Annotated in this window: 48 protein-coding genes, 8 tRNA genes and 2 pseudogenes (2 of these 58 cut by a window edge); 19 read left to right on the top strand and 39 right to left on the bottom strand. The window is 66.9% G+C overall.

Annotated elements, in window-relative coordinates; translation table 11 throughout:
- From dapE to cls, 3 genes are all read left to right on the top strand, one after another.
- Positions 1–785, top strand: the 3' portion of a protein-coding gene (gene dapE, locus ACV22Z_RS09350) for a succinyl-diaminopimelate desuccinylase (RefSeq protein ID WP_448076022.1). 355 nt of this gene lie to the left of the window's left edge; 785 of the gene's 1,140 nt are visible here — the last part of the coding sequence; the start codon falls outside the window, past its left edge; the stop codon is at positions 783–785.
- A gap of 11 nt (positions 786–796) precedes the next feature.
- Positions 797–1,711 (top strand): 50S ribosomal protein L3 N(5)-glutamine methyltransferase, encoded by a 915-nt coding sequence (gene prmB, locus ACV22Z_RS09345; protein ID WP_448076021.1) that lies wholly within the window; start codon positions 797–799, stop codon positions 1,709–1,711.
- A gap of 140 nt (positions 1,712–1,851) precedes the next feature.
- On the top strand, positions 1,852–3,291 hold the full coding sequence (gene cls / locus ACV22Z_RS09340; RefSeq protein ID WP_448076020.1) for a cardiolipin synthase: 1,440 nt from the start codon (positions 1,852–1,854) through the stop codon (positions 3,289–3,291).
- Between the two features lie 150 nt (positions 3,292–3,441).
- On the opposite strand, the gene ACV22Z_RS09335 is transcribed toward cls, so the two are convergent.
- Positions 3,442–3,921, bottom strand: coding sequence for a glutathione peroxidase (locus ACV22Z_RS09335; protein WP_448076019.1), 480 nt, complete (start codon positions 3,919–3,921; stop codon positions 3,442–3,444).
- 172 nt (positions 3,922–4,093) lie between these two features.
- On the opposite strand from ACV22Z_RS09335, the gene ACV22Z_RS09330 reads away from it, so the two are divergent.
- Positions 4,094–6,025, top strand: a complete 1,932-nt coding sequence (locus ACV22Z_RS09330) for an ATP-binding cassette domain-containing protein (protein WP_448076018.1) — start codon at positions 4,094–4,096, stop codon at positions 6,023–6,025.
- A 200-nt stretch (positions 6,026–6,225) separates the two neighbouring features.
- On the opposite strand, the gene ACV22Z_RS09325 is transcribed toward ACV22Z_RS09330, so the two are convergent.
- The 3 genes from ACV22Z_RS09325 to alr form a co-directional block, all read right to left on the bottom strand.
- The gene (locus tag ACV22Z_RS09325) at positions 6,226–6,492 is read right to left on the bottom strand and encodes a DUF2866 domain-containing protein (protein WP_448076017.1); all 267 of its coding nucleotides are present in this window, start codon (positions 6,490–6,492) and stop codon (positions 6,226–6,228) included.
- A 158-nt stretch (positions 6,493–6,650) separates the two neighbouring features.
- The gene (radA, locus tag ACV22Z_RS09320) at positions 6,651–8,027 is read right to left on the bottom strand and encodes a DNA repair protein RadA (protein ID WP_448076016.1); all 1,377 of its coding nucleotides are present in this window, start codon (positions 8,025–8,027) and stop codon (positions 6,651–6,653) included.
- An 11-nt stretch (positions 8,028–8,038) separates the two neighbouring features.
- Positions 8,039–9,109, bottom strand: coding sequence for an alanine racemase (alr, locus tag ACV22Z_RS09315; protein ID WP_448076015.1), 1,071 nt, complete (start codon positions 9,107–9,109; stop codon positions 8,039–8,041).
- A gap of 218 nt (positions 9,110–9,327) precedes the next feature.
- Between alr and lplT the strand changes: the two genes are divergently transcribed.
- Positions 9,328–10,635, top strand: coding sequence for a lysophospholipid transporter LplT (gene lplT, locus ACV22Z_RS09310; RefSeq protein WP_448076014.1), 1,308 nt, complete (start codon positions 9,328–9,330; stop codon positions 10,633–10,635).
- 58 nt (positions 10,636–10,693) lie between these two features.
- Complete coding sequence (gene thiD, locus ACV22Z_RS09305) at positions 10,694–11,503, top strand: bifunctional hydroxymethylpyrimidine kinase/phosphomethylpyrimidine kinase (protein ID WP_448076013.1); 810 nt, start codon at positions 10,694–10,696, stop codon at positions 11,501–11,503.
- Between the two features lie 19 nt (positions 11,504–11,522).
- On the opposite strand, the gene ACV22Z_RS09300 is transcribed toward thiD, so the two are convergent.
- Genes ACV22Z_RS09300 through tsaB form a run of 4 tightly spaced genes read right to left on the bottom strand, consistent with a single transcriptional unit; the run spans position 11,523 to position 14,950 of the window.
- A complete protein-coding gene (locus tag ACV22Z_RS09300; RefSeq protein WP_448076012.1) occupies positions 11,523–12,485 on the bottom strand; it encodes a DUF1853 family protein in 963 nt (320 codons plus the stop codon).
- The gene (locus ACV22Z_RS09295) at positions 12,482–13,702 is read right to left on the bottom strand and encodes a uracil-DNA glycosylase family protein (protein WP_448076011.1); all 1,221 of its coding nucleotides are present in this window, start codon (positions 13,700–13,702) and stop codon (positions 12,482–12,484) included. Before ACV22Z_RS09295 ends, ACV22Z_RS09300 begins: the two co-directional genes overlap by 4 nt.
- Positions 13,689–14,186 (bottom strand): ribosomal protein S18-alanine N-acetyltransferase, encoded by a 498-nt coding sequence (rimI, locus tag ACV22Z_RS09290; protein WP_448076010.1) that lies wholly within the window; start codon positions 14,184–14,186, stop codon positions 13,689–13,691. The genes ACV22Z_RS09295 and rimI overlap by 14 nt, the downstream gene beginning before the upstream one ends.
- Positions 14,183–14,950: a tRNA (adenosine(37)-N6)-threonylcarbamoyltransferase complex dimerization subunit type 1 TsaB gene (gene tsaB, locus ACV22Z_RS09285; protein WP_448076009.1), complete on the bottom strand. Its 768-nt coding sequence runs from the start codon at positions 14,948–14,950 to the stop codon at positions 14,183–14,185. The genes rimI and tsaB overlap by 4 nt, the downstream gene beginning before the upstream one ends.
- A 148-nt stretch (positions 14,951–15,098) precedes the next feature.
- Here tsaB and ACV22Z_RS09280 point away from each other — a divergent pair, with 148 nt between their 5' ends.
- The 3 genes from ACV22Z_RS09280 to aceA all read left to right on the top strand — a co-directional run bounded on the left by ACV22Z_RS09280 (position 15,099) and on the right by aceA (position 18,958).
- Complete coding sequence (locus tag ACV22Z_RS09280; RefSeq protein WP_448076008.1) at positions 15,099–15,368, top strand: acyl-CoA-binding protein; 270 nt, start codon at positions 15,099–15,101, stop codon at positions 15,366–15,368.
- A gap of 347 nt (positions 15,369–15,715) precedes the next feature.
- The gene (locus ACV22Z_RS09275) at positions 15,716–17,260 is read left to right on the top strand and encodes a DEAD/DEAH box helicase (protein ID WP_448076007.1); all 1,545 of its coding nucleotides are present in this window, start codon (positions 15,716–15,718) and stop codon (positions 17,258–17,260) included.
- 390 nt (positions 17,261–17,650) lie between these two features.
- The gene (aceA, locus tag ACV22Z_RS09270) at positions 17,651–18,958 is read left to right on the top strand and encodes an isocitrate lyase (protein WP_448076006.1); all 1,308 of its coding nucleotides are present in this window, start codon (positions 17,651–17,653) and stop codon (positions 18,956–18,958) included.
- Between the two features lie 234 nt (positions 18,959–19,192).
- On the opposite strand, the gene ACV22Z_RS09265 is transcribed toward aceA, so the two are convergent.
- Entirely contained in the window at positions 19,193–19,627 is a 435-nt protein-coding gene (locus ACV22Z_RS09265) for a universal stress protein (RefSeq protein ID WP_124598642.1), read from the bottom strand.
- 249 nt (positions 19,628–19,876) lie between these two features.
- Entirely contained in the window at positions 19,877–20,779 is a 903-nt protein-coding gene (locus ACV22Z_RS09260; protein ID WP_448076005.1) for a LysR family transcriptional regulator, read from the bottom strand.
- Between the two features lie 157 nt (positions 20,780–20,936).
- Here ACV22Z_RS09260 and ACV22Z_RS09255 point away from each other — a divergent pair, with 157 nt between their 5' ends.
- Positions 20,937–21,695, top strand: coding sequence for a haloacid dehalogenase type II (locus ACV22Z_RS09255; protein ID WP_448076004.1), 759 nt, complete (start codon positions 20,937–20,939; stop codon positions 21,693–21,695).
- 80 nt (positions 21,696–21,775) lie between these two features.
- Positions 21,776–23,368, top strand: a complete 1,593-nt coding sequence (gene aceB / locus ACV22Z_RS09250; RefSeq protein ID WP_448076003.1) for a malate synthase A — start codon at positions 21,776–21,778, stop codon at positions 23,366–23,368.
- A gap of 188 nt (positions 23,369–23,556) precedes the next feature.
- Here aceB and ACV22Z_RS09245 read toward each other — a convergent pair whose 3' ends face one another.
- Both ACV22Z_RS09245 and ACV22Z_RS09240 read right to left on the bottom strand, forming a co-directional pair.
- On the bottom strand, positions 23,557–23,976 hold the full coding sequence (locus tag ACV22Z_RS09245; RefSeq protein ID WP_448076381.1) for a gamma-glutamylcyclotransferase family protein: 420 nt from the start codon (positions 23,974–23,976) through the stop codon (positions 23,557–23,559).
- Positions 23,976–24,215, bottom strand: a pseudogene (locus tag ACV22Z_RS09240) (RraA family protein); the annotation flags it as partial. The pseudogene ACV22Z_RS09240 and the gene ACV22Z_RS09245, both read right to left, overlap by 1 nt.
- Before the next feature lie 107 nt (positions 24,216–24,322).
- On the opposite strand from ACV22Z_RS09240, the gene ACV22Z_RS09235 reads away from it, so the two are divergent.
- The gene (locus ACV22Z_RS09235) at positions 24,323–25,189 is read left to right on the top strand and encodes an AraC family transcriptional regulator (RefSeq protein ID WP_448076002.1); all 867 of its coding nucleotides are present in this window, start codon (positions 24,323–24,325) and stop codon (positions 25,187–25,189) included.
- Between the two features lie 15 nt (positions 25,190–25,204).
- On the opposite strand, the gene ACV22Z_RS09230 is transcribed toward ACV22Z_RS09235, so the two are convergent.
- From ACV22Z_RS09230 to gltX, 9 genes are all read right to left on the bottom strand, one after another.
- Positions 25,205–25,669, bottom strand: a complete 465-nt coding sequence (locus tag ACV22Z_RS09230; RefSeq protein WP_124598657.1) for a GNAT family N-acetyltransferase — start codon at positions 25,667–25,669, stop codon at positions 25,205–25,207.
- A 302-nt stretch (positions 25,670–25,971) separates the two neighbouring features.
- Positions 25,972–26,048: transfer RNA gene (locus ACV22Z_RS09225), tRNA-Asp, on the bottom strand.
- A gap of 73 nt (positions 26,049–26,121) precedes the next feature.
- Positions 26,122–26,197, bottom strand: a tRNA-Glu gene (locus ACV22Z_RS09220).
- Between the two features lie 63 nt (positions 26,198–26,260).
- Positions 26,261–26,337: transfer RNA gene (locus ACV22Z_RS09215), tRNA-Asp, on the bottom strand.
- 81 nt (positions 26,338–26,418) lie between these two features.
- Positions 26,419–26,494 (bottom strand) — tRNA-Glu (locus ACV22Z_RS09210).
- A gap of 63 nt (positions 26,495–26,557) precedes the next feature.
- A tRNA-Asp gene (locus ACV22Z_RS09205) sits at positions 26,558–26,634 on the bottom strand.
- Between the two features lie 81 nt (positions 26,635–26,715).
- Positions 26,716–26,791, bottom strand: a tRNA-Glu gene (locus tag ACV22Z_RS09200).
- Positions 26,792–26,926: 135 nt separating this feature from the next.
- Positions 26,927–27,002 (bottom strand) — tRNA-Ala (locus tag ACV22Z_RS09195).
- Between the two features lie 117 nt (positions 27,003–27,119).
- Positions 27,120–28,529 carry a glutamate--tRNA ligase gene (gene gltX, locus ACV22Z_RS09190; protein ID WP_448076001.1) on the bottom strand — a complete coding sequence of 470 codons (1,410 nt, stop codon included), beginning with the start codon at positions 28,527–28,529 and terminating at the stop codon, positions 27,120–27,122.
- Between the two features lie 288 nt (positions 28,530–28,817).
- Between gltX and ACV22Z_RS09185 the strand changes: the two genes are divergently transcribed.
- Positions 28,818–29,741 carry a patatin-like phospholipase family protein gene (locus tag ACV22Z_RS09185; RefSeq protein ID WP_448076000.1) on the top strand — a complete coding sequence of 308 codons (924 nt, stop codon included), beginning with the start codon at positions 28,818–28,820 and terminating at the stop codon, positions 29,739–29,741.
- Positions 29,742–29,890: 149 nt separating this feature from the next.
- Here ACV22Z_RS09185 and ACV22Z_RS09180 read toward each other — a convergent pair whose 3' ends face one another.
- The 11 genes from ACV22Z_RS09180 to ACV22Z_RS09130 all read right to left on the bottom strand — a co-directional run bounded on the left by ACV22Z_RS09180 (position 29,891) and on the right by ACV22Z_RS09130 (position 42,993).
- The gene (locus ACV22Z_RS09180; protein WP_448075999.1) at positions 29,891–30,568 is read right to left on the bottom strand and encodes a C40 family peptidase; all 678 of its coding nucleotides are present in this window, start codon (positions 30,566–30,568) and stop codon (positions 29,891–29,893) included.
- A 128-nt stretch (positions 30,569–30,696) separates the two neighbouring features.
- On the bottom strand, positions 30,697–32,319 hold the full coding sequence (locus ACV22Z_RS09175) for an ABC transporter ATP-binding protein (protein ID WP_448075998.1): 1,623 nt from the start codon (positions 32,317–32,319) through the stop codon (positions 30,697–30,699).
- Positions 32,316–33,413 (bottom strand): ABC transporter permease, encoded by a 1,098-nt coding sequence (locus ACV22Z_RS09170; protein WP_448075997.1) that lies wholly within the window; start codon positions 33,411–33,413, stop codon positions 32,316–32,318. Before ACV22Z_RS09170 ends, ACV22Z_RS09175 begins: the two co-directional genes overlap by 4 nt.
- A gap of 66 nt (positions 33,414–33,479) precedes the next feature.
- Entirely contained in the window at positions 33,480–34,523 is a 1,044-nt protein-coding gene (locus ACV22Z_RS09165; RefSeq protein ID WP_448075996.1) for a microcin C ABC transporter permease YejB, read from the bottom strand.
- A 78-nt stretch (positions 34,524–34,601) separates the two neighbouring features.
- Positions 34,602–36,494 (bottom strand): extracellular solute-binding protein, encoded by a 1,893-nt coding sequence (locus tag ACV22Z_RS09160; protein WP_448075995.1) that lies wholly within the window; start codon positions 36,492–36,494, stop codon positions 34,602–34,604.
- Positions 36,495–36,682: 188 nt separating this feature from the next.
- Positions 36,683–37,045, bottom strand: coding sequence for a hypothetical protein (locus ACV22Z_RS09155; protein ID WP_448075994.1), 363 nt, complete (start codon positions 37,043–37,045; stop codon positions 36,683–36,685).
- Positions 37,046–37,339: 294 nt separating this feature from the next.
- Positions 37,340–37,672 carry a cytochrome o ubiquinol oxidase subunit IV gene (gene cyoD / locus ACV22Z_RS09150; RefSeq protein WP_448075993.1) on the bottom strand — a complete coding sequence of 111 codons (333 nt, stop codon included), beginning with the start codon at positions 37,670–37,672 and terminating at the stop codon, positions 37,340–37,342.
- A complete protein-coding gene (gene cyoC / locus ACV22Z_RS09145; RefSeq protein ID WP_448075992.1) occupies positions 37,673–38,287 on the bottom strand; it encodes a cytochrome o ubiquinol oxidase subunit III in 615 nt (204 codons plus the stop codon). It lies immediately after the preceding gene.
- A complete protein-coding gene (cyoB, locus tag ACV22Z_RS09140; RefSeq protein ID WP_448075991.1) occupies positions 38,287–40,293 on the bottom strand; it encodes a cytochrome o ubiquinol oxidase subunit I in 2,007 nt (668 codons plus the stop codon). The genes cyoC and cyoB overlap by 1 nt, the downstream gene beginning before the upstream one ends.
- A gap of 3 nt (positions 40,294–40,296) precedes the next feature.
- Positions 40,297–41,184 (bottom strand): ubiquinol oxidase subunit II, encoded by an 888-nt coding sequence (gene cyoA, locus ACV22Z_RS09135; RefSeq protein ID WP_448075990.1) that lies wholly within the window; start codon positions 41,182–41,184, stop codon positions 40,297–40,299.
- A 279-nt stretch (positions 41,185–41,463) separates the two neighbouring features.
- Positions 41,464–42,993: a complex I subunit 4 family protein gene (locus tag ACV22Z_RS09130; RefSeq protein ID WP_448075989.1), complete on the bottom strand. Its 1,530-nt coding sequence runs from the start codon at positions 42,991–42,993 to the stop codon at positions 41,464–41,466.
- Positions 42,994–43,580: 587 nt separating this feature from the next.
- Between ACV22Z_RS09130 and ACV22Z_RS09125 the strand changes: the two genes are divergently transcribed.
- A complete protein-coding gene (locus tag ACV22Z_RS09125; protein ID WP_448075988.1) occupies positions 43,581–46,013 on the top strand; it encodes a mechanosensitive ion channel family protein in 2,433 nt (810 codons plus the stop codon).
- Positions 46,014–46,083: 70 nt separating this feature from the next.
- On the opposite strand, the gene ACV22Z_RS09120 is transcribed toward ACV22Z_RS09125, so the two are convergent.
- Together ACV22Z_RS09120 and ACV22Z_RS09115 are read right to left on the bottom strand one after the other, a co-directional pair.
- Positions 46,084–46,177: transfer RNA gene (locus tag ACV22Z_RS09120), tRNA-Ser, on the bottom strand.
- A 113-nt stretch (positions 46,178–46,290) separates the two neighbouring features.
- Entirely contained in the window at positions 46,291–47,541 is a 1,251-nt protein-coding gene (locus tag ACV22Z_RS09115; protein ID WP_448075987.1) for an aspartate kinase, read from the bottom strand.
- Between ACV22Z_RS09115 and ACV22Z_RS09110 the strand changes: the two are divergent.
- Positions 47,524–47,760, top strand: a pseudogene (locus tag ACV22Z_RS09110) (hypothetical protein); the annotation flags it as partial. The gene ACV22Z_RS09115 and the pseudogene ACV22Z_RS09110 sit on opposite strands and share 18 nt — an antisense overlap.
- A gap of 121 nt (positions 47,761–47,881) precedes the next feature.
- On the opposite strand, the gene tilS reads toward ACV22Z_RS09110, so the two are convergent.
- The 4 genes from tilS to cysS form a co-directional block, all read right to left on the bottom strand.
- Positions 47,882–49,288, bottom strand: a complete 1,407-nt coding sequence (tilS, locus tag ACV22Z_RS09105) for a tRNA lysidine(34) synthetase TilS (protein ID WP_448075986.1) — start codon at positions 49,286–49,288, stop codon at positions 47,882–47,884.
- 49 nt (positions 49,289–49,337) lie between these two features.
- Positions 49,338–50,309: an acetyl-CoA carboxylase carboxyltransferase subunit alpha gene (locus ACV22Z_RS09100; protein WP_006478433.1), complete on the bottom strand. Its 972-nt coding sequence runs from the start codon at positions 50,307–50,309 to the stop codon at positions 49,338–49,340.
- Between the two features lie 102 nt (positions 50,310–50,411).
- Complete coding sequence (locus tag ACV22Z_RS09095; protein WP_448075985.1) at positions 50,412–51,299, bottom strand: DNA-3-methyladenine glycosylase family protein; 888 nt, start codon at positions 51,297–51,299, stop codon at positions 50,412–50,414.
- A 43-nt stretch (positions 51,300–51,342) separates the two neighbouring features.
- Complete coding sequence (gene cysS, locus ACV22Z_RS09090) at positions 51,343–52,740, bottom strand: cysteine--tRNA ligase (protein ID WP_448075984.1); 1,398 nt, start codon at positions 52,738–52,740, stop codon at positions 51,343–51,345.
- 233 nt (positions 52,741–52,973) lie between these two features.
- Between cysS and ACV22Z_RS09085 the strand changes: the two genes are divergently transcribed.
- The 4 genes from ACV22Z_RS09085 to ACV22Z_RS09070 all read left to right on the top strand — a co-directional run bounded on the left by ACV22Z_RS09085 (position 52,974) and on the right by ACV22Z_RS09070 (position 55,721).
- A complete protein-coding gene (locus tag ACV22Z_RS09085; RefSeq protein WP_448075983.1) occupies positions 52,974–53,696 on the top strand; it encodes a tetratricopeptide repeat protein in 723 nt (240 codons plus the stop codon).
- Positions 53,697–53,741: 45 nt separating this feature from the next.
- Positions 53,742–54,317, top strand: coding sequence for a peptidylprolyl isomerase (locus ACV22Z_RS09080; RefSeq protein WP_448075982.1), 576 nt, complete (start codon positions 53,742–53,744; stop codon positions 54,315–54,317).
- An 88-nt stretch (positions 54,318–54,405) separates the two neighbouring features.
- Positions 54,406–54,897, top strand: a complete 492-nt coding sequence (locus tag ACV22Z_RS09075; protein ID WP_448075981.1) for a peptidylprolyl isomerase — start codon at positions 54,406–54,408, stop codon at positions 54,895–54,897.
- Between the two features lie 23 nt (positions 54,898–54,920).
- The gene (locus ACV22Z_RS09070) at positions 54,921–55,721 is read left to right on the top strand and encodes a UDP-2,3-diacylglucosamine diphosphatase (protein ID WP_448075980.1); all 801 of its coding nucleotides are present in this window, start codon (positions 54,921–54,923) and stop codon (positions 55,719–55,721) included.
- Positions 55,722–55,803: 82 nt separating this feature from the next.
- Here the strand turns inward: ACV22Z_RS09070 and cysE are convergent, their stop codons facing one another.
- Positions 55,804–56,201 carry the 3' portion of a serine O-acetyltransferase gene (gene cysE / locus ACV22Z_RS09065; RefSeq protein WP_448075979.1) on the bottom strand. 376 nt of this gene lie beyond the right edge of the window, so 398 of the gene's 774 nt are visible here — the last part of the coding sequence; its start codon lies off the right edge, out of view; the stop codon is at positions 55,804–55,806.

Below are 56,201 nucleotides of genomic sequence, written 5' to 3'. Positions count from 1 at the left end.
TCGCCGCGCACCCGAACCACCGCGGCTCGATCGCGTTCCTGATCACGAGCGACGAAGAAGGCCCGGCGACCGACGGCACCGTGAAGGTCGTCGAGCTGCTCGGCGCGCGCGGCGAACGCCTCGACTACTGCATCGTCGGCGAGCCGACGTCGACCGCCGAACTCGGCGACGTCGTGAAGAACGGCCGCCGCGGCTCGATGTCCGGCGAGCTGATCGTCAAGGGCGTGCAAGGCCACATCGCGTACCCGCACCTCGCGAAGAACCCGATCCACCTGCTCGCGCCGGCGCTCGCCGAGCTCGCCGCCGAACAGTGGGACGAAGGCAACGAATACTTCCCGCCGACCACCTGGCAGGTGTCGAACCTGCGGGCAGGCACCGGCGCGACCAACGTGATCCCCGGCCACGCCGAGCTGCTGTTCAACTTCCGCTTCTCGACGGCGAGCACCGTCGACGGCCTGCAGGCGCGCGTGCATGCGATCCTCGACAAGCACGGGCTCGACTACGAGCTCAACTGGTCGGTCAGCGGCCTGCCGTTCCTGACGCCGCGCGGCGAGCTGTCGAACGCGCTGGAAAACGCGATTCGCGCCGAGACGGGCCTGACCACCGAGCTGTCGACGACGGGTGGCACGTCCGATGGCCGCTTCATCGCGCGCATCTGCCCGCAGGTGATCGAATTCGGCCCGCCGAACGGCAGCATCCACAAGATCGACGAGCACATCGAGGTCCGCTTCATCGACCCGCTGAAGAACGTGTATCGCCGCGTGCTCGAACAACTGATCGCCTGACGGAGCCCCGCATGACGACGACACCTTTTGCAACAGTCCGCGACCTGCTGCGCTACGCAGTCACGCGCTTCTCGAAGGCGAAGCTCGCATTCGGCCACGGCTCGGACAATGCGTACGACGAAGCGGCCTATCTCGTGCTGCGCACGCTCGACCTGCCGCTCGACACGCTCGAACCGTTCCTCGACGCACGCCTCCTGCCCGAAGAGATCGACGCGGTGCTCGCGGTGGTCGAGCGGCGCGCGACCGAGCGCGTGCCGGCCGCATACCTCACGCATGAAGCGTGGATGCACGGTCATCGCTTCTACGTCGACGAGCGCGTGATCGTGCCGCGCTCGTTCATCGGCGAGCTGCTCGACGACGGGCTGCAGCCGTATGTCGCCGACCCCGAGCAGGTCGGCGCGGTGCTCGAGCTGTGCACGGGCTCCGGCTGCCTCGCGATCCTCGCGGCGAGCGCGTTCCCGAACGCGGAAATCGACGCGGTCGACCTGTCCGACAAGGCGCTCGAAGTCGCCGAGATCAACGTGCGCGACTATGGTCTCCAGGACCGCATCGCGCTGCATCGCGGCGACCTCTATACGCCGCTGCCCGTGTTCCGCTCGACCGAGCCCGGCTCGCGCTATGACGTGATCCTGACGAACCCGCCTTACGTGAACGCGGCGTCGATGGCCGCGCTGCCGCCGGAATACCGGCACGAGCCCGAGATGGCGCTCGCGGGCGGCGATGACGGGATGGACATCGTCCGCCGCATCATCGCGGACGCGCGCAACTGGCTGCACGACGACGGCGTGCTCGTCGTCGAGATCGGCAACGAGCGCGCGAACGTCGAGGCGGCGTTCGGCGGCCTCGAGATGACGTGGCTGCCGACCAGCGCCGGCGAGGACAGCGTGTTCCTGATCCAGGCGTCGGATCTCCCGCTGAAAGCCTGACGGCCGTTTCCAGGCCCCCATCGGCCCCGACCGAACCGCGCGGCGCGGCGCCCCACCGCGTCCCGCTACGCCGCGCGGTTCGGTAAGATGCGCGTAAGCGGCCACCGCGCCGCACGACTTCAGGAGTCCGTCACGCGCCTATGACCCTCGACTGGCTACATCTTGGCACGCTCATCCTCGCCATCCATGTGCTCGGGGTGATCGCGGCCTGCCACGCCATCCTCAATACCCGCACGTCGCAAGGCGCGATTGCGTGGGCGGTGTCGCTTGCCGCGATGCCCTACCTGACGCTGATCCCGTATCTGTTCCTCGGCCGCAGCAAGTTTTCCGGCTACGTCGACGCGCGGCGCCACGAGGCGGAAACGCTGCGCACGCATACCCACCCCGTACCGTGGCGCGACAGCGGCTCGACCGAGGGTCCGCCCGCGGATGCGCTCGGCGAGGCCGCGGTGCGCGCGCTGACGCGGCTCGGCGGCATGCCGTTCCTCGCCGGCAATGCGGTGCGCACGCTCGTCAACGGCGAGGCGACGTTCGCGGCGATCCTGTCGGCGATCGACAGCGCGCGCGATTACGTGATCGTCCAGTTTTTCATCATCCGCGACGACGCGCTCGGGCAAATGCTGCGCGACGCGCTGCTCGCGCGCGCAGCCGCCGGCGTGCGCTGCTACGTGCTGTACGACAGCATCGGCAGCTTCGACCTGCCGCACGGCTATGTCGACGCGCTGCGCGCGGGCGGCGTCGAAGTCCATCCGTTCGCGACCAAGCGCCAGTTCGTCAACCGCTTCCAGCTCAACTTCCGCAATCACCGCAAGATCGTCGTCGTCGACGGCGATCGCGCGTTCGTCGGCGGACACAATGTCGGCGTCGAGTATCTCGGCGCGAAACCGCGGCTGTCGCCGTGGCGCGACACGCACATCGAGGTGCGCGGCCCCGCCGTCGCGAGCATCCAGTACGTGTTCGCGGAAGACTGGCACTGGGCGACGCAGCGACTGCCGCCGCTCGCGCCCCCCCCCGCCGCGCTCGCCGACGCCGACATGCATTGCCTCGCGGTGCCGATGGGGCCGGCCGACAAGCAGGAGACCGGCTCGCTGTTCTTCGTCGAGGCGATCAACGCGGCGCGCGAACGGGTGTGGATCACGACGCCGTATCTCGTTCCGGACGAAGCCGTGATCGCCGCGCTCAAGCTCGCGGTGATGCGCGGCGTCGACGTGCGCATCCTGATCCCGAGCCGGCGCGACCACTATGTCGTGTTCGAGGCGTCGAAGCTTTATGCACGCGACCTCGTCGACGCGGGCGTCAAGGTGTTCCGCTACCGGCCGGGGTTCCTTCACCAGAAGGTCGTGCTGATCGACCGCCGCGCCGCGGCGATCGGCAGCGCCAATCTCGACAACCGATCGTTCCGCCTGAACTTCGAGATCATGGTGCTGACCGTCGACCGCACATTCGCCGACGAAGTCGAAACGATGCTCGCGGCCGATTTCGCGCAGGCGTACGAGGTCGATGACGGCGAATATCGCCATTCGCCGGCATGGCGGCGCGTCGCGATGCACATCGCGCGGCTGTTCGCGCCGATTCTCTAGGTTCCGCTCGCGCTGAACGCGCACCTGCGGCGGCTGCATGCGCTGTCGCCCGTCGTGCGTGGCACGCGCCCCGCAGCCCGCCGCCCGGCACGGCCGGCAAGCGGGCCCGTCGTTGGCGGGGCCAGACCGTTGATTGGCCGGCCCGCCCCGTTAGAGCAGCTTTTCGACGTCGGCGGCGATTTCGTCGGGCTTGGTCGACGGCGCATAGCGTTTGACGATCCTGCCGTCGCGATCGGCGAGAAACTTCGTGAAGTTCCACTTGATCGCCTTGAGCCCGAGGATGCCGGGCGCCTCGTCGGTCAGATAGCGATACAGCGGGTGCGCGTGGTCGCCCTTCACGTCGATCTTCGCGAACATCGGGAACGTGACGCCGTAGTTGCGCTCGCAGAACGCGCCGATCTGCGCGGCGTCGCCCGGCTCCTGCTTGCCGAACTGGTTGCACGGGAAACCGAGTACGACGAAGCCGCGCTCCGTGTACTGGTCGTAGAGCTTCTGCAGCCCCGCGTACTGCGGCGTGAACCCGCATTCGCTCGCGGTATTGACGATCAGCAGCACCTTGCCGCGATACGCGTCGAGCGACACCGGCGCGCCGGCGAGCGTCTCCGCGCTGAAGGAATACAGTGTGGACATCGGGCTACCCCCTTCGAAATCGGATCGACGTGGAGTATAGGGCCTGTCCACGCCAATATCGGACCTCCGCCGACCCTATATGAAATCGCGCCGGCGCGCGATCTCCCGAACGGCCAATGCCCGGCGCGCGGTCCGCAGTCTAGAATAGCGGTTTTGCCCAGTCATTTCCGTCGTGATCCGTTTCAATCAGTTCAGCCTTGCGCGCGGCACCAAGCCGCTTTTCGACGCGGCCTCGTTCGTGCTCAATCCCGGCGAGAAAGCCGGCCTGATCGGCGCGAACGGCGCCGGCAAGTCGACGCTGTTCGCGGTCCTGCGCGGCGAACTGCACGCTGACGCCGGCGATTTCTCGATGCCGCCGTCGTGGCGGATCGCCCATGTGTCGCAGGAAACGCCCGCCGTCGACCGTACGGCACTCGACTACACGCTCGACGGCGACACCGCGCTGCGCGAAATCGAGGCGCGCATCGCTTCCGCGTCCGCCGCGCATGACGGCGCGGCCGAAGCGGAAGCGCATGCGGCGTTCGCCGACGCCGACGGCTACACCGCGCCGGCGCGCGCGGAGGCGCTGCTGCTCGGCCTGGGCTTCACGCTCGCGCAGACGCGCGAACCGGTCGCGAGCTTCTCCGGCGGCTGGCGCATGCGCCTGAACCTCGCGCAGGCGCTGATGTGCCGGTCCGACCTGCTGCTGCTCGACGAACCGACGAACCACCTCGACCTCGACGCGATCGTCTGGCTCGAAGACTGGCTGCACCGCTACCCCGGCACGCTCGTCGTGATCTCGCACGACCGCGAATTCCTCGACTCCATCTGCAACGTGACGCTGCATCTCGAGAACCGCCAGGTCAAGCGCTACGGTGGCAACTACTCGCAGTTCGAGGTGCTGCGCGCGCAGCAGCTCGCGTTGCAGCAAAGCGCGTACGAGAAGCAGCGGAAGACGATCGAGCACCTGCAGAGCTTCGTCGACCGCTTCAAGGCCAAGGCCACCAAGGCGCGCCAGGCGCAAAGCCGGATGAAGGCGCTCGAGAAGATGGAGCTGATCGCGCCGGCGCACATCGCGTCGCCGTTCACGTTCGAATTCCGCACGCCCGACGCCGCGCCGAACCCGATGATGGTGATGGAAGACGTCCGCTGCGGCTACCACGGCGACGGCGGTGCCGAGATCCCGATCGTCGAGCGCGTGTCGCTGTCGATCCAGAACGGCCAGCGCATCGGCCTGCTCGGCGCGAACGGCCAGGGCAAGTCGACGCTGATCAAGACGCTGGCCGCCACGCTCGCGCCGCTGTCGGGCCAGGTCCGCGAAGGCAAGGGGCTGACGATCGGCTATTTCGCGCAGCACCAGCTCGAAACGCTGCGCGAGGACGATTCGCCGCTCGCGCACCTCGCGCGCCTCGCGCCCGATACCCGCGAACAGGAGCTGCGCGACTTCCTCGGCGGCTTCAACTTCTCGGGCGACATGGCGACCAGCGCGGTCGGCCCGTTCTCGGGCGGCGAGAAGGCGCGCCTCGCGCTCGCGCTGATCATCTGGCAGAAGCCGAACCTGCTGCTGCTCGACGAGCCGACCAACCACCTCGACCTCGAGACGCGCCACGCGCTGACGATGGCGCTCGCGCAATTCGAGGGCACGCTGATCCTCGTGTCGCACGACCGGCACCTGCTGCGCGCGACGACCGACCAGTTCATGCTCGTCGCGAAGCACCGGCTGCAGCCGTTCGACGGCGATCTCGACGATTATCGCGACTGGCTGCTGCAGCATGCGGCCGAGCAGCGCGCCGCCGCGAAGGCCGACAGCGCGGCGGCGGCAGCCGCAGGGCCGGCCGTCAACCGCAAGGACCAGAAGCGCCAGGAGGCCGAGGCACGGCAGCGCCTGTCGCATCTGAAGAAGCCGCTGCAGTCGCGCATCACGAAGCTGGAAAAGGAAATGGAGACGCTGCACGCGGAGAAGGCGCGCCTCGACGCGTTCGTTGCCGATCCGGCGAGCTACGAGGCCGCCCGCAAGACGGAACTGACCGACGCGATCCGCAAGCTCGGCGACATCACCGCCCGCCTCGAAACCGTCGAAGCGGACTGGCTCGCCGCGCAGGAAGAACTCGAGCAGATCGGCTGAGTGCGGAATGCTGAGTGCGGAATGTAGCGGCCGGCTCGCCGACGGCCGCTACGTCGATGCGTGAACGAGCGGGCATGTCGCGTTTGCCGGCCTGAATGCCGGCGCGGCCTGCACGCCTGCGCAAATCCGTGCCGCGAATACGACATGGCCGGGCTCGCCGGCCCGGCCAATGCTTCCTGCAACCCGCCCGGCCCGCGCGTTCAGCGCCGCGGCAGCGTGTCGCGCGGCATCTGCTCGTCGTCGCCCATCAGGTGACGGCGCCCTTCGGTCGGCCGCCGGATCGTTGCGGCTACTTCCGCCTCCGTCACGTCCTCCGACACGACCCGGCGCGCAAGGCGCCCTTCGTCATCGATCCATTCGACGATCCGGCACCCACCGCCCCAGGGCTGGCGAATCGGCTCGGACACGCGGCAGCCGCGCAGGTTGTATGCGCGTCCGCCCGGCACTTGCCCAGACTGTTTCAACATGAGTCCCTTTCGAATTGCGCGGCATTGCGCGGCTCGACAATTCACCCAAGGATAGGGAAAAGGAATGTCCGGCAGGTTACATATCCCTACATATTCTTTACAGTGAATTACGCGACAGATCGCCGGGGCATGGCCGCCGGCGTCTGTCGGCAAGGCACTCACTCAAGCCCGCGTACGCGGTCGATCGCCTGCTCGAGCCGCTCGACCGCCATCACCTCGAGCCCGTCGACCGGCTGTTTCGGCGCGTTCGCCTTCGGGATCAGCGCAGTCGTGAAACCAAGCTTTGCGGCCTCGCGCAGACGCTCCTGCCCGCGCGGGGACGGCCGGATCTCGCCGGCGAGCCCCACTTCGCCGAATACGATCAACCCCTTCGGCAGCGGCTTGTTGCGCATCGACGAATGGATCGCGAGCAGCACCGCGAGATCGGCGGCGGGCTCGGCGATCTTCACGCCGCCCACTGCGTTGAGGAACACGTCCTGGTCGAAGCACGCGATGCCCGCATGGCGGTGCAGCACCGCCAGCAGCATCGCGAGCCGGTTCTGCTCGAGGCCGACCGCGAGGCGGCGCGGGTTCGGCACGTGCGCGGTGTCGACGAGCGCCTGGATCTCGACGAGCAGCGGCCGCGTGCCCTCCTGCGTGACGAGCACGCACGAGCCCGGCACGACCTGCTCGTGCTGCGACAGGAACAGCGCGGACGGATTCGCGACGCCGCGCAGCCCGCGCTCGGTCATCGCGAACACGCCGAGTTCGTTGACGGCGCCGAAGCGGTTCTTGAACGCGCGCACGAGGCGGAACGACGAGTGCGTGTCGCCCTCGAAATACAGCACCGTATCGACGATGTGCTCGAGCACGCGCGGGCCGGCGAGGTTGCCCTCCTTCGTCACGTGCCCGACCATGATGATCGCGGTGCCCGACTGCTTCGCGATGCGCGTGAGCTGCGCCGCGCACTCGCGCACCTGCGCGACGGAACCGGGCGCCGACGTCAGCGCCTCCGAATAGACGGTCTGGATCGAGTCGATGACCGCGACGTCCGGCCGTTCCGCGTCGATCGCGGCCTGGATTTTCTCGAGCTGGATCTCGGCCAGCAGCTTCAGCTCGGCCGCGGGCGCACCGCCGTCGAGGAGCGCGAGCCGTTGCGCGCGCAACGCGATCTGCGCGGCCGATTCCTCGCCGCTGATATAGAGCGCGCGCCGCTCGCTCGCGATGTCCGCGAGCGACTGCAGCAGCAGCGTCGACTTGCCGATGCCCGGATCGCCGCCGATCAGCACGACGCCGCCCGCGACCAGCCCGCCGCCGAGCACCCGGTCGAACTCGCCGATGCCGGTCGAGAAGCGCGGCACGTCGGCCGCTTCGATGTCGACGAGGCGCTGCACCGGCGCGCGCTTCGCGAGCGACTGGAAGCGGTGCGCGGCCGGCGATTCGGCCACCGATTCGACGAGCGTGTTCCAGGCCTGGCACGACGGGCACTGCCCCTGCCACTTCGGCGTCTGGCCGCCGCACTCGCTGCAGACGTAGATCGTTTTCTGTTTGGCCACGCGGTGCGCCCTTATTCCGCGCGCACCGGCACGCGGGCGGCCACCGCGCACATCAGTTCATAGCCGATCGTCCCGCAGTGACGCGCGACGTCGTCGATCGGCAGGTCGTTGCCCCACAGCTCGACGCGCGAGCCGACGCCCGCCTGCGGGCATGGGGTCAGGTCGACCGTGATCATGTCCATCGACACGCGGCCGACGATCCGCGTGCGGATGCCGTCGACGATCACCGGCGTACCCTCGGGCGCAACGCGCGGATAGCCGTCCGCGTAGCCGCACGCGACGACGCCGATGCGCATCTGCGCCTGCGCGGAGAACGTCGAGCCGTAACCGATCGTCTGCCCCTTCGCGATCGTCTGCACCGCGATCAGCTCGGACGCGAGCGTCATCGCCGGCTTGACGCCCGTGTCGGCGATGTCGGCAAAGCGTCCGGACGGCGATGCGCCGTACAGGATGATCCCCGGGCGCACCCAGTCGAAATGCGTGCCGGGGTACCAGAGCACCGCCGCCGAGTTCGCGACGCTGCGCGCGCCGGCGATGTTTTCCGCGCCGCGCTCGAACGCGGCCATCTGCTCGGCGACGCCGCGCTCGCTGTCCGCGTCCGAAAAATGGGTCATCAACGTGATCTGGCCGATGCCGGGACAGGCGCGCGCACGCTCCCACGCGGCGCGGTACTTCTCGGGCAGGTAGCCGAGCCGGTTCATCCCGCTGTTCATCTTCAGTTGCACGTTGATCGGCTTCGACAGCCGCGCCGTCTCCAGCATCCGCATCTGCTCGTCGTTATGGACGGTCGTGGTCAGGCTGTAGCGGTCGATCACGTCGATGTCGGTCGAACGGAAGAACCCTTCGAGCAGCAGGATCGGGCCGGCCCAGCCGAGTTCGCGCAGCTTGACGGCCTCGTCGAGGTCGAGCAGCCCGAACCCGTCGGTGCCGCGCAGCCCGGGAAACGCGCGCGCGAGGCCGTGGCCGTATGCGTTGGCCTTGACGATCGCCCAGACCTTGGACTGACCGGCATAACGGCGGACGACGGAGAGATTGTTCGCGAGGGCGGCGGTATGGATGGTGGCGGAGATCGGGCGCGGCATGGGAAATTTACGTAAAGACGCTTGCGAATCATCAGCTTACCGCGCCTTTTGGGCGCCGAAGCCGACAACTTGCGGAACGATCGGGGAATCTTGCTAGTCCGAATCGCTGTATTTTCGTGTTATAAAGCCGTGCGCACAACCCATTTCGAACGGAATAAGCCGATCGCATACCAGGCGGCCTTCACGGCCGAGCCGCAGCGACGAAAGCATCGCATCAGATGAAAAAAGGTTTTTACACCATCATGGCCGCGCAGTTTTTCTCGTCGCTGGCCGACAATGCGCTACTCATCGCCGCCATCGCCCTGCTGAAAGACCTTAACGCGCCGAACTGGATGACACCGCTGCTCAAGCTGTTCTTCGTGTTGTCCTATGTGGTGCTCGCAGCGTTCGTCGGCGCCTTCGCGGATTCGCGCCCGAAGGGGCGCGTGATGTTCATCACCAACTCGATCAAGGTCGTCGGCTGCCTGATCATGCTGTTCGGCGCCCATCCGCTGATCGCGTACGGCATCGTCGGCTTCGGCGCGGCGGCGTACTCGCCCGCCAAGTACGGGATACTCACCGAGCTGCTGCCGGCCGACCGGCTCGTTGCAGCGAACGGCTGGATCGAAGGCACGACCGTCAGCTCGATCATCCTCGGCACCGTGCTCGGCGGCGCGCTGATCAGTCCGCACATCGCATCGCACGTGATCGCACACACTCCCCGCTGGATCAACACGCCGGCCGAAGCCGCGATGGCGATCATCATGGCGATCTACATCATTGCCGCCCTGTTCAACCTGCGCATTCCCGATACCGGCGCGCGCTACCCGCGGCAGCAGCACGGCCCGGTCAAGCTCGTCACCGACTTCGCGGATTGCTTCATGGCGCTCTGGCACGACAAGCTCGGCCAGATCTCGCTCGCGGTCACGACGCTGTTCTGGGGCGCAGGCGCCACACTGCAGTTCATCGTGCTGAAGTGGGCCGAGGTGTCGCTCGGCATGTCGCTATCAGAAGGCGCGCTGCTGCAGGCTGTCGTCGCGGTCGGCGTCGCGGCCGGCGCGATTGCCGCGGCCGGCCGGATCCCGCTGAAGAAGTCGCTCACCGTACTGCCCGTCGGCATCGTGATGGGCATCGCGGTGATGCTGATGGCGTTCTATACGCGCGACCTGTTCCCGTCGAGCTGGGTCATCCATCTCGGCCACGTCCGCATGCCGGTCTACCTGCTGATCGCGTACCTGTTCCTGATGTGCGTCGGCGCGCTGTCCGGCTACTTTGTCGTGCCGATGAACGCACTGCTGCAGCACCGCGGCCACGTGCTGCTGTCGGCGGGCCACTCGATCGCGGTGCAGAACTTCAACGAGAACCTGTCGGTGCTCGTGATGCTGTGCCTGTACGCGGTGCTGGTGTGGCTCGACGTGCCGGTCGGCGTCGTGATCGTGCTGTTCGGCACCTTCGTCTGCCTGACGATGTGGCTCGTGATGCGCCGCCACCAGGCGAACCAGCGCCAGTTCGATTCGGTCGCACTGATCGGCGAGGCGAAACACTGACGCCGCGCTTCCCGCTTCCGCCTGTCCGCGCCGGTTCTCGAACCGGCGCTTTGCCATCATGACTCAACCGATCCCCAACGTCCTGACGATCGCCGGCTCCGATTCGGGCGGCGGCGCAGGCATCCAGGCCGACCTGAAGACGTTCTCCGCACTCGGCGCATACGGCGCGAGCGTGATCACCGCGCTGACCGCGCAGAACACGCGCGGCGTGACCGGCGTGCACGCACCCGATCCGGCATTCGTGACCGCGCAGCTCGACGCGGTGTTCGGCGACATCCGGATCGACGCGGTGAAGATCGGCATGCTCGCGAACGCGCCGATCGTACGCGCAGTCGCCGACGCGCTACGCCGCTACACCCCCCGCTACGTCGTGCTCGACACGGTGATGATCTCGAAAAGCGCGCACGCGCTGCTCGCACCGGACGCGGTCGACGAACTGCGCGGCGAGCTGCTGCCGCTTGCCACGGTCGTCACGCCGAACCTGCCCGAGGCGGCCGCGCTGCTGGGCGACACGGAGGCGGCCACCGAAGACGAAATGGTGCGCCAGGGCCGTGCGCTGCTGACGACGGGAGCACGCGCCGTGCTGATGAAGGGCGGCCATCTGCCGGACAGCCTGTCGAGCCCCGACTGGCTCGTCGACGCGACGCGCACCGTGCGGCTCGACGGCCCGCGCGTGCCGGTTGCCAATACGCACGGCACGGGCTGCACGCTGTCGTCGGCGATCGCGGCGCTGCTGCCGCGGCATCCCGACCTCGAAACCGCCGTGCGCGAAGCGAAGGCGTACCTGACCGGCGCGATCGCCGCAAGCGGCCGGCTCGACGTCGGCCACGGCGTCGGCCCCGTGCACCACTTCCATCGCTGGTGGTAAGCGCCGGCCAGCGCCCGCGTCAGTCGGCCAGTGCCGCGAATGCCTGCGCCCGCTCGGGCCAGTCGTCCGGCACGACGAACCCGCGCGCGGTCTCGTGCCATGTGCCGTCGCCGCCCCGCGCATAGACCCCGATCAAGGCCGGCGCCTGGCGCGCCGTCAGCACCGCCGGCAGCGCGTGCTCGGCCACGAACGGCTCGGGCGCCGCGTCGCCCGGTGCGATGCGCCGCGGCGCGAGCCATGCAAGCCGCGGCAGCACGGCCCACGCGGCATCCGCCGGCTGCGCGGCCGCCCACCCCGACCATTGCGCGTGCGTCAGCCAGAAGCCGCGCGGGTGGACCGGCGCAATGTCGTCGGCGACGCGCGGCAACGGCGCGTCGTGCGGATAGAACAGCCACCCCTTGATGAACATCTGTGCATCGGCCAGCGCGCCGTAGCCGAGCCGCGCGAATCCGTCGCGCCCGCTCAGGCGCAGCTGGTGGCTGATCAGCCGGCCGCGCTTGCGATCGAAGCGGTCGACGAGATTCGGGCCGACGAAATCGGCGAGCCCGGCCGCGTCACGCACCGGTGCGCACAGGTAGCACTTCACCGCCAGTTCCCAATGCAGGCGCTGACCGCCGGGCGTATCGACGAGGAAGTCCACCTCGCCGAGCGTCTTGCCGTTGATGCGCAGCGCGAGGTTGGCCGCGACGAGCCGCAGCGACGGCCCGTGCGTGAGGAAGTATTCGAGCAGGCATTCCGCATAGCGGCCGAGCCGGACCGGGCGCAGCCCTTCGAGCGCGCGGTGCAGCGGCTCGGGCGCCGCATCGAGCGCGGCCAGCCACGCCTCTGCGGCCGCCTGTTCCGTCGCGTCGGACCACGGCTGCGCGAGCGGCGCGCCGGGCGCCGCCGTCAGCAGGCTCGGGCTCGACAGCAGCCACGCCAGATCGCGGACTGCAGCGTCGCGCAGCGTTTCGACGAACGACAACGCTGCGCGGGCCGTCATTGCGCGGACCGCTCGTCTGCGCTGCCGATGGCCGCCCCACGGATGGCCGCCCCACGGATGGCCGCCCCACGGAACGTATCGCGCGCGAGGCACAGATCGGCCCACGCCTTCGACTTGTCCTGCAGGCTGCGCAGCAGATACGCCGGGTGGTAGGTGACGATCACCGGCACGCCTTCGTATGCATGCACGCGGCCGCGCAGCGACGCGATGCTCGCGTCGGTCTTCAGCAGCGTCTGCGCGGCGAAGCGGCCGAGCGCGACGATCAGCTTCGGCTTCACGAGCGCGACCTGGCGCTGCAGATACGGCTCGCAACGCGCGACTTCATCCGGCTCCGGATTGCGGTTGCCGGGCGGCCGGCACTTGATCACGTTCGCGATGTACACGTTGTCGCCGCGCTTGAGCGACAGCGACTGCAGCATGTTGTCGAGCAGCTTGCCGGCCTGGCCGACGAACGGCTCGCCCTGCCTGTCCTCGTTTTCGCCGGGCGCTTCGCCGATCAGCATCCAGTCGGCCTCGCGGTCGCCGACGCCGAACACCGTGTTGGTCCGCTTCTCGCAGAGCCGGCACAGCGTGCAGTCCGCCACGCGTGCCGCAAGCGCGTCCCAGTCGAGTTCGGCCACCGGCGTTTCGGCGGAACGCAGCTCGGTGACCGGCACGGGATCGGCAGGCGGCGCGGCATCGAACCACGCGAAATCGTCCTCGCCGAGCGGAGGGGCGTCGTCGGGCGGCGCGAACGCGTCCGCGCGCATGGCGGGTTCGTGATTCGAGATCGCCGCGCGGCCGTTGCCGACAGCGTTTGCTTCTGCGCGCGCGTCGGAAGTCTGCGCGGTGGCAGGCGATCGCGTGCCACGCGCCTGCGCCGCCCCTGCGTCGCCTGCCCCAGCCGGGACATGCGTCGATTGCGGCGCCGCGTCGGCGGTCGATTTCACGTCCGGCTCGCGCATCTTCGCCGTTGCGCTTGCCCGCACGTCCGGTTCATGCGCGTTCGCCGTATCGTCAGCCGGCCAAGCAGTAGCCTGCGCCGCAGGAACGGCCTCGCGTGCCGCAGCCGCCTTGTCCGCAGTCCGCGCACGCGTATCGGTATCGGCCTGCGCGTCCGAGGTCTCCGCCAGCGCATCCTGCCCGGCCGCCGCCGGCGCATCGCCCGCAGGCAGCCCGCGCCGCACCCAGCGATGCGCGAGCCCCATTTCCTCGAGTGCCGCTTCAGCCCACGCCATGCGCGCCTCCGTCCTTGTTCAGCGTCAGACGCATCACGATCGCGTCCTCCCGGCTGCGATGCCGCGCCGGATAGTAGTTCTTGCGCCGCCCGATCGTCACGAAGCCGAAGCGCTCGTACAGATGGATCGCCCGCGGGTTCGACGGCCGCACCTCGAGCAGCACGCCGTCGAGCCGTTCCGCCTGCGAGATGCGCACGGCCTCGCGCAGCAGCGCGAGGCCCGCGCCCGTGCACTGCGCGGCAGGCGCGACGCACAGGTTCAGCAGATGCATCTCGTCGATCACGGGCATCAGCACGCAATAGCCGACGAGCGCGCCCGTCACGTGACGCAGGCACACGCCGAAATAGCCGTTGCGCAGCGAATCCTCGAAATTGCCGCGGCTCCACGGGAATTCATAGGCGGCGTGCTCGATCGCCACGACTTCGTCGAGATCGGCGTCCGTCATCGGTGACAGATACCGGTCGCTCAGCAGTACACCCGTCATTCCGGCGCTCCGCCCGGTCGTGCGGCCCGCGCCGCCATCCGCTCGGCGGTCGTCTGCGCGACCTTGTCGCGCACGTACTCGGGTGCGGCCTGCTCGGCCGGCACCGTGCGCCCGGCCCGATACGCGCGCAATGCCGCGTGCGCGACCGCCAGCGCATGCGGCATTGCGTCGCCGTCGACCGCCGCGGCCCGCGCGACGGCCGGCAGCTGCGCACCGAACGCGGCAGCCGCGTTGCCCGCGAGCGTGAACGGCGCGTCGGGCACGCCGACCGCGCCCGGCGCGTCGAGCGCGGCCGGATGCAGCGTGCGCCAGTCGCCGGCGCCGTCGTCCCACACGAAATCGGCCCAGTAGACCTCGTCCATCCGCGCGTCGAGCGCGGCGAGCACGCGCGCGGTGCCCGGCGCGCGCAGCCGCGCATGCTCGGCGCATGCGAGCAGCGTGCCGATCGGCACGACCGGCAGATTGCGCCCGAACGCGAGGCCTTGCGCGATGCCGGTCGCGGTGCGCAGGCCCGTAAACGAGCCGGGGCCCGCGCCGAAGGCGATGGCATTGCAATCGGCGAGCGTCAGCCCGGATTCGGCGAAGAGTTCCTGGACGGCCGGCAGCACGCGCGTGCTCGACACGGCGCCCGTCAGTTCGTGGCGGACCCAGCTTTGCAGGGAGGAAGCCGCGGATTCGGCCGTAGCCGAGCGCAGCAGCGCGACCGAGCAGTATTCGGTCGACGTATCGATGGCGAGGAGCACTGTTTGCGTCATGGCCGACATTGTAATGCGGCGCCCCGCTCCCACGGGCGATCCCGGCTCATTGCGACGTGCCGCGAACGCCCGCGGCGGTTTGGAAGGATCGCTCGACCCCGCGCGCCGGTCCGCTTGTTAAGATCGCCCGACTCGAAACCCTTACCGGAGACACCCGATGAGCGAACTCACCGTCCAATTCGACCAGGCCCAGGTCGACGTCAAGCAACTGACCGAGCGTCCGGGCAACCTGACCCTGCTGCGCCTCTATGCGCTCTTCAAGCAAGCCACCGACGGCGACGTGCACGGCGACAAGCCGGGCTTCACCGACATCGTCGGCAAGTACAAGTACGACGCGTGGGAAGCGCTGAAGGGCACGTCGCAGGATGCGGCGAAGCAGCAATACATCGCGCTCGTCGACTCGCTGAAGAACGGCACCGCAGCCTGATCGCCCGCCACCGCATCAAGGACAGTGGCGCAGCGCAGCAAAAGTCTCTATAATGCTGGCTGCGTCATATCCGCGCCCGGCCAACTGGCCGATCCGGCCAGACGCCTCGTAGCGTTAAGCTCCAATCCGGTTTAGAACCTGTCCCCTTCCTGCTTCGGCTCTTGCAGCCGTCAATTATCAGGCTGGCGGCAACGCTGTCATCGCACGCCGCACCCAAAACAGCTTCTAGCCTCATCCGCCTCACGACTGGCGGATTGCACCCGTTTTCCGATTTGCTCGTTGAATCCGACAACTTGGGCATGCGCGATTGGCGCCGACGTTTCACCCACTGTGATTCAAGGATTGTTATGACTTCGAGCATTTCCAACAGCCCCCTCAACGCGACCGCCGACAAGGCACTCGGTCTCGACGACGCCGCGCAGGCTGCAGCCGCGCCGGCTGCCGACGAGCCGACCTTCGCGTCGCTCGGGCTGTCGCCGGAGATCGTCTCCGCGCTGCAGGCCGCCGGCTACGAAAAGCCGACGCCGGTCCAGCAGCGTGCGATTCCGGCCGGCATCGCCGGCCGCGATCTGCTGGTGTCGAGCCCGACCGGTTCGGGCAAGACGGCCGCGTTCATGCTGCCCGCGATCGAGCGCTTCGCTCAGTTGCAGAAGGCGCAGGCGCAACAGCCGCGCGCGCCGCGCGAACCGAACAACGGGGACCGCCGTGTCCGCCGTCCGCAGCCGGTCGCACGCCCGGGCCTCCTCGTGCTGACGCCGACCCGCGAACTCGCGATGCAGGTCACGACGGCCGCATCGACCTACGGCAAGCACCTGAAGCGCCTGCGCACGGTCAGCATCCTCGGCGGCGTCGCCTATGGCCAGCAGCTGATGCTGCTCGCGAAGAACCCGGAAATCCTCGTCGCGACGCCGGGCCGCCTGCTCGATCACCTCGAGCGTGGCCGCATCGACCTGTCCGAGCTGAAGATGCTCGTGCTCGACGAAGCCGACCGCATGCTCGACATGGGCTTCATCGACGACATCGAGACGATCGTCGACGCAACGCCTGAATCGCGCCAGACGATGCTGTTCTCGGCAACGCTCGACGGCAAGATCGGTTCGCTGACGAGCCGCCTGCTGAAGGATCCGGAGCGCATCGAGATCCAGCAGCGCCTCGAATCGCGCGCGAACATCGCGCAAACGGTGCACTACGTCGACGACCGCGATCACAAGGACCGCCTGCTCGATCACCTGCTGCGCGACGACGCGCTCGACCAGGCGATCATCTTCACGGCGACCAAGATCGACGCCGACCAGCTCGCCGGCCGCCTTGCCGACGCAGGCTTCGAGTCGGCCGCGCTGCACGGCGACCTGCCGCAAGGCGCGCGCAACCGCACGATCCGCGCGCTGCGCGAGCGCCGCGTGCGCGTGCTCGTCGCGACCGACGTCGCGGCGCGCGGCATCGACATCCCGGGCATCACGCACGTGTTCAACTACGACCTGCCGAAGTTCGCGGAAGACTACGTGCACCGGATCGGCCGTACCGGCCGCGCGGGCCGCTCGGGCACCGCGGTGAGCCTCGTGCATCACGCCGAGCAAGGCGCGCTGAAGCGTATCGAGCGCTTCGTGCGTTCGCCGCTGCCGGTCAACGTCATCGAAGGCTTCGAGCCCCGCAAGGCGCCGCCGCGCAACGATCGCGGCAACGGCGGCCGCGGCCGTCCGGGCGGCGGTAACGGCGGCCGGCGTTTCGGCGGCAAGCCGGGCAGCGGTCACGGCAACGGCAACGGCGGTGGCCGCAGCTACGGCGGCGGCAACGGCGGCTGGAGCGGCAAGCCGGGCGGCAGCCGCGACGGCGGCAACCGCCGCAGCGACGGCCAGCGCGGCGGCCCGCGACGCGGCAATTCGGCGTCGTAATGGCGCGCGGGCGGCTTCATCGGCCGTCCGTCAACCGCCCCGCAATACGCAACCGGCGCATCCGCGCCGGTTTTTTTTCGCCCTCGCCACCATTTCACGATGCGAAAAATTTTTTTGCGTCGTAAAAAATCATGTTGCGTGGCACAACCCGGGCCATTGCAGGATGGAAAAATGCATTTCTTATCGCGAAATCAACATCACAAACACTTGATTAATAACGATTAAAAATTTCAAAACTTCCTGAGACAGCCTCTGTTTCGCGATCCTCGATTTGCCTAGACTCTTATACAAGACTTCACGAAACGAAACGCACCACGCCCGGCTTCGTGAACAGCATCACCACCGTTCGATTCACCCCGATTCAGGCAACACCCGTTCAAGGAGCACATCATGTCGCGTCAGCAACAGGCACAGGAACTGCAACAGCAATGGGAAACCGATCCGCGCTGGAAGGGCATCAAGCGCAGCTACTCGGCTGACGACGTGGTCCGCCTGCGCGGCTCGATCCAGGTCGAGCACACGCTTGCGAAGCGCGGCGCGGAAAAGCTGTGGAGCCTCATCAGCAACGAGCCGTTCGTCAACGCCCTCGGCGCGCTGACCGGCAACCAGGCGATGCAGCAGGTGAAGGCCGGCCTCAAGGCGATCTACCTGTCGGGCTGGCAGGTCGCGGGCGACGCGAACCTTGCGGGCGAAATGTACCCGGACCAGTCGCTGTACCCGGCGAACTCGGTGCCGCAGGTCGTGAAGCGCATCAACAACACGCTGACGCGCGCCGACCAGATCCAGTGGTCGGAAGGCAAGAACCCGGGCGACGAAGGCTACGTCGACTTCTTCGCGCCGATCGTCGCTGACGCGGAAGCCGGCTTCGGCGGCGTGCTGAACGCGTTCGAGCTGATGAAGGCGATGATCGAAGCCGGCGCATCGGGCGTCCACTTCGAAGACCAGCTCGCTTCGGTGAAGAAGTGCGGCCACATGGGCGGCAAGGTGCTCGTGCCGACGCGCGAAGCCGTTGCGAAGCTGTCGGCAGCGCGTCTCGCGGCCGACGTGATGGGCACGCCGACCGTGCTGGTCGCCCGTACCGACGCGGAAGCAGCGGACCTGATCACGTCCGACATCGACGACAACGACAAGCCGTTCCTGACGGGCGAGCGCACGGTCGAAGGCTTCTTCCGCACGAAGCCGGGCCTCGAGCAGGCGATTTCGCGCGGTCTCGCGTATGCGCCGTACGCCGACCTGATCTGGTGCGAAACGGGCAAGCCGGATCTCGAGTACGCGAAGAAGTTCGCGGAAGCGATCCACAAGCAGTTCCCGGGCAAGATGCTGTCGTACAACTGCTCGCCGTCGTTCAACTGGAAAAAGAACCTCGACGACGCGACGATCGCGAAGTTCCAGAAGGAACTCGGTGCGATGGGCTACAAGTTCCAGTTCATCACGCTGGCCGGCTTCCATGCGCTGAACTACTCGATGTTCAACCTCGCGCACGGCTATGCCCGCACGCAGATGAGCGCGTTCGTCGAACTGCAGCAGGCCGAGTTCGCGGCAGCGGACAAGGGCTTCACCGCGGTCAAGCACCAGCGTGAAGTCGGCACCGGCTACTTCGACGCGGTGACGCAGACGGTCGAACGCGAAGCGTCGACGACCGCGCTGCACGGCTCGACCGAAGACGAGCAGTTCTTCGACGGCAAGAAGGTCGCTTAAGACGCCTTGCGGGCGTCACGCCGATGCCCGCCGGTCATGCGACGGCGCGGCATCGGCACCCGAATCACGAACAAGGATCAGGGAGGAGACGGCAGGCGCGCGACATGTGTCGCGCGACCGGCCGCGCAGCCTGCGGGCTGCACACGACAACCCGCGCCGGCCCTGCCCGGCGCGCCTTCTTTTCGGCTTCGGCCGACGGACCGGTCGCCCGCGCCTCGCGAGCGTGCGCCGGGCCTACCGATAGACGATCACCGGAATTTTCGTATGAGTCAGTACGCGCTGCGTCTCGCTGCCGATCAGCAGGCTGCCGAGCCCGCGGCGCCCATGCGACGCCATGAAGATCACGTCGCAGCCGCCGCGTTCGGCCGCCTCGATGATGCCGAGGTACGGCGACGGATGCACGCTCGTCCAGGTGTCGCAGTCGACGCCCGCCTGCCGCGCGGCGGATTCGACCTCGTCGAGGTGCGTGCGCGCCTCGCGCTCGCTGCGCGCCCGGAAATCGGCGGGCGGCTCGATGATCACTTCCGAGAACGGCGAGTACGGATACTGCGGCAGGCACGCATAGGCCGTCACGCGCGCGCCGACCGCGCGAGCGAGATCGATCGCGCCGTCGATTGCCTTCTTCGACAGGTCGGAGCCGTCGGTCGGCACGAGGATGTGCTTGAACATCGCGCCCTCCATCGTCATTCGCACCCGGCGCGACGCGCCGCCGCACGCCGCGGCCGTCGCGGGTCCGGTGTGCCTGTCTCGATTGTAGTGTGCGAATCGGTGCGCCCCGCTCCGGCAGCGGGTTCGCCCTCATATCGGAAACACCCGTGCGACGATGCCCCGCCCGGCCCGTGCGCCACGGAGCACCGTGCATCGCCCGGGCCCGCCACGCTCCCGCGCGCGGCAGACCGCGTCGCGCGCGACCGGTGCCTAGCCCCAGTAGCCAGGCCGCTCGTACGTATGCTTCAGGTAGTCGAGGAACATCCGCACGCGCAGCGGCAGATGCCGGCGCTGCGGAAACACCGCGTGGATGCCGATCGGCGGCGCCGCGAACGCGTCGAGCACGCTGACGAGCCGGCCGGCGGCAATGTCCTCGCCGACCTCCCACCACGAGCGCCACGCAAGGCCGTGGCCGGCCAGGCACCATTCGTGCAGCACCGCGCCGTCCGAGCATTCCATCATGCCGCTCACGCGGATCGACGCGACCTTGCCGTCCTCCTGGAATGCCCAGCCGCGCTGCTGGTTCGCGTTGGCCGCGAGCGCGAGGCAGTTGTGCCGCGCGAGTTCCGCGAGCGTGGCCGGCGTGCCGCGCCGCGCAAGATACGCCGGCGACGCGACGCACACGCGGCGGTTCTCGCCGAGCTTCAGCGACACGAGCGACGAATCGGGCAATTCGCCGAGCCGCACCGCGCAGTCGAAGCCCTCGTTGACGAGATCGACCATCCGGTCGGAGAGGTCGAGCGTGACCGACACGTCCGGATGGGCGCAACTGAATTCGGGCACGAGCGGCGCGACGTGCCGCCGGCCGAAACCCGCCGGTGCGGAGATGCGCAGGTGGCCGCTCGCCTTGACCCCGCCGGCGGACACGCTCGCCTCCGCGTTCTGCATGTCGTTGATGATGCGCTGGCAATCTTCGAGAAACGCCGACCCTTCGAAAGTCAGCGTGAGCTTGCGCGTCGTGCGCACGAGCAGCTTCACGCCGAGCCGCTCCTCGAGCGCATCGAGGCGGCGGCCGATGATCGCCGGCGCGACCCCTTCCGCGTGCGCGGCCGCCGACAGGCTGCCTTTCGCCGCGACCGCGGCGAATGTTTCGATCTGTTTGAAGCGGTCCATGAATCGTCGGGACGGTGGAAGCCGTCCGTCATATTGACTGAAGCGGCTCCAGATTAGGTATATGAAAGTAAAAGATCAAGTGATGTTTAGCGCCTTTTTTTGCACTGACGATCACGAATAAAATCGTTTCCGACCTCTGATACTGGAGCGCAAGGCTATGTCGGCCACAACGACACTCTCTCCCAACGCCATCCTTTTCGACGCATTCGGCACGTTGTTCGACGTGCACGCGGTCGTGGCCGCGGCAGAGCAGATGTTCCCCGGTCACGGGGAACGGCTGTCGCAGCTGTGGCGACGCAAGCAAATCGAATACTCGCAGCTGCGCACGCTCGCCGATCCGGCCGGCGCCCGCTATCGCCCGTTCTGGGACATCACGCTCGACGCGCTGCGGTTCGCCGCGCGCTCGCTCGGCCTCGCACTCAACAGCGCCGCCGAGAAACGCCTGATGGACGAATATGCGTGCCTGTCCACCTATCCCGACACGGTGCCCGCGCTGCGCAAGCTGCGCGCGCTCGATCCGCGTCCGCCACTCGCGATCCTGTCGAACGGCAACCCGCAGATGCTCGACATCGCGGTCAAGAGCGCCGGCATGACCGGCCTGTTCGATCGCGTGCTGTCGGTCGACGCGGTGCGCGCGTACAAGCCGTCCCCCGCCGCCTATGCACTCGGCACCGCCGCGTTCGGGTCGAACCCGCGCGACATCGTGTTCGTGTCGTCGAACGGCTGGGACGTGACGGGTGCCACCTGGTTCGGCTACACGACGTTCTGGCTCAACCGCACGGGCGCCCCTGCCGAGGAGCTCGGCACGCCGCCTGACGGCGCCGGCACCGGCATGGCCGACCTGCTCGCTTTCCTCGCCACCCCGGCTCCGTCCGGCAGAAGCGCAAGCCGCGCGCGCCCCGGCCCGGGCGCGTGACACACGAATGGCCAGCACCGCTGCCGGCCCCTTCCCCCCTTCATCGAAACCGCAACTGACCGACCAAGGAGATGAGACTCATGACCACCACGCTCACGCTGCCGCAAGGCATGGCGATTACCGGCGAAATCCAGCCGGGTTACGACGCGATCCTGACGCCCGACGCGCTCGCGCTCGTCGCGGCGCTGCACCGCACGTTCGAGCCGCGCCGCCAAACCCTGCTGCAGGCACGTGCCGAGCGCACGAAGCGCCTCGACGCCGGCGAGCGCCCCGACTTCCTGGCTGAAACGAAGGCCGTCCGCGAAGGCGACTGGAAGGTCGCGCCGCTGCCCGCCGACCTGCAGTGCCGCCGCGTCGAGATCACCGGCCCGGTCGAGCGCAAGATGATCATCAACGCGCTGAACTCGGGTGCCGATTCGTACATGACGGACTTCGAGGATTCGAACGCGCCGAGCTGGACCAACCAGATCGACGGCCAGATCAACCTGAAGGACGCCGTGCGCCGCACGATCTCGCTCGAACAAAACGGCAAGTCGTACAAGCTCAACGACAAGGTCGCGACGCTGATCGTGCGTCCGCGCGGCTGGCACCTCGACGAGAAGCACGTGACCGTCGACGGCCAGCGCGTGTCGGGCGGCATCTTCGACTTCGCGCTCTACCTGTTCCACAACGCGACGGAACTGATCGCGCGCGGCTCGGGCCCGTACTTCTACCTGCCGAAGATGGAAAGCCATCTCGAGGCGCGCCTGTGGAACGACATCTTCGTCGCCGCGCAGGAAGCGATCGGCATCCCGCGCGGCACGATCCGCGCGACCGTGCTGATCGAGACGATCCTCGCCGCGTTCGAGATGGACGAGATCCTGTACGAACTGCGCGAGCACAGCTCGGGCCTGAACGCCGGCCGCTGGGACTACATCTTCTCGGCGATCAAGAAGTTCAAGAACGACCGCGACTTCTGCCTCGCGGATCGTTCCAAAATCACGATGACGGTGCCGTTCATGCGCGCATACGCGCTGCTGCTGCTGAAGACCTGCCACAAGCGCAACGCGCCGGCGATCGGCGGGATGAGCGCGCTGATCCCGATCAAGAACGATCCGGAAGCGAACGACAAGGCGATGGGCGGCGTGCGCTCGGACAAGCAGCGCGACGCGACCGACGGCTACGACGGCGGCTGGGTCGCGCACCCGGGCCTCGTGCCGATCGCGATGGAAGAGTTCGTCAAGGTGCTCGGCGACAAGCCGAACCAGATCGCGAAGCAGCGCGACGACGTGCAGGTCGAAGGCAAGAACCTGCTCGACTTCCAGCCGGAAGCGCCGATCACCGAAGCGGGCCTGCGCAACAACATCAACGTCGGCATCCACTACCTCGGCGCGTGGCTCGCGGGTAACGGCTGCGTGCCGATTCACAACCTGATGGAAGACGCGGCGACGGCCGAGATCTCCCGCTCGCAGGTGTGGCAGTGGATCCGCTCGCCGAAGGGCGTGCTCGACGACGGCCGCAAGGTGACGGCGGAACTCGTGCGCGGCTACGCGAAGACCGAGCTCGAGAACGTGAAGCAGTCGGTCGGCGGCGATACGCAGCCGTACGAGCGCGCTGCAGCGATCTTCGAGCAGATGTCGACGTCCGAAGGTTTCACGGAATTCCTCACGCTGCCGCTCTACGAGGAAATCTGACACGCCCGGCCGGGTTCAGCCGACCATGCGCGGCTGGCCTGACCCGGCCGCGCTGCCCCGCCCGGCCTGACGAGGCCGCGCGCGCGTGGCGATGCGAAGCGCGGCAGGCTGCACCTCACGGCCCGATGCGTTGAAAAAAAGGCGCCCTCCGAACCGCAGGGCGCCTTTATTGCATGCGGCGTCGGCCGTCACGCACTCAAGCGTTTGCGGTCCTGCCGATGCTGGACCCAGTCGCCCGACCCGATGCGCGGCTTGTCCGACACTGCGTGGGCCGCCACCGGGTAATACACGCACGTGTACTGCCGGCCGCCGAGTTCGACCGTCGCCGTCTCGGGCTTGAACAGGCTGTCGACGCCCGGATAGACGCGCTCGATCTCGTCGAGCACGGGCATGAGCTGCTCGTCGACTTCATAGACATCGCCCCAGACGAGCGACTTGCCGTCTCCCGCGGCCACCATCCCCGGATACGTGCCGAAGTCGTACAGTTCGCCCGGCAACGCAGCGGCGCCGACGAGCGTCGGCACCGCGATGCCGTGCCGCGCAGCCGCGCTGCCGATATCGTTGGCCTCTCCGGCTCTCAACGTGCCATAGACGAATACGTAGCGCATCATGCTTCTCCTTCTTTGATTCGTGTGTTGCCGTGCCAGGCCAGCGGCGTCGCGCTGACGAGCACGCCGTCTTCGTCGGCGCAGTTCCATTCTCCGGGTGCGATCCGCGCGCCGACGTTGCACGCGCGCAGTTCCGCCGCGTCGCGCACGCATCCATAGACCACGATACCGGCCCGATGGTTCTTCCCGGCCAGCGCGCCGAGGTTGCCGCCGACGACCGCGCAGCGCACGCTGGCCCCATACAACGTTCATTCAACGGAGGCATTATCGACCCAAAAAACCACCGCGTGCCCGCGCGTGGCCCCTTCTACAATAGCGGCATCGCCGCCGCGCCACCCGATCCCCCATGAATCCGTCCGCCCAAGCAGACGCGTCAGCCCATTACGACGTCATCGACATTCCGCCGGAATTTGCGCCGACACCGGGCCATCCGATGCGCGTGCGCGCGCGTCCGCTCGCCGCCAGCGTGCGCATCCCGCGCCACACGCATGCATGGGCGCAGCTCGCGTACGCGTCGCGCGGCGTGCTGCGCGTGACGACGAGCGGCACGACCTGGATGGTGCCGCCGTCGCGCGCGATCTGGGTGCCGCCGCACGTGACGCACGAGGTCGTGATCGTCGAGGACGCCTATCTGCGCACGCTGTACATCGACGAGTCGATCGTGCCGGACGGGCTCGATGCGTGCCGCGTCGTCGAAGTGACGGGGTTGCTGCGCGAGCTGATCGTCGCACTCGATGCGCTCGACCTGAGCGCGACGCGCGAACGCATGCTGTGCGCGCTGGTGCTTGACGAACTCGGTCACGCCGAGCCGCTGCCGCTCGCGGTGCCGATGCCGGTCGAGAAACGTTTGCGCATGTTGTGCGAAGCGGTGATCGCGCAGCCTGCGCACGCCGAGTCGCTCGAACACTGGGCGAGCGAAGTCGGCGCGAGCACGCGCACGATTTCACGGCTGTTCAAGCAGGAACTCGGCGTGAGCTTCTCGCAATGGCGACAGCAGGCGCTGCTCGCGCGCGCGATTCCGCTGCTCAACCAGGGGCGCCCGCTGTCGCATATTGCGCGCGAACTCGGCTACCAGAGCCAGAGCGCGTTCTCCGCGATGTTCCGGCGCGCATTCGGCCAGAGCCCGCGCGCATTCATGCTGCGCGGTCACGAACACCGCGGCGCGGAAGGCCTGACAGGGGAAGAAGCGTCGCCGGACGGCGCACCGCTCTGACACCGGCCCCGCGCGTCAGACCGGCCGCACCATGTGCCGGATCGAGCCGAGCTGCGCGAGCCGCGATCCGGCGACGCGATAGCCCATGCGCAGGTACAGCCGTGCGGCGGGATTGTCGACGAACACGCGCAACTGCAGCTCGTTCAGCCCGCGCGCCTTCGCCCAGCGGTGCGACATCTCGAGCAGATAGGTGCCGGCGCCGTGCCCGCGATGGCCGGCCGCGATCTGCACGTCGCGGATGTGGAGCGAGTCGCCCTCTTCCGTCACGCGCAGCACGCCGATTCGCTCGCCGTCGGCCTCGAGAATGAAATTCTCCGATTCGCGCCAGCTCGCGTAGAACAGGTCGCTGCGCCATACGAGCCCGTGGCGCTTGTAATAGCCGCCCATGTTGCCGTGCGTCAGCGCTTCGGCAAACGGAAAATCGCCGGGCTCCGCGGGGCGGAGCTGATACAGGATTCGCAGGTCGGTGGGATCGAGCATCGCACGATGATCAAGGACGCATTCCGCCACGATAGCGCAGTCCGGCCCGGATGCAATCGCGATTTTCGCGCATCGACGGCGCGCCAGGACAAGAACCCGCTCGGGACTGCCCTGAACGGGTTTCGTTTTCGAGGAGGAGGAAGCGGACGCGCATTGTCCGCCAATGCGCGTGCACGCGCATCCCTTCGAGTCCCGCCGGAAGCCGCGCAGGCGGCTTCCTCCGCTCCGCAGTCACGCCCGCCAACGGGCGCAACCGGAAACGCAAATGAGAAAGCCCGCACAAGGCGGGCTTTCTCATTTTCTGGCGGAGCGGACGGGACTCGAACCCGCGACCCCCGGCGTGACAGGCCGGTATTCTAACCGACTGAACTACCGCTCCAGTCTTGCTGCTTGCCTGGCAGGCGTCGGTTGCTTCCTGCCGGCGCATCGTTTGTTCGAACGACGCCGAAATCTGGCGTCCCCTAGGGGATTCGAACCCCTGTACTCACCGTGAAAGGGTGATGTCCTAGGCCTCTAGACGAAGGGGACAACATACTGCTTACATCTTTAAATCAAAAGCCCGCTCAATGACGTCTTGAACGGGCTTCGTTCTGGCGGAGCGGACGGGACTCGAACCCGCGACCCCCGGCGTGACAGGCCGGTATTCTAACCGACTGAACTACCGCTCCAGCTTTCTTCACCCTAACCTGCAGGACGTCGGTTACGTTCCTGCAAGCTTTGCGACACTTCTACCGAAACGCCGCTGAATCTGGCGTCCCCTAGGGGATTCGAACCCCTGTACTCACCGTGAAAGGGTGATGTCCTAGGCCTCTAGACGAAGGGGACAACGTACTGCTTACACCTTTAACGAAAAAGCCCGCTCAACAACCCCTTGAGCGGGCTTCGTTCTGGCGGAGCGGACGGGACTCGAACCCGCGACCCCCGGCGTGACAGGCCGGTATTCTAACCGACTGAACTACCGCTCCAGCTTTCTTCACCCTAACCTGCAGGACGTCGGTTACGTTCCTGCAAGCTTTGCGACACTTCTACCGAAACGCCGCTGAATCTGGCGTCCCCTAGGGGATTCGAACCCCTGTACTCACCGTGAAAGGGTGATGTCCTAGGCCTCTAGACGAAGGGGACAAAATCTTTTCAGATCTGTCTGGCTTTCGCTATTAATTTTTCGTCAACAGCGAAGACCGAAATTCTAACTGCTTTAAATCGTTTTGTGAAGCATTTTTTACTATCCTGCTTCGCGACGCGATTTATTTGTTCTGTTGGTGGAGGTAAGCGGGATCGAACCGCTGACCTCTTGCATGCCATGCAAGCGCTCTCCCAGCTGAGCTATACCCCCTTGCAGAACAGAAATGAGATTATATGGACCGTCTTTGAACTTGTAAATACTTTTTTTGCGATTCGAGCAAAATTTCTTGCGAAGCCGTCCGCCGACGGCTTCGCAAATGCGCGAACCTCAGGCCAGCGCAGCCTCGATGCGCGACACGACGACATCGCGACCGAACAGCATCAGCACCGCATCGATCGACGGCGTGTGCGTCGTGCCCGCGACCAGCAGGCGCACCGGCATCGCCAGTTGCGGCATCTTCAGCTTGTGCGTGGCGAGCGTCGCCTTCAGTACGGCCGAAATCGCCTCCTTGGTCCAATCGGCCGTCCTCAGCGCAGCCGCCAGTTCGGCCAGCGCCGGACGCACCGCATCGGTCACATGCTGCGCGAGCGCGTCCGCTTCCGGCGCCGGCACGCGATAGAACATCGCCGCGCCATCGGCGAGTTCCTTCAGCGTCGACGCGCGATCCTTCATCAGGCCAATCACCGTGTCGAGGTCCGCACCGCCCGCGAGCGCCGCGTCGTCGATGCCGAGCGCCGCGAAGAACGGCTTCGACAGGCCGGCAAGGCGCGCGTTGTCCGCTTCCTTGATGTAGTGGTTGTTCAGCCAGTTCAGCTTGTTGTGGTCGTACTGCGCCGGCGACTTGCCGAGGTGCTCCAGGTCGAACCACTCGACGAACTGCTCGCGCGAGAAGAGCTCCGCGTCGCCATGCGACCAGCCGAGGCGCGCGAGGTAGTTCACGACCGCTTCCGGCAGGTAGCCCGCGTCGCGGTACGCCATGACGCTCATCGCGCCGTGGCGCTTGCTCATTTTCTCGCCCTGCTCGTTGAGCACGGTCGGCAGGTGCGCGTACACGGGCACCTCGCCGCCGAGCGCACGCAGGATGTTGATCTGGCGCGGCGTGTTGTTCACGTGGTCGTCGCCGCGGATCACGTGCGTGATCCCCATGTCGAGATCGTCGACCACGACACAGAAGTTGTACATCGGCGTGCCGTCCGGACGCGCGATCACGAGATCGTCGAGCTCCTCGTTCGAGATCTCCACACGGCCTTTCACCGCGTCGTCCCACGCGACGGTGCCCGTCAGCGGGTTGCGGAAGCGCAGCACCGGCTTCACGCCGGCCGGCGGCTCGGGCAGCACCTTGCCCGGCTCGGGACGCCACGTGCCGTCATAGCGCGGCTTCAGGCCTGCCTCGCGCTGGCGCTCGCGCAGCGCGTCCAGTTCCTCGGTCGACATGTAGCACGGGTAGGCGAGGCCCTCTTCGAGCATCTTCGCGAGCACCTCGCGATAACGGTCCATCCGCTGCATCTGGTAGAACGGACCTTCGTCGAAATCCAGGTCGAGCCACTTCATCCCCTCGAGGATCGCGTCGACCGCTTCCGGCGACGAACGCTCGACGTCGGTATCCTCGATGCGCAGCACGAACGTGCCCTTCATCTTGCGGGCGAACGCCCACGGATAGAGCGCAGAGCGGATGTTGCCGAGGTGGATGAAGCCGGTGGGACTCGGTGCGAAGCGGGTACGGACTGGACGGGTCATAAACGGTAACTCGAACGCCTGAGGCGCATGAATGATTCGACGCGGGGTCGGCGGCGGCTGCCCGGAGGCTCCAACGGGCCGGCGACACCCGGAACGGAATGAAGCCGGAATTATACTCGCGCCGCTCATCGCGCCAAGCGCGCCGCTTGCTTTATGATGTGCGCGCCGCGGCCGCCAGCCGGCGCGCACATCATAAAGTACGCGGCCGCGCGGAACCTGCCGCGCCGCCGCCCGGAACCTACCGCCGCGGCGGGCCCTCGCCCGCCGCCCGATGCTGGAGAACCTTCGATGTCGTCCCCTCGCCTGTCGCGCCGCCAGTTCACGATCGCGTGCGCTTCCGCCAGCCTCGCCGCCTGCACGTCGATGGGCGGCAAGAGCCGCCCCGACAATGCCACCACCCCGGCCCAGCCGAACGAGAGGCCGGTGAAGATCGGCATCGCGCTCGGCGGCGGCGCCGCGCGTGGCTTCGCGCACATCGGCGTGCTGAAGGGACTCGAGGCACGCGGCATCCCCGTCGAACTCGTCGCCGGCACGAGCGCGGGCTCGGTCGTCGGCGCGCTCTACGCGTCCGGCTTGAACGCGCTGCAGCTCAACAAGCTCGCGCTCGAAATGGACCAGGCCGCGATCAGCGACTGGGCGCTGCCGTTCCGCTCGCGCGGCCTGCTGCAGGGCGTCGCGCTGCAGAACTTCATCAACAAGTCGCTGAACAACCGGCCGATCGAGAAAATGGCGAAACCGCTCGGCATCGTCGCGACCGATCTGCAGAACGGCCAGCCGATCCTGTTCCAGCAGGGCAACACCGGCCTCGCGGTGCGCGCGTCGTGCAGCGTGCCGTCGGTGTTCGAACCGGTGAAGATCGGCAGCCGCGAGTACGTCGACGGCGGCCTCGTGAGCCCGGTGCCGGCGTCGTACGCGCGCAAGATGGGCGCGAACTTCGTGATCGCGGTCGACATCTCGGCGCGTCCGGACGGCGCGGCGACCAGCAACCCGATCGAGATGCTGCTGCAGACCTTCACGATCATGGGCCAGACGATCAAGACCTACGAACTTGAGAAATACGCCGACATCGTGATCCGCCCGAACCTCAACGCAATGGGCGGCAGCGACTTCAATCAGCGCAATGCGGCGATCCTCGCCGGCGAGGAAGCCGTCGCGCGCATCATGCCCGAGCTGCAGCGCAAGCTCGCGGCGGCCCGCACGGCAACCGCGTAAGCATTGCCCCGGCGGCTTGGGCACGCGCGCCTGCCGCGGCGCGCGCGTTAGCCGCTGGCCTGGACGGCGCGTCAACGACGCCCCAAAAGAAAAAACCCCGTCGCCTTTCGGGCGACAGGGTTCGATGGGATCCGACTGCCGGGGAACGCTCAGTTGCTGCCGTTGTTCGCCGCGTCGTCGCCGATCGTCGCGCGCACGCGCTGGCGCAGATCGTCGGCCTTCATCGGGAACTGCGACTCGATCCGGCGCGCGCCGGTGAAACGCTTTTCCCAGTAGCCGCTATCGAGATCGTCGACGCGAACGGTGCTGCCCGTCGACGGCGAGTGCACGAACTTGTTGTCGCCGATGTAGATGCCGACGTGCGAGAACGTGCGGCGCATCGTGTTGAAGAACACGAGATCGCCCGGCTTGAGGTTGCTCATGCTCACCTTCTCGCCGACACGGCTCATCTCTTCCGCGCGGCGCGGCAGCGACATGCCGAGCGTGTCCTGGAACACGTAGCGGACGAAGCCGCTGCAGTCGAGGCCCGAATCCGGCGAGTTGCCGCCCCAGCGGTAGCGCACGCCGATCATGTTCAGCGCGCCGACGACGACGTCGCCCGCCTTGCCCGCCATGCCGGCGAGGAACGACTTCGCGCCGCCGCTCGACGGCTGGGCACTGGTCTGCTGGACGGAGGAAGTCGACCCGATTTGAGTCGAATTCGTGACATTCTGGTTAAAACTGCTGACTTCGTCGGCGAACGCGCCGGGAGCTGCTGCGAACAGGGCGCCGATGAACAGCCCGGCGATGGTGCGCGCGCATGCCTGGGTCAGGGATCGATGCTGCATTGGTCGATGGAAAGTGCTTAAAAATCAGCTGATTGGCGGAAAATTTCGGTCGATAGTAGCCAGCGCGTAATCGTTTGTCAAAACAAATTAAAAAATACAATCGAGATAGTCAGACCATTGGACGCCTATCACGCTTTCCAGACCGCTTTCAACAGCTTTTGTGTGTAAGGATGTGACGGTTTGGTGAAGATGTCGGCGACGTCGCCCGACTCGACGATCACCCCGCCCTGCATCACCGCGACGCGGTGCGCCATCGCGCCGATCACCTCCAGGTCGTGGCTGATGAACACGTAGCCGAGGTTGTATTTCTGTTGCAAATTCGCGAGCAGCTTCAGCACCTGCTGCTGGATCGATACGTCGAGCGCCGACGTGGGCTCGTCGAGGATCAGGATCCTCGGCTCGAGCACGAGCGCGCGGGCGATCGCGATGCGCTGCCGCTGTCCGCCCGAGAACTCGTGCGGATAGCGGTGCATCACGGTGCGGTCGAGGCCGACCTCGCGCAGTACCGCAAGCGATTTCGTGCGCCGCGCGTCGGCCGACAGGTCCGGACGATGCAGCTCGAGCCCCTCGCCGACGATCCGCTCGATCGTGTGGCGCGGCGACAGCGAACTGAAGGGATCCTGAAATACGACCTGCATGTTCGAGCGCAGCGCAGTCTGCTCGCGGCCGCGATAGCTCGCCAGCGCGCGCCCCTGGAATTCGATCTCGCCGTGCGCTGTCTTCTGCAGCCCGAGCAGCGCCATCGCGAGCGTCGACTTGCCGGAACCGGACTCGCCGACGACGCCGAGCGTCTCGCCCTGCCGGACCGACACCGACACGTCCGCCACCGCCGTCACCGGCGCGGAGCGGAACCAGCCGGCGATGCCCGGCCGCTTGCGGGCGAACTGCACGGTCACGTGGCGCGCGTCGAGCAACACGGGCGCGATCGGCATCACCGGCACCACCGCGCGCTGCGGCCGGCTGTTCAGCAGCCGCTGCGTATACGGATGCTCGGGCGCCGCGAAGATCCGCTCGACCGGCCCGCTTTCGACGAGCCGCCCGCGCTCCATCACCGCGACGCGGTCGGCGAAGTGCCGCACGAGGTTCAGGTCGTGCGTGATCAGCAGGATCGCCATCCCGCGCTTTTCGGCTTCCTCGCGCTGCAGCTCGAGCAGCAGCTCGACGATCTGCGCGCGGATCGTCACGTCGAGCGCCGTGGTCGGCTCGTCAGCGAGCAACAGGCGCGGCCGGCATGCGAGCGCCATCGCGATCATCGCGCGCTGCCGCTGGCCGCCCGACAGCTGGTGCGGATAGCTGTCGACGCGCTTCTCCGGCTCGGCGATCCCGGTACGCTCGAGCAGCGCGATCGCCCGCTTGCGCGCCTCGGCGGCCGACACGCCGTCGTGCAGCACGATCGTCTCGCCGATCTGCGAGCCGATCGTATACAGCGGGTTGAGCGCCGTCATCGGCTCCTGGAAGATCATCGCGATGTCGGAGCCGCGCAGCCCGCGCATCTCACGCTCGCTGCACGCCGCGAGATCCCGGCCGGCAAAGCGGATCGTGCCGCCCACTTCCGCATCGTGCAGCAGCCGCAGGATCGACAGCGCGGTCACGCTCTTGCCCGACCCCGACTCGCCGACCAGCGCCACGCGCTCGCCGCGGCCGATCGCGAGCGTCACGTCCTCGACCGCGACCGTGTCGCCGAAACGCACCTGCAGCCGCTCGAGCGACAGCAGCGGCTCGTCCGGCAGCGGCATCGTCGGCGCGCTCATCGCTGGCCTCCCGCCGCCTGCACGGCGTCGGCCATCCGCGTGTCGAGCGCATTGCGCAGCGCGTCGCCCATGAAGGTCAGCAGCAGCAGCGTCGTAACCAGCACGCCGAATGTCGACAGCGAGATCCACCAGGCATCGAGGTTGCCCTTGCCCTGCGCGAGCAGCTCGCCGAGGCTCGGCGTCGGCGGCGGCACGCCGAGCCCGAGGAAGTCGAGGCTCGTGAGCGCGAGGATCGCGCCGCTCATCCGGAACGGCAGGAAGGTGATCACCGGCGTCAGGCTGTTCGGCAGCACGTGGCGCCAGATGATCTGCCAGCTCGACAGCCCCATCGCGCGCGCCGCGCGCACATAGTCCTGCGTGCGGTTGCGCAGGAACTCGGCGCGCACGTAGTCGGCAAGCCCGATCCAGCCGAACAGCGACAGCAGCACGATCAGCAGCAGGAAGCTCGGCTCGAAGATCGACGCGAAGATGATCAGCAGGTACAGCTCCGGCAGCGAACTCCAGATCTCGATCAGGCGCTGCCCGACGATGTCGATGCGGCCGCCGAAGAAGCCCTGCACTGCGCCCGCGGCGATCCCGAGGATCGTGCCGATCAGCGTCAGGACCAGCCCGAACTCGACCGACACGCGGAACCCGTAGACGAGCCGCGCGAGCAGGTCGCGCCCCTGCGCGTCGGTGCCGAGCCAGTTCTCGCGCGACGGCGGCGCGGGGTTCGGCACGGTCGAGAAGTAGTTCAGCGTGTCGTAGTGGTAGCGGTTCGGCGGATACACGACGAAGTTGCCGGGCGCCTCGAGGCGCTTGCGGACATACGGATCGAGGTAGTCGGCCGGCGTCGGGAAGTCGCCGCCGAAGGTCGTCTCCGGATACGCGTGGAACATCGGGAAGTAGTAGTGGCCGTCGTAGCGCACGACGAGCGGCTTGTCGTTCGACCACAGCGGCGCGGCGAGGCTCACCGCGAACGCGACGACGAAGATCACGAAGCTCCAGTAGCCGAGGCGCTGCTGCGTGAAGCGCCGCCACACGCGGCGCGCGGGCGACGGCGACACGCGTGCGCGCGCGGCGTCGAGGCGGGACGACACGGCGGCCTGGCTCATGCGTGCCCTCCGCGGGCGTTCTCGCCGAATCGCTGCCGGCGAAGCGCGTGGTGGCGTTGTTTCAAGTCAGCGCTCCAGGTGTTCGAATTGAATGCGCGGGTCGACCCACACGTAGCACAGATCGGAGATCAGCTTGGTCGCAAGCCCGATCAGCGTAAACAGATACAGCGTGCCGAGCACGACCGGGTAATCCCGCCGTACGACCGATTCGTACGACAGCAGCCCGAGGCCGTCGAGCGAGAACAGCGTCTCGATCAGCAGGCTGCCGGTGAAGAACGCGCCGATGAACGCGGCCGGGAACCCGACGATGAGCGGCAGCATCGCGTTGCGGAACACGTGCTTCCACAGCACGGTCCGCTCGGCGAGCCCCTTTGCACGCGCGGTCAGCACGTATTGCCGGCGGATCTCGTCGAGGAACGCGTTTTTCGTCAGCATCGTGATGACCGCGAAGCTGCCGACGACCGACGCGGTGATCGGCAGCGCGATGTGCCACAGATAGTCGAGGATCTTGCCGAGGGTCGACAGCCCGGCGAAGTTGTCCGACGTGAGCCCGCGCAGCGGAAACAGCTGCCAGAACGACCCGCCGCCGAACAGCACGAGCAGCAGCACGCCAAGCACGAAGCCCGGAATCGCATAGCCGACGAGCACGACGAGGCTCGTCGCGACGTCGAACGGCGAGCCGTTGCGCACCGCCTTCGCGATGCCGAGCGGCACCGAGATCAGGTAAGTGAGAAAGAAGGTCCAGAGCCCGATGCTGATCGACACCGGCAGCTTCTGCACGATCAGCGACCACACGCTCTGGTGGCGGAAGTAGCTGTCGCCGAGATCGAAGCGCGCGAAGCGCTTCAGCATCAGCACGTAGCGTTCGAGCGGCGGCTTGTCGAAGCCGTACAGCGCCTTCAGCTGCGCGATCTGCTGCGGATCGACGCCCGTATGCGCGCGCATCCCGAACGGTACCGCGCCCTGCTCGGTCGCCCCCTTGCGCAATTCCTGCACGGCCTGTTCGACGGGGCCGCCCGGCACGAACTGGATCACGACGAACGTCAGCGTCAGCACGCCGACGAGCGTCGGGATCATCAGCAGCAGGCGTTTGAGGATATAGCTCCACATAGGCGTCGACTCGCGATCGAAAGGCAAACAGGCAACGATTGGACGAAGGCCGGCCCGGCCGGCAAGCGCGCGCCGCGCTCAACCGCCCGGCTTGACCCACCAGGTCGACACGACCCAGCCCTCCGCCGAATAGTACAGCGGCAGCGTCTGCGGATACGCGAGCGTGCGCTTGTACGCAATCCGGTGCGTCGCGCTGTACCACTGCGGGACCGCGTAGTAGCCGTGCATCAGCACGCGGTCGAGCGCATGGGTCGCGTCGAGCAGCTGTTCGCGGGTCTGCGCGGCCGCGAGCGCCTGCAGCAGCGTATCGACGGCCGGCGACTTGAGCCCGATGACGTTGTCGGAGCCCTGCTCGTCCGCGAACTTGCTGCCGAAGCGGGCGAACTGCTCGGCGCCCGGCACCTGCACGCCCGGATAGCGGATCGTCGTCAGGTCGTAGTCGAACGCGTCGAGACGCTTCTGCAGCAGCGCGTAGTCGGCAGTGCGAAAGCGTGCGTCGATGCCGAGCTTCGCGAGGTTGCGCTGGTACGCGATTACGACCGGCTCGAACGCGGAGCCCGCGTCGTCGAGGATCTCGAACGTGAACGGCTCGCCCTTCCCGTTGCGCAGCGCGCCGTCGCGATACGTCCAGCCGGCCTGCGCGAGCAGCGCGCGCGCCTTCAGCAGGTTCGCGCGCAGCGAGTCGGGCGGGTTCGTGTTCGGCTGCACGACCATCGGGCCGAACACCGCCGGGTCGAGCTGCGCGCGCAGCGGCTCGAGCAGCTTCAGCTCGCCCGGGCCCGGCATGCCGGTCGCCTGCAGGTCGGTGTCGGCGAAATAGCTGTCGAGGCGCGTGTACGCGCTGTAGAACAGCTGGCGGTTCAACCATTCGAAGTCGAACGCGAGATCGAGCGCCTGGCGCACCCGCACGTCGCGAAACAGCGGCCGGCGCAGATTGATCATGAAGCCCTGCATGCCCGCGCCGTTGTGCTGCCGGAACTCGCGCTTGATCAGCTCGCCGCTGTCGAAGCGCTTGCCGACGTCGCGCCGCGCCCAGTTGCGCGCGATGTATTCGACGAGCACGTCGTATTCGCCCGCCTTGAACGCCTCGAGCCTCGCGACGCCGTCGCCATACAGCTTGTAGACGATGTGGTCGAAGTTGTTGGTGCCGACCCGCACCGGCAGGTCGGCGCCCCAGTACGCGGGGTTGCGCCGGTACGTGATCGTCCGGCCGTTGTCGTAGCGCTCGATCAGGTACGGGCCGCTGCCGATTGGCTGCTCGAACGCGAGCTGGTCGAACGGAATCCGCGTGCCGTCCGCGCGCAGCCCCCATTTGCGCGAGAACACCGGCACGCCGCCCGCGATCAGCGGCAGCTCGCGGTTGTGCTGGCGGAATTCGAAGCGCACCGTCGCCGGGTCGACGATCACCGCGCGCGTGATGTCGGCGAAGTACGCGCCGAACTGCGGGGCCGCCTGCTTGCTCTTCAGCGTGTCGAACGAGTACTTGACGTCCGCCGCCGTCACCGGATCGCCGTTCGAAAAGCGCGCGCGCGGGTTCAGGTGGAACGTGGCCGACAGGCCGTCCGGCGCCACGGCGATGTCGTCGGCCAGCAGCCCGTACGCGGAGGCCGGCTCGTCCGAGCTGCCGGTCGCCAGGCTTTCGAACAGCACCTCGATGCCGGGCGCGACGTTGCCGCGCATCGTATACGGGTTGAACTTGTCGAACGACGTGAGCCGGCTCGGATTCGCGAGCACGAGCGTGCCGCCCTTCGGCGCGTCCGGATTCACGTAGTCGAAATGCTTGAAGCCCGGCGGATACTTCGGCTCGCCGTACTGGGCGATCGCATAGGCTGCATGCGCGGCGGTCGCGGCAAACAAGGTGAACGCGGCCTGCGTGAGCAGCACGGCCGCGACGCGGCCGGCGGCCCGCACGGCGCTCGCTGCGCCGGAACGGGCGCGCGCGGCGGCGGCCCGGGGCGAACCCTTCGTCATAGAGGCCCTGTCGGTCGATTGAGAGTGGCGATGTGCGAGGATTCTACCCATTCAAAAGGGGTTGCAGGCGGTCGCGCCGCCCGGACGCCCCCGCAAAACCGGCGAACATCCGGCGAACATTCGGCGCGCGCAAGAAAAAACCGCCCCGAAGGGCGGCTTTCCTCATCGGCACGCGACGCGCGTGACGATCAATGCCAGTCGCGGTGGCCGCGATCGTGATCCCAATGGCCTCGGTCGTGATCCCAGCCGCCGCGATCGCGGTCCCAGCCGCCATGACGGCGATACCACTCGTCGCGGCCCCAGTAGCGGCGACCGTCCCAGTATCGATCGCCGTGCCAGCCGATCACGATCGCCGGCGCCGGCGCGACATACACCGGCGCAGGCTGGTAGACGACCGGCGGCGGCGGCGGCGCATACACCGGCGCGGGCGCGACGTAGACCGGTGCCGGCACGCCGACGTTGATCCCGACATTGACACCCGCCATTGCTGCGCCCGACACGAGCAAGGCTGTGACTCCGGTCATGAGCGAGGCAATACGCAAGGTCTTCATGGATTCCTCTTCTGGTTGTTTCGTGGGTGATTCGACTATAGCGGCATGCGGCGCGCCTGCATATTTCCACTTTGTAAGAACTGATGCGCGGAATCGCAACGCGGACGCGCTGCTAACGTCTTGTAACATTCGGCGCCGCCGGGGCCGCATGATACGCGGCCGGAGGCCACCCGCCGGCCTACGCGGCCCCCGCGTGCGCCGACCGGCTCGCGCGCCTGCAACACGAAAAAAAAGCGGCACCTGCGTGCCGCTTCTTTCGTCGTCCGCGATGCAGGACGCGTCCCGCGATGCCGCTCAGCGCGACATCATGTTCATGCTGACGTTGTGCATCACCCACATCGTGCCGACGATCAGGATCGCCGCCGTCAGCACCGTGTAGCTGAACGCCATCACGTTCCAGCGCTGCCCCGACGAGCCGTTCATGTGCAGGAAGTACACGAGATGCACGACGATCTGCACGAACGCGAGCACCGCGAGCGCGACGAGCGATGCGTGCGGCGACAGCACGCCGCCCAGCACGAGCCCGAACGACGCGGCCGTGAGCACGACCGACAGGATGAACCCGGCGACGTAGCCGCCGACGCTGCCGTGCCCTTCTTCAAGTTGAGACGAATGCGAATGGGCCATTTAGATCACGCTCGCGAGATAGACAAAGGAAAACACGCAGATCCACACGATGTCGAGGAAGTGCCAGAAGAGGCTCAGGCACGTCAGGCGCCGGATGTCGCGATCGGTCAGTTCGTGGCGGCTGAGGATCTGTGCGGCTAGCACGATCATCCACACGAGACCCGCGGTCACGTGCAGCCCGTGCGTGCCGACCAGCGTGAAGAACGCCGACAGGAACGCGCTGCGCTGCGGGCCCGCGCCTTCCGCGATCAGGTGCGAGAACTCGCGCAGTTCCATCGCGAGGAACGCCGCGCCGAGCACGAACGTCACCGCGAGCCACACGAGCGTCGCGCCGCGCTTGCCGCGGTGCGCGCCGAGCATCGCGAAGCCGTACGTGATGCTCGACAGCAGCAGCGCCGCCGTCTCGACCGCGACGCCCGGAATGTCGAACAGGTCCTTCGCGGTCGGCCCGCCTGCGAACTGGTGGCCGAGCACCGCGAATGTCGCGAACAGCGCCGCGAAAATCACGCAGTCGGTCATCAGGTACAGCCAGAAACCGAACACCGAATGCGACGGCGGATGATCGTCCGCGTGATCGTGCACGTGCAGGTTCACGTCCAGGGTTTTCTGCAACATCAGTTGGCCTCCAGTTCCACGTCGTCGACGCGCGCGGCCACGCGCGTCTTGCCTTGCTTCTCTTCGGCCCGCCGCACGGTCGACGCGGGGATGTAATAGCCGTCGTTGTCACGCGAGCTGTAGATCACGAGCGTCGCGACGATGCCGACCAGCCCTGCGATCGCGAGCCACCAGATGTGCCACACCAGCGCGAAGCCGAGCACGAGGCTGAAGATCCCGATCACGAGGCCCGCGCACGTGTTCGACGGCATGTGGATGTCGCGGAACGTTGCCGGATTCGGCCGGCCGTCGCCACGCGCCTTCATGTCCGCGTACGCATCGAGCGCACGCACCTTCGGAATCACCGCGAAGTTGTAATCCGGCGGCGGCGAGCTCGTCGCCCATTCGAGCGTGCGGCCGCCCCACGGATCGCCCGTCGTGTCGCGGTACTGCGGCAGATTGCGGTTGCGGATGCTGACGACGAGCTGCAGCAGCTGGCAGCCGATGCCGATCGCGATCAGCACCGCGCCGAACGCAGCGACCAGCAGCCACGGATGCCAGGCCGGGTTGTCGTAGTGGTTCAGGCGGCGCGTCATGCCCATGAAGCCGAGCACGTACAGCGGCACGAACGCGACATAGAAGCCGACCTGCCAGAACCAGAACGCCGCCTTGCCGAGCTTCTCGTTCAGCTTGAAGCCGAACGCCTTCGGGAACCAGTAGTTGAAGCCCGCGAGATAGCCGAACAGCACGCCGCCGATGATCACGTTATGGAAGTGCGCGATCAGGAACAGGCTGTTGTGCAGCACGAAGTCCGCACCGGGGATCGCCATCATCACGCCCGTCATGCCGCCGAGCGTGAACGTCACCATGAAGCCGATCGTCCACAGCACCGGCGTCGTGAATTCGATCCGGCCGCGGTACATCGTAAACAGCCAGTTGAACACCTTCACGCCGGTCGGGATCGCGATGATCATCGTCATGATCCCGAAGAACGCGTTCACGTTCGCGCCCGAGCCCATCGTGAAGAAGTGATGCAGCCACACGAGGAACGACAGCACCATGATCGCGCAGGTCGCGTAGACCATCGTCTTGTAGCCGAACAGCGGCTTCTTCGCGAACGTCGCGATCACTTCCGAGAAGATGCCGAACGCCGGCAGGATCAGGATGTACACCTCCGGATGCCCCCACGCCCAGATCAGGTTCAGGTACAGCATCGCGTTGCCGCCGGCATCGTTCGTGAAGAAGTGCATGCCGAGGTACCGGTCGAGGCCGAGCAGCGCGAGCGTCGCGGTCAGAATCGGGAACGACGCCATGATCAGCACGTTCGTGCACAGTGCCGTCCACGTGAACACCGGCATCTTCATCAGCGACATGCCCGGCGCGCGCATCTTGATGATCGTCACGAAGAAGTTCACGCCCGTCAGCAGCGTGCCGACGCCGGAAATCTGCAGTGCCCACAGGTAATAGTCGACGCCGACGCCCGGGCTGAACTGCAGCTCCGACAGCGGCGGATACGCGAGCCAGCCCGTCTGCGCGAACTCGCCGATCACGAGCGACACGTTGATCAGGATCGCGCTGACTGCCGTCATCCAGAAGCTCAGCGAGTTGATGAACGGGAATGCGACGTCGCGCGCGCCGATCTGCAGCGGCACGATCAGGTTCATCAGGCCGACCATGAACACCATCGCCATGAAGAAGATCATGATCACGCCGTGCGCGGTGAAGATCTGGTCATAGTGGTGCGGCGGCAGGAAACCGGGCGCGTTGTACGAGAGCGCGAGCTGCAGGCGCATCATGATCGCGTCCGCGAAGCCGCGCAGCAGCATGATGAATGCGACGATGATGTACATCACGCCGAGTCTCTTGTGGTCGACTGTCGTCAGCCACTCGGTCCACAGCCATTTCCACCGGCCGGTGATCGTCAGCGCGGCGAGAATGCCCAGCACGACGAGCCCCATGAAGGCGCCCGCCCCCATGATGATGGGCTGATCGAACGGGATCGCCGAAAGTGTCAGTTTGCCGAACATGCGTTATCCCTTCGTTCCGCAGGCGGCGTCCTTCAGGTCGAGGACGTGGCCATCGTTGTATTTCGCGATGATGTTGTGAAAGAGGCGCGGATCGACCGACGAGAAGTAGCGCACGGGCGCCTTCTCGCTCGGCTGCGCGACCGTGCCGTATGCCGTCATGTCGAGCCGGTCCGACGATGCCTTCACCTTCTGCACCCACGCGTCGAACTGCTCGCGCGGCTCGGCGAGCGTGCGGAACTTCATGTCGGAGAAGCCGCGGCCGCTGAAGTTCGCGGATGTACCGGCATAGTCGCCCGCCTCGTCGGCGATCAGGTGCAGGCGCGTCTGCATGCCGGCCATCGCGTAAACCTGGCCGCCGAGCTGCGGGATGAAGAACGAGTTCATCACCGAGTCGGACGTGATGCGGAAATTCACCGGCGTGCCGACCGGAATCGCGAGCTGGTTGACCGACGCGATGCCGAGCTCCGGATAGATGAACAGCCACTTCCAGTCGAGCGCGACGACTTCGACGTCGATCGGCTTGACCGACGATTCGAGCGGCTTGTACGGGTCGAGCTCGTGCGTGGTCTTCCACGTGAGCACGCCGAGGAACAGGATGATCAGCGTCGGCACGGTCCAGATCACGACCTCGATCGCGGTCGAGTGCGACCACTCCGGCGCATAGGTCGCGTTGCGGTTCGATGCGCGATAGCGCCACGCAAAGTACAGCGTGAGCAGGATCACCGGCACGACGACGATCAGCATCGCCCACGTCGAGGTCGCAATCAGCGATTTCTCCGCAGCGCCAATGCTTCCTTTCGGGTTTAGTACGTCTAAATTACATCCTGAAAGGCTCAATGCCGCGCCCACTGAAAGCAGCGCCGACAAGCCCCTTGAAGCTCTTCTTTTCATCACACAGCCTGATCGTCATTGAATCCGTTGCGTACGCCCGATGCACCTTCGATCCACGAAAGTGCCCGAATCATACGGCGAGCGGATTGTATGAAAATCAGTCAATGAGGAAAATCATCATTGCAGAATCTGGCCTGAGTCAGATTGTCGCGGGGTGCGCGGCACATGCGCGCGCAGGCCCGCCGCAGCGGGCAGCGTATCCGGAAAGGATGCGCGCGCAACCGTCCGCACGCGGCATGCCGAGTGCGGCGCATCGTGCGCGCTCAGCAGCGGTCCGCCTTAGTCGTGCGCGGACGCCATGTAGGCCGGCTGCGCGGGCGCAACACCGTCCCCTGCCGGCACCTTCGATTGGTCGGCTTCGGCGACCAGGCGCGCGACCGTCGGATCGATCGCGTCGGTGAACGGCTTCGGATAGAGGCCGACCATCAGCACGACAAACGCGAGCGACGCGAATATCACGCTCTCGCGGCGGCTCAGATCGGCAAGCTGCGCGATGCGCGGGTTCGCGATCTTGCCGAACACCACGCGCTTGAGCATCCACAGCGTGTACGACGCGCTCAAGATCAGCGTCAGCGCGGCCAGCGCGCCGATCCAGAAGTTGACGCGGATCGCGCCCATGATGACCATGAACTCGCCGACGAAACCCGACGTGCCCGGCAGCCCGATGTTCGCCATCGCAAACAGCAGCGCGAACGTCGCGAAACGCGGCATCACGCTCGCGACACCGCCGTACTCGGCGATCGCACGGGTTTTCGTTCTGTCGGCCAGCACGCTCACGCAGAGCAGCATCGCGCCGGCGACGAAGCCGTACGACACGAGCTGCACGATCGCGCCCTCGACGCCGATCCGGTTGAACAGGAACAGGCCGAGCGTGACGATCCCCATGTGCGCGACCGTCGAATATGCAAGCAGCTTCGCGAGATCGGTCTGCGCGAGCGCGAGCAGGCTCGCGTAGACGATCGCAAACAGCGACAGCGCGATCACCGCCGGCGCGAAGAAATGGCTCGCATCCGGCGTGATCGGCAGCGCGAATCGCAGGAAACCGTAGCCGCCGAGCTTCAGCATGCCGAGCATCAGCGCGGCGCCCGTCGGGCCGTCCGAGTAGACGTCGCGCAGCCACGTATGCACCGGCCACATCGGCACCTTGACCGCGAATGCCGCAAAGAAGCCGAGGAACACCAGCAGCTGCGGCGCGAAGCCGAGCTGCAGCGTGCGCCACACGCTCATGTCGAACGTGTGCGACTTCGCGTACAGGTACAGCATCGCCATCAGCAGCAGCAGCGAACCCGCGAACGAGATGAAGAAGAACTTCACCGCCGCGTACACGCGGTTTTCACGGCCCCACGTGCCGATCAGCAGGTACAGCGGAATCAGCGTCGCCTCGAAGAAGATGAAGAACAGCAGGCCGTCCTGCGCCGCGAACACGCCGACCATCAGTCCCGACAGGATCAGGAACGACGCGAGATATTGCGCGGTGCGCACCGTGACCGACTCCCACGATGCGATCACGATCACGAGCGTGGTGAAGGCGGTCAGTACGACGAGCCACAGCGACGCGCCGTCGATCCCGAGGCGCCAGCCCGAATTGAATGCGGCGAGCCAGTCGCGGTGCTCGACGAACTGCAGCGCGGCCGAATGCGCGTCGAAGCCCGCGACGAGCGGCACGACGGCCGCGAAACCCGCAATCGCGCCTGCAAGCGCAATCAGCCGCGTGCGGCGCGGATGACGGTCGGAACCGGCACGCAACAGGCACGCGCCGAACAGGATCGGAACCCAGATTGCCAGGCTCAGATAGGGGAAATCATGCATGTCAGTCAAGCCTTGAGAGTGTCGCGCACTGGATCGGGGGCAGGCACGACGAAAGGAACGAAAGATAATCGACAGGTAGATTTCGTGGATCGCCGGTGTCGGGAGAATGTAAAGCTGCATCAAGCAAAAGCTTGACGCAGCACAAGTGTCACCGGGTTAACGAGCATAAAGCGGCTGAATATTTTCTGCAGCGCAGCAATGCAATGTTTTTGCGAAGCGATGTCAGTCGCATGATTTTTATATGTAATTTTGTGTCATCAACGCGTGTGCGCCCACTCGTTCGTCGGTGCAATGCCGCATTTTTGACGCGCCCGGCCGTCGACGCCCATCCGATGGCATCGCGCACCATTTGCCTGATCGCTGCTTGCGATGGCCAGCATTGCTTACAATCATTCTTACGATTCAATGTCGGTTGCACCGCCCGAGCAAACGGCGCCCCTCCCCCTCCTCGCACTTTCATCAGGCGCAGACGCGCTCGACGCGCGAATGCGTCGCGCGGAACTATTCGGCGCCGGCCGCAATCAAGTTAACCATCCACCGCACTCCTCGACGGGCCACCGCCCTGGCGCGCGCCCGCATGTCAAGCCATGCGACACCTCCTGCTCGGCTCGCTGCTCGCCATCGTCGTCATCGCCGCCCACGCGGCGCCACCCGCTCCGGCCGGCGCGTCGGCCACCACCGGCACCGTGCCTGCGCTGACGCCGCAGCAGGCGCAACAGGCGCTCACGGTGCTCGAGAATCCGCACGAGCGCGCACAGGTCGAAACGACGTTGCGCGCGATCGCCGCCGCCGGCGCATTGAGCACGCCGACGATACCGACGAATGCGGCGGCGCCGGCAAGCGCCGCATCGACGGCCGCGACGCCGGCCGCGCTGACGTCGAACGGTCTCGCGTCGATGCTCGTCCGTCAGGGTTCGCGCTGGGCAACGGAAATCGGCAGCGCGCTGAGCGAGTCGCTGCATTCGCTGCTCGACGTCGGCTCGGTCGTCAACTGGTGGCGCAACGTGCTGGTCCGCGCCGACGAACGCGCCGCTCTCGTGCATGCGCTGTCGATCATCGTCGCCGTGCTGCTGCCCGCGTTCGTCGTCGAGTGGCTCACGACGCGGCTGCTGCGACGCACGCTGACCGCACTGGCCGCGCGTCGCGCCGGACGCGCCGCATCGGGGCCGCAAGCGTCCGACGACGATCCGGACGAGGCCGACACGTCGCCGCCACAGGATTCCCCCGAATGGGTGCCGGCGTCGTTGCGGGGACGCGGCCATGCGCGGCTTCATCGCACGCTGCTGTACCGGATGCCGCGCGCAAGCGTCAGCCTGCTGCTGCGTGCGGCGCCGTTGCTCGTCTTCGTCGGCGCCGCGAGCCTGACCACGTCGCTGCTCGCCGCCAGCGGCACGCCAGCCGAGACCGCGCTCGAATCGCTGATCGACATTTACGTGATCTGCCGCCTGATCGCGATCGTCAGCCGGCTGTTCTTCCAGCCCGATGCGCCGCAATTGCGCCTGCTGCATATCAGCGACCGGTGGGCAGGCTTCGCGCAGCGCTCGATCCACCGGATCGTGCTGGCCGTCGGCGGCAGCACGGCCGCTGTCGAGATCGCAGCGAACTTCGGCCTCAGCGAAGCGGGCCATGTCGCGCTGCTGAAGACTGTCGCGCTAGTCGGCCATCTGATGATGTCGCTGCTGATCCTCCAGTGCAGCCGCCCTGTCGCCGCGCGGATCCGCGCGCGCTGTGCGGGCCGGCCGTCGCTCGCGGTCGCCGGCAATGCACTCGCGGACGCGTGGGCGCCCGCGGCGATATTCGTCGTGATGGCGCTGTGGTTCGTGTGGGCGCTCGACGTCCACCACGGCTACCGCGTGCTGGTCACGCTCGGCGGACGCTCGATCGCCGCGATGATCGGCATGCGGATCGTGTCGATCTTCGTGTTCGGCGCGCTCGCGCGCCTGTTCCAGCGCGACGACGACAGCACGCTCGTCCATCGCCACGCGTACCGCTACTACCCGCTGCTGCGGCAAGCGGTGTCGGCCATCCTCGGCCTCGTGACGATCGTGCTGCTGTTGCAGATCTGGGGCGTCCCGGTGTTCCACGCGTTCGAGTCCGGCACGGTCGGTCACCGTCTCGCGTCGGCGCTCGCAACGATCGCGATCGCCGCCGTCATCGCACTCGTCGCCTGGGAAGCGGCGAACATCGCGATCGAACGCCGCCTGCAGCAATGGACCCGCGACGGCAGCCTGATGCGCGCGGCGCGGCTGCGCACGCTGCTGCCGATGATCCGCTCGCTGCTGTTCGTGCTGATTGCGCTGGTCGTCGTGATGACGGGTCTGAGCGAGCTCGGCGTGAACGTCGGGCCGCTTCTCGCGGGTGCCAGCATCTTCGGCGTCGCGCTCGGCTTCGGCTCGCAAAAGCTCGTGCAGGACTTCATCACCGGCATCTTCCTGCTGATGGAGAACGCGATGCAGGTCGGCGACTGGGTCACGCTTGCCGGCGTGTCAGGTACAGTCGAGTACCTGTCGATCCGCACGGTGCGGCTGCGCGCCGGCGACGGCTCGCTGCACACCGTGCCGTTCAGTTCGGTGACGACCGTCAACAACACGAATCGCGGGCTCGGCAACGCGGCCGTCAAGGTCAGCATCGCGTATGGCGGAGACATCGATCGCGCGGTCGCGACGCTGAAGGAAATCGGCGCCGCGTTGCGCGAGGATCCGAAGTACCGCGACGGCATCCTGTCGGATTTCAGCTACTGGGGCGTCGACCAGGTCGACGGCGCGACGATCGCGCTGAGCGGGCAGATGCAGTGCACGGACACGACGCGCTGGGGCGTGCAGCGCGAATTCAACCGGCGGATCGCCGATACGTTCCGCGAGCGCGGCATCCGGATCGCGAATCCGCAGCGCAGCCTGGTCGCCTATGAGGACGACATGCGGCGCAACGACGACGGCGACAGCGACAGAGACAGCGACGTCGCAGCCGACATCGCGAACGCGCCGCCGAGGCCCGACACGCGGCCGCAAAGGCCCAACTGACAGAAATGACGGACCGGAAAAAGAAAAGCCCCGCAAGTCCGAGAACTTGCGGGGCTTGTTCCGCCACTTCTGGCGGAGACGGAGGGATTCGAACCCTCGATCCAGGTTTTGGCCCAGATGCTCCCTTAGCAGGGGAGTGCCTTCGACCTCTCGGCCACGTCTCCCAAACTTTCGCTCGCACCAGGGAGGCAGTGCGACGAGAACGAAATAATATAGGGTTTCGAACCGCGCGTCAATTTCCGTGATGCATTTTCTTCAACGCATCACGAAAATTTCGTCATGCCTGGTCGAGTTCGAATGCCTTGTGCAGCGCGCGGACGGCCAGCTCCATGTATTTCTCGTCGATCAGCACCGAAATCTTGATTTCGGACGTCGAGATCATCTGGATGTTGATGCCCTCTTCCGACAGCGTGCGGAACATCTTGCTCGCGACACCGACGTGCGAACGCATGCCGACGCCGACGACCGACACCTTCGACACCTTCGGGTCGCCCTGCACCTGCTCGGCGCTCACGTGACCCTTTACCTGGTTGGTCAGGATGTCCATCGCCTTCTGGTAGTCGCCACGGCCGACCGTGAACGTGAAGTCCGTCTTGCCCTGCACGCTCTGGTTCTGGATGATCATGTCGACGTCGATGTTCGCGTCGGCGACCGGGCCAAGGATCTGATATGCGATGCCCGGCTTGTCGGGCACGCCCATCACCGCAATGCGTGCTTCGTCGCGCTGGAACGCGATGCCGGAAATGACTGCCTTTTCCATGGTCTCGTCTTCTTCAAAAGTAATCAGGGTGCCCGAGCGCATTTCTTCGTCGAGCGCAATCAGCGGATCGGTCAGGCTCGACAGCACACGCGTCTTCACCTGGAATTTGCCGGCGAATTCGACCGAGCGGATCTGCAGGACCTTCGAGCCGAGGCTCGCCATTTCCAGCATTTCCTCGAACGTCACGCGATCGAGGCGGCGCGCCTCTTCGACGACGCGCGGATCGGTCGTGTAGACGCCATCGACGTCCGTGTAGATCAGGCACTCTTCGGCGCCGAGCGCCGCTGCGACCGCCACCGCCGACGTGTCCGAGCCGCCGCGGCCGAGCGTCGTGATGTGGCCGTCCGGATCAACGCCCTGGAAGCCCGTGATGATCACGACCTTGCCGGCGTTCAGATCCGCCTTCACGCGCTCGTCGTCGATCGAGTGGATGCGCGCTTTCGTGAACGCGCTGTCGGTCTTGATCGGCACTTGCCAGCCGGCATAGCTCACGGCCTCGACGCCGATTTCCTGCAGCGCGATCGACAGCAGGCCGACGCTGACCTGCTCGCCGGTCGACGCGATCATGTCGAGCTCACGCGGGCTCGGCTGGCTCGAAATCTCTTTCGCGAGACCGAGCAGACGGTTGGTTTCGCCGGACATCGCGGACGGCACGACCACCAGCTGGTGCCCGGCCTGATGCCATTTTGCGACGCGTTTCGCGACGTTCTTGATGCGCTCGACCGAGCCCATCGAAGTGCCGCCGTATTTATGTACGATGAGTGCCATTGTCGTTCTGAACTGGAGAAGAGGCCGCACGGGCGCGCTGGGCAGGCCGCATTGCCGTTCGGTCACGCGGCTTGTGGCTGTGGACGGACGACGAGGAGAACGGCTGGGACGCAGCACGCGGACGTGACGGATTTGCCCGGTAGGCGGATCAGGCCGCGCAAACCGGGTACGTCACGCGGAAAACCTGCACAAAATGCTCAAAAATCGAGCCGAGCAAACGACCGAGCGTACCCGATCAACGCCCGATTGACAAGCCGCAAGCCGCGTCGGCGCACGTTCCGGCGCCGTTTACCAAATGGTGAAAATCAGCGCGGCATCGTCGCGCGCCATCATGTCCGCATTACGCGATCAGCAGATCCGGACGCCATTCGATCCGGCGCCATATGCCGCCGCCGGACGCGCGGTCGTCGCGATTGACGCCGAGCCGCGGCACGAACAGCAGGCGGTCGCCCGCGAACAGCAGCGGCACGTCGCGCTGCCATGCCGGCACGCCGCGCTCCTGGAACAGGTTCTTCAGCGTGCGGCCGGGCCCGCCCGGCGCCGCGCGCATCCGTTCGCCGCCCGCGCGGGCGCGCGCGACGAGCGGCGCGGCGCGCAGCACGGCCTCGGGCACCGCATCGGCGTCGCCCGCCGAAGCCGGCGCGAACACGTACGTGCCGCGCCACGCGGGCAGATGCCAGACCTCCTGCCCGTCCCACGCACACGTACACTCGGGACGCGGCGTCGCGCTGCCGTCGTCGGGCGGCTCGGCACTGTCGCCGACCTCCCAGTAAACGACGTCGCGGTACAGCCGCAGGCACTGGCCCGCATGATCGACGCGCAGCGCATGCGCGACTTGCGTGGCGCGCAGTTGCCGCATCATGTTCGCGAGCCGTGCCGCAGACGCGCCCGGCAGGCCGAGCGAGCGCATCCAGAAACGCAGCAGGTTTGCGCCGCGCGTGTCGTCGAGCGCGACCAGCGCATCGCGCGACAGTGCGCGCCCGTCGTCGCGCGCAGCGCCGGCGAAATCCAGTTCGGCCAGATCGTCGAGCAGCCGCTGCGCCGCCGCTGCGTGTTGCGCGGCACGGCCGAGCGCATCGCGAAAGCCGGGAAAATGCACGGCGAGCGCAGGCAGCACGTCGAGGCGCAGCGCGTTGCGCGCGTAGCGCGTGTCGCGGTTCGATTCGTCGTCGATCCACGCGATGCCGCGCTCGGATGCATAGCGCTCGAGCTGCGCGCGCAGCAGGCGCAGCAGCGGGCGCACGCGTTCGACATGCGCCGCCGCCGGCCGATAGCGCGGCGCCATCGCCGCGATCCCGGCAATGCCGGCGCCGCGCAACAGTTGCAGCAGCACCGTTTCGGCCTGGTCGTCGGCGTGCTGCGCGAGCCACAGCACGGCTGCGCCATGCCGCTCGCACATTGCGTCGAGCGCCGCATAGCGGCTTTCCCGCGCACTCGCCTCGATGCCCGTGCCGCTGTCGCGCGGCACGTCGACGCGCATCGAATCGAATGCGACGCCGAGCTTCGCGGCGGCCGCTTCGGCATGCGCGGCCCACGCGTCGGCGTTCGCGCTCAGCCCGTGATGCACGTGCAGCGCGACGCAGCGCGCCGCGCCCGCGACGCGCACGGCGGCGTCGAGCAGTACCGACGAGTCGAGACCGCCGCTGTATGCGACCGCGATGCGCGCGCCGGCCGGTACGTCGGCAAGCGCAGTGCCGACGGCGTCGAGCACGACGCGGTCGGCAGAATATTCGCTCGGGGGAATCACGATGAGACGGCGCGCCGGGCGGCGCGTGTCGATGAACGCACGCCGCGCGTCACGCGCCCGGCGTGGTTTCCTTGAACTTGCCGTAGGCCATCAAGCGCTCGAAGCGGCGCTCGCGCAGCGCGTCGATGCTCATGCCCTGGAACTGGCGCAGCGAATCGGCGAGCGCACGGCGCAGCAGCGCGGCCATGCCCTTCGGGTCGCGGTGCGCGCCGCCGAGCGGCTCGTTGATGATCTTGTCGATCAGGCCGAGCGCCTTCAGGCGATGCGCGGTCAGGCCCAGCGCCTCGGCCGCCTCGGGCGCCTTCGCGGCGCTCTTCCAAAGGATCGACGCGCAGCCTTCCGGCGAGATCACCGAATAGGTCGAGAACTGCAGCATCATCACGGTATCGGCCACCGCGATCGCGAGCGCGCCACCCGAACCGCCCTCGCCGATCACCGTCGTGATGATCGGCGTCTTCAGCTCGGCCATCACGTACAGGTTGCGGCCGATCGCCTCCGACTGGCCGCGTTCTTCCGCACCGATGCCCGGATACGCGCCCGGCGTATCGACAAACGTGAAGATCGGGAGCCCGAATTTCTCGGCCAGCCGCATCAGGCGCTCGGCCTTGCGATAGCCTTCGGGACGCGGCATGCCGAAATTGCGCGCCGCGCGCTCCTTCGTGTCGCGGCCCTTCTGGTGGCCGATCACCATGCACGGATGACCGCCGAAGCGCGCGAGGCCGCCGACGATCGACAGGTCGTCCGCGAATGCGCGGTCGCCGTGCAGCTCGTGAAAATCGGTAAACAGTTCCGCGACGTAGTCGAGCGTGTAAGGACGCTGCGGATGCCGCGCGATCTGCGACACCTGCCACGGCGACAGGTTCGCGTACAGGTCCTTCGTCAGTTGCTGGCTCTTCTTCGACAGCCGCTCGATTTCTTCCGAAATATCGACAGCCGAGTCGTCCTGCACGAATCGCAGCTCTTCGATCTTGGCCTCGAGTTCGGCGATCGGCTGTTCGAAATCCAGAAACGTGGTCTTCATGTGTTCGAATCCTTGGGTCTTGCGGCAGCGCGTATTCTACCCGCGCGGGCGACGCTCAAAACCGGCTCTCAACTATTGATGTTTAAAATTCGATAGCCCGGCTCATTCACCGGCATCCAGCGAGTCGAGGCTGCGCCACATGTACCAGGTGGCGACGGTGCGCCACGGCTCCCAGTTGGCCGCCACTTCCCGCGCCTCGCTGCGCGTGACCGGCTCCCCGCTGAAATAATTGACGCTGATCGCGCGGATCAGGCCCGGATCGTCGAGCGGCAGCACGTCCGGCCGCGACAGGTTGAAGATCAGGAACATCTCCGCGGTCCAGCGGCTGATGCCGCGAATCTGCGTGAGTTCCGCGATCACGTCCTCGTCGTCCATCGACGTCCATTTGTCGACGTGCAGCGCACCCGACACGAAGTGCTGCGCGAGATCGAGAATATATTCCGTCTTTCGCTTCGACAGCCCGCATGCGATCAGTTTCTCGGAACCGAGCTTGATCACTTGCTGTGGCGCAAGCTTCGGGCAAGCAGCCTCGATCCGCCCCCATACCGACTGCGCGGACGCGACGGAAATCTGCTGGCCGACCACCGAGCGCGCAAGCGTGACGAACGGATCGCCGCGCTTGACGAGATGCGCGGGACCGAATTTCGGGATCAGCTTCTTCATGATGCGGTCGCGCTTGACGAGATCGGCACATGCCTTGTCCCAGTAAGCGGGACGCACGACGACGTCGACGCCGTCGAACTCCGTCACTTCGGATGCACGCGCCTTGCGGCCCGCCGCATCGGCCGCCGGCACCGCGCCATCGGGTCGCGCCGCCTCGGCGCCCTTCGCGCGCGCCGGCTTGACCGCCGGCGGCTGCGCATGACCGTCGAGCGCGCCGTTCGGCACGGCGCGCTTCGCGTCCGCTCTCGCCGTCGGCGCACGCTTGGCTGCCGGACGCGCGGCGACCGGGGTCGCGCGCCTGACCGGCGCTTTTCTGGCCGTTGCCATCTTGCCTCCTACCTGACGAATCGGTCAGTGGAACGCGTTGCGCTCATACGCGACGCCATTCGGTCGATCCGCCCGGTTTGTCTTCAAGCGCGATACCGGCCTCGAGCAGCTCCGCCCGGATCCGGTCCGCTTCGGCATAATCCTTCGCCTGCTTCGCCGCGCCACGCGCGACGATCTTCGCTTCGATCTCGTCGGCCGTGAAACCGCCTTCCTGCGCGGCACCTGCTGCCTGCTGCAGGAACGCGCGCGGCTCGCGGCCGAGCAATCCCATGAGGCCTGCCAGCTGCTTCAGCTGGCGCGCCAGCGCCGCGTCGCGCGTGCGGTTCACTTCGCCGGCCAGCTCGAACAGCGTCGCCACCGCAACCGGCGTGTTGAAGTCGTCGTTCATCGCGGCCGCGAAGCGCTGCGCATGCGGTTCGTTCCAGTCGAGCGCGAGCGTATCCGGCTCGACGTCCTTCAGCGCGGTATAGAGACGCGTCAGCGACGCGCGCGCATCGTCGAGATGCACATCGCTGTAGTTGAGCGGCGACCGGTAGTGCGTGCGCACGATGAAGAAGCGCATGACCTCGGCGTCGTACTGCGCGAGGACTTCGCGGATCGTGAAGAAGTTGCCGAGCGATTTCGACATCTTCTCGTTGTCGACCTGCACGAAGCCGTTGTGCATCCAGTAATTGACGAACGTCTGGCCGGTCGCGCCCTCGCTCTGCGCGATCTCGTTCTCGTGATGCGGGAATTGCAGGTCCTGCCCGCCGCCGTGGATGTCGAAATGATCGCCGAGCAGCGTGCAGCCCATCGCCGAGCACTCGATGTGCCAGCCCGGACGGCCCGCGCCGTACTTCGAGTCCCACGACGTGCCTTCCGGATCTTCCGGCTTCGCGCGCTTCCACAGCACGAAATCGAGCGGATCTTCCTTCGCGTCGTTCGCGGCGACGCGCTCGCCTGCGCGCAGGTCGTCGAGCGACTTGCCCGACAGCTTCCCGTAGTTCGCGAACTTGCGCACCGAATAATTGACGTCGCCGTCCGTCGCCTGATATGCGTAGCCGTTCGCCTCGAGCTGCTCGATCATCCCGAGCATCTGCGGAATGAAGCGCGTCGCGCGCGGCTCGATGTCCGGCCGCTGGATGCCCAGCGCATCTTCGTCCGCATGCATCGCGTCGATGAAGCGGTCCGTCAGCGACTTGATCGTCTCGCCGTTCTCGACCGCGCGGCGGATGATCTTGTCGTCGATGTCGGTGATGTTGCGCACGTACGTGACCCGGAATCCGATCGCACGCAGCCAGCGCTGAACGAGGTCGAACACGACCAGCATGCGCGCGTGGCCCACGTGACAATAGTCGTAGACGGTGATCCCGCATACGTACATCCGCACTTCGCCGGGCTGGCGCGGCACGAAAACTTGCTTGTCACGCGCGAGCGTGTTGTAGATGCGCAGTGATTCCATAGAGATGAACGTGAGCCGAAGGAAACCGCCCTGGCGAGGCTCGCCCTGCATGCGACACGACCGGGATATCGCTGCGGCGCCGTGCCGCGCGTCCTCGTATCACATGGGGCGGTCAGGCTGCAAGCACAGCGGTGACGGCCACGAGAGGCAAAAAGAAAGACTGCCTGCGGCTCGCCGGAACGCGCAGACGTTTTGTTAGAATGGCTCGGAGTATAACATTCCGATTTACGCCTATGAAATCTCCTCGCGGCCGCGCGCCGAGCGCTGCGACCCTCGTTGCGACCGCCGTCATGGGCGTCGCGCTGACGTTCCTGCCGGCCGCCGCGGCCCACGCGCAGAAGGCCCCGCCTTCCGCCGACGGCACGCCCGAGATCGATGCATCGATCACCGGCAAGCAGTGGAAGCAGGCGCTCGCGCAACTCGATGCACGCATCGCCGCGAACCCGCACGACGTGCAGGCGCAGTTCAAGCGCGGCACCGTGCTCGTGCGCCTGAACCGCGACGACGATGCGATCCAGCAGTTCGTCGCGATCACGCAGGCGTACCCCGAACTGCCCGAGCCGTACAACAACCTCGCGGCGCTCTATGCGAAGCACGGCCGCTACGACGAAGCGCGCGCCGCGCTCGTCACCGCGACGCAAGCGAACCCGAGCTACGCGCTCGCCTACGAGAACCTCGGCGACCTGTACCTGCGCCTCGCGGCAGAATCGTACAAGCGCGCGCAATCGCTCGGCCGCACGAGCGGCGCGACTGCGCAGCGCCTCGCCGATCTGCAGAAGATCGTCTCGCCGCCGAAACCCGCACCGGGCACGCGCGCCGCGGCACCGTCGACGCCCGACTACGCAGCCCGTGCGGCCGCGAGCGTCAGCACCACCACGCTGCCGCTGTCGCCGACGTTCCAGTTCGGCGGCCCGTCCGGCGCGATGGCGGCGCCCTACGTCGCGCCGTCGCAATAAGATCAGCGACACGCGTCACTTCACCCATCCAACCAGAGGATCGCAATGAAACGTCTGTTGCTGGCGCTTGGCGGCGCCGCCCTACTCGCGACCGCGCCCGCGTTCGCGCAAACGGCCAGCGCGCACCCGGTCGTGCAGCTGAAGACCTCGCAGGGCGACATCCGTGTCGAGCTGTATCCGGAGAAGGCGCCGAAGACGGTCGCCAACTTCCTCGACTACGTGAAATCCGGCCAGTACACCGGCACGATCTTCCATCGCGTGATCAAGGGCTTCATGATCCAGGGCGGCGGCTACAAGGCCAACTTCGACGAGAAGCCGACGCGCGCGCCGATCCCGCTCGAGAGCCGCAATGGCCTGAAGAACGTGACGGGCACGATCGCGATGGCGCGCACCGGCGATCCGAATTCGGCAACCGCGCAGTTCTTCATCAACACCGTCGACAACGCGGGCCTCGACTATCCGAATCCGGACGGCAACGGCTACGCTGTGTTCGGCAAGGTCGTGTCGGGAATGGATGTCGTGAAGAAGATCGAAGCCGTGGCGACGACGTCGCGCGGCCCGATGCGCGACGTGCCGGAACAGGCCGTCGTGATCGAATCGGCGAACCTCGTCTCGAAATAAATCCGGCCGGGTCGTTCCGGCACATCACGCGGCCGCGTCGCACGACCGGCCGCGTGCCATTTAAACCGTCCCATCGAAGGAATTCATCATGGTTGAACTGCATACGAACCACGGCGTGATCAAGCTCGAACTCGACGCCGCGAAAGCGCCGAAGACGGTCGAGAATTTCCTGAACTACGTGAAGAAGGGCCACTACGACGGCACCGTGTTCCATCGCGTGATCAACGGCTTCATGATCCAGGGCGGCGGCTTCGAGCCGGGCCTGAAGCAAAAGCCGACCGACGCGCCGATCGACAACGAGGCGAACAACGGCCTGAAGAACGACAAGTACACGATCGCGATGGCGCGTACCAACGATCCGCACTCGGCAACGGCCCAGTTCTTCATCAACGTCAACGACAATGATTTCCTGAACCACTCGTCGCCGACGCCGCAAGGCTGGGGCTACGCGGTGTTCGGCAAGGTCGTCGAAGGCCAGGACGTGGTCGACAAGATCAAGGCCGTGAAGACGGGCAATGCAGGCTTCCATCAGGACGTCCCGACCGACGACGTCGTGATCGAGAAGGCCGTCGTCGCCTGACGTTTCGATACGGAGGCACTTCGATGCTGCAGGAGACTCCGCCGCGAAGCGTCTCCGCGGGCGTGCCGGGCGAGCGCGAATATGCGCAGGCCGCACGCCCGTTCCTGTTCATCTCCGATCTGCACCTGAGCGAGGCGATTCCGAAGACGGTCGCCGCGTTCGAGCATTTCGTGAAATACACCGCCGATAGCGCCGACTCGGTGTTCATTCTCGGCGACCTGTTCGAATACTGGATCGGCGACGACGTGCTCGACGACGATCCGTTCGCCGCGCGCATGACGGCGCTCCTGCGTACGCTCTCCGAACGCGGGATCGCGCTCTACGTGATGCACGGCAATCGCGACTTCCTGCTCGGCAAGCGCTTCATGAAGGCGGCCGGCGCGATCCTGATGCCCGACCCGGCGCTGATCACGGCGTTCGGCCAGCGCATCGTGCTCGCGCATGGCGATGCGCAATGCACGGCCGATCATGGTTACCAGTTCTTCCGGCAGTTTGCCCGCAACCGCGCCGCGCAATGGCTGTTCCTCGCTTGGCCGTTCCGCTGGCGTCGTGCGATCGCCGAACGGATGCGCTCGAAAAGCGAGGCCGGCCGGACGCGCCCGCCGTCGCCGCGCTACGACGTGACGCGCGAAGGCGTCGCCGCACTCTTCAGCCGGAGCAACGCGAGCGTGATGATCCACGGCCATACGCACCGCCCGGCGCGCCACCTCGAACCGGGTGGCGTGCGCTGGGTGCTGCCCGACTGGGATCTCGACCACGGCGCCCCGCGCGGCGGCTACCTGCGCGTCGACGCGGAAGGCATTCGCGCGCTGCCGCTCGACTGAGCGCCACGACACCGGCCATGACTGCTCGCTGGCCGGCCTGCCGTCCGGCAGCCGCCGGACGACGGGCGGCCGCGCCGGCCGTTCAGGACTGGCGCTCGACCGCCTTGCCTTCGAGCACTGCCGACAGGCGGCGCAAGTCCAGGCGCGCCGCATCGGCGCCCTGCAGTGTTTCCAGATGCGTGCCGAGCCGCTCGAGCGCCGCGACGATCTCGTCGACGCGCCGGCTCTCCTTCGCCGCATGATCGATCAGGCCGTGGATCGCGAGCGACATCGGGTCGTCGGCATTCGGCGTGATGCCGTACGCGCAGAACGCCGCACGCTCCGGCTGCGGCTTCGGCTGCGCGGGCATCACGACGCGCGCCGGGTTGCCGACCGCCGTCCCGCCTGCCGGCACCGGCTTCACGACCACCGCATTCGAGCCGATCTTCGCGCCCGCACCGACCGTGAAGCCGCCGAGCACTTTCGCGCCCGCGCCGACGA

Source organism: Burkholderia sp. PU8-34 (assembly GCF_053427725.1).
This window is presented reverse-complemented; position numbering and strand designations above follow the sequence as displayed.

Bases quoted from the DNA above. Each gene is read 5' to 3' on its own strand.
- prmB (WP_448076021.1), top strand. From the start codon at position 797: ATGACGACGACACCTTTTGCAACAGTCCGCGACCTGCTGCGCTACGCA.
- cls (WP_448076020.1), top strand. From the start codon at position 1,852: ATGACCCTCGACTGGCTACATCTTGGCACGCTCATCCTCGCCATCCAT.
- ACV22Z_RS09335 (WP_448076019.1), bottom strand. From the start codon at position 3,921: ATGTCCACACTGTATTCCTTCAGCGCGGAGACGCTCGCCGGCGCGCCG.
- ACV22Z_RS09325 (WP_448076017.1), bottom strand. From the start codon at position 6,492: ATGTTGAAACAGTCTGGGCAAGTGCCGGGCGGACGCGCATACAACCTG.
- alr (WP_448076015.1), bottom strand. From the start codon at position 9,109: ATGCCGCGCCCGATCTCCGCCACCATCCATACCGCCGCCCTCGCGAAC.
- lplT (WP_448076014.1), top strand. From the start codon at position 9,328: ATGAAAAAAGGTTTTTACACCATCATGGCCGCGCAGTTTTTCTCGTCG.
- thiD (WP_448076013.1), top strand. From the start codon at position 10,694: ATGACTCAACCGATCCCCAACGTCCTGACGATCGCCGGCTCCGATTCG.
- ACV22Z_RS09300 (WP_448076012.1), bottom strand. From the start codon at position 12,485: ATGACGGCCCGCGCAGCGTTGTCGTTCGTCGAAACGCTGCGCGACGCT.
- ACV22Z_RS09295 (WP_448076011.1), bottom strand. From the start codon at position 13,702: ATGGCGTGGGCTGAAGCGGCACTCGAGGAAATGGGGCTCGCGCATCGC.
- rimI (WP_448076010.1), bottom strand. From the start codon at position 14,186: ATGACGGGTGTACTGCTGAGCGACCGGTATCTGTCACCGATGACGGAC.
- tsaB (WP_448076009.1), bottom strand. From the start codon at position 14,950: ATGTCGGCCATGACGCAAACAGTGCTCCTCGCCATCGATACGTCGACC.
- ACV22Z_RS09280 (WP_448076008.1), top strand. From the start codon at position 15,099: ATGAGCGAACTCACCGTCCAATTCGACCAGGCCCAGGTCGACGTCAAG.
- ACV22Z_RS09275 (WP_448076007.1), top strand. From the start codon at position 15,716: ATGACTTCGAGCATTTCCAACAGCCCCCTCAACGCGACCGCCGACAAG.
- aceA (WP_448076006.1), top strand. From the start codon at position 17,651: ATGTCGCGTCAGCAACAGGCACAGGAACTGCAACAGCAATGGGAAACC.
- ACV22Z_RS09265 (WP_124598642.1), bottom strand. From the start codon at position 19,627: ATGTTCAAGCACATCCTCGTGCCGACCGACGGCTCCGACCTGTCGAAG.
- ACV22Z_RS09260 (WP_448076005.1), bottom strand. From the start codon at position 20,779: ATGGACCGCTTCAAACAGATCGAAACATTCGCCGCGGTCGCGGCGAAA.
- ACV22Z_RS09255 (WP_448076004.1), top strand. From the start codon at position 20,937: ATGTCGGCCACAACGACACTCTCTCCCAACGCCATCCTTTTCGACGCA.
- aceB (WP_448076003.1), top strand. From the start codon at position 21,776: ATGACCACCACGCTCACGCTGCCGCAAGGCATGGCGATTACCGGCGAA.
- ACV22Z_RS09245 (WP_448076381.1), bottom strand. From the start codon at position 23,976: ATGCGCTACGTATTCGTCTATGGCACGTTGAGAGCCGGAGAGGCCAAC.
- ACV22Z_RS09235 (WP_448076002.1), top strand. From the start codon at position 24,323: ATGAATCCGTCCGCCCAAGCAGACGCGTCAGCCCATTACGACGTCATC.
- ACV22Z_RS09230 (WP_124598657.1), bottom strand. From the start codon at position 25,669: ATGCTCGATCCCACCGACCTGCGAATCCTGTATCAGCTCCGCCCCGCG.
- gltX (WP_448076001.1), bottom strand. From the start codon at position 28,529: ATGACCCGTCCAGTCCGTACCCGCTTCGCACCGAGTCCCACCGGCTTC.
- ACV22Z_RS09185 (WP_448076000.1), top strand. From the start codon at position 28,818: ATGTCGTCCCCTCGCCTGTCGCGCCGCCAGTTCACGATCGCGTGCGCT.
- ACV22Z_RS09180 (WP_448075999.1), bottom strand. From the start codon at position 30,568: ATGCAGCATCGATCCCTGACCCAGGCATGCGCGCGCACCATCGCCGGG.
- ACV22Z_RS09175 (WP_448075998.1), bottom strand. From the start codon at position 32,319: ATGAGCGCGCCGACGATGCCGCTGCCGGACGAGCCGCTGCTGTCGCTC.
- ACV22Z_RS09170 (WP_448075997.1), bottom strand. From the start codon at position 33,413: ATGAGCCAGGCCGCCGTGTCGTCCCGCCTCGACGCCGCGCGCGCACGC.
- ACV22Z_RS09165 (WP_448075996.1), bottom strand. From the start codon at position 34,523: ATGTGGAGCTATATCCTCAAACGCCTGCTGCTGATGATCCCGACGCTC.
- ACV22Z_RS09160 (WP_448075995.1), bottom strand. From the start codon at position 36,494: ATGACGAAGGGTTCGCCCCGGGCCGCCGCCGCGCGCGCCCGTTCCGGC.
- ACV22Z_RS09155 (WP_448075994.1), bottom strand. From the start codon at position 37,045: ATGAAGACCTTGCGTATTGCCTCGCTCATGACCGGAGTCACAGCCTTG.
- cyoD (WP_448075993.1), bottom strand. From the start codon at position 37,672: ATGGCCCATTCGCATTCGTCTCAACTTGAAGAAGGGCACGGCAGCGTC.
- cyoC (WP_448075992.1), bottom strand. From the start codon at position 38,287: ATGTTGCAGAAAACCCTGGACGTGAACCTGCACGTGCACGATCACGCG.
- cyoB (WP_448075991.1), bottom strand. From the start codon at position 40,293: ATGTTCGGCAAACTGACACTTTCGGCGATCCCGTTCGATCAGCCCATC.
- cyoA (WP_448075990.1), bottom strand. From the start codon at position 41,184: ATGAAAAGAAGAGCTTCAAGGGGCTTGTCGGCGCTGCTTTCAGTGGGC.
- ACV22Z_RS09130 (WP_448075989.1), bottom strand. From the start codon at position 42,993: ATGCATGATTTCCCCTATCTGAGCCTGGCAATCTGGGTTCCGATCCTG.
- ACV22Z_RS09125 (WP_448075988.1), top strand. From the start codon at position 43,581: ATGCGACACCTCCTGCTCGGCTCGCTGCTCGCCATCGTCGTCATCGCC.
- ACV22Z_RS09115 (WP_448075987.1), bottom strand. From the start codon at position 47,541: ATGGCACTCATCGTACATAAATACGGCGGCACTTCGATGGGCTCGGTC.
- ACV22Z_RS09100 (WP_006478433.1), bottom strand. From the start codon at position 50,309: ATGAAGACCACGTTTCTGGATTTCGAACAGCCGATCGCCGAACTCGAG.
- ACV22Z_RS09095 (WP_448075985.1), bottom strand. From the start codon at position 51,299: ATGGCAACGGCCAGAAAAGCGCCGGTCAGGCGCGCGACCCCGGTCGCC.
- cysS (WP_448075984.1), bottom strand. From the start codon at position 52,740: ATGGAATCACTGCGCATCTACAACACGCTCGCGCGTGACAAGCAAGTT.
- ACV22Z_RS09085 (WP_448075983.1), top strand. From the start codon at position 52,974: ATGAAATCTCCTCGCGGCCGCGCGCCGAGCGCTGCGACCCTCGTTGCG.
- ACV22Z_RS09080 (WP_448075982.1), top strand. From the start codon at position 53,742: ATGAAACGTCTGTTGCTGGCGCTTGGCGGCGCCGCCCTACTCGCGACC.
- ACV22Z_RS09075 (WP_448075981.1), top strand. From the start codon at position 54,406: ATGGTTGAACTGCATACGAACCACGGCGTGATCAAGCTCGAACTCGAC.
- ACV22Z_RS09070 (WP_448075980.1), top strand. From the start codon at position 54,921: ATGCTGCAGGAGACTCCGCCGCGAAGCGTCTCCGCGGGCGTGCCGGGC.